At 69.2% G+C, this 41,130-nt stretch carries 39 protein-coding genes; 15 read left to right on the forward strand and 24 right to left on the reverse strand.

The annotated features are described in order from the left end of the window. Together FL344_RS27440 and FL344_RS27445 are read right to left on the reverse strand one after the other, a co-directional pair. Positions 1-655, reverse strand: a 655-nt coding sequence (locus tag FL344_RS27440; RefSeq protein WP_228565425.1) for a YgcG family protein, incomplete at its 3' end; no start/stop codon positions are given. A gap of 39 nt (positions 656-694) precedes the next feature. Then, on the reverse strand, positions 695-1,432 hold the full coding sequence (locus FL344_RS27445) for a DUF1428 domain-containing protein (RefSeq protein WP_141620618.1): 738 nt from the start codon (positions 1,430-1,432) through the stop codon (positions 695-697). Between the two features lie 69 nt (positions 1,433-1,501). Between FL344_RS27445 and FL344_RS27450 the strand changes: the two genes are divergently transcribed. Next, positions 1,502-1,942, forward strand: coding sequence for a MarR family winged helix-turn-helix transcriptional regulator (locus tag FL344_RS27450; RefSeq protein WP_141620619.1), 441 nt, complete (start codon positions 1,502-1,504; stop codon positions 1,940-1,942). A 120-nt stretch (positions 1,943-2,062) separates the two neighbouring features. Further along, complete coding sequence (locus FL344_RS27455) at positions 2,063-2,821, forward strand: 2OG-Fe(II) oxygenase (RefSeq protein ID WP_141620620.1); 759 nt, start codon at positions 2,063-2,065, stop codon at positions 2,819-2,821. A 49-nt stretch (positions 2,822-2,870) separates the two neighbouring features. On the opposite strand, the gene FL344_RS27460 is transcribed toward FL344_RS27455, so the two are convergent. After that, complete coding sequence (locus FL344_RS27460) at positions 2,871-4,067, reverse strand: acyltransferase (protein WP_228565423.1); 1,197 nt, start codon at positions 4,065-4,067, stop codon at positions 2,871-2,873. A 140-nt stretch (positions 4,068-4,207) separates the two neighbouring features. Between FL344_RS27460 and FL344_RS27465 the strand changes: the two genes are divergently transcribed. The 4 genes from FL344_RS27465 (at position 4,208) to FL344_RS27480 (ending at position 7,641) form a co-directional block, all read left to right on the forward strand. Then, positions 4,208-4,969 carry a hypothetical protein gene (locus FL344_RS27465; RefSeq protein WP_141620622.1) on the forward strand — a complete coding sequence of 254 codons (762 nt, stop codon included), beginning with the start codon at positions 4,208-4,210 and terminating at the stop codon, positions 4,967-4,969. Between the two features lie 155 nt (positions 4,970-5,124). Then, positions 5,125-6,036: a macrolide 2'-phosphotransferase gene (locus tag FL344_RS27470; RefSeq protein WP_141620623.1), complete on the forward strand. Its 912-nt coding sequence runs from the start codon at positions 5,125-5,127 to the stop codon at positions 6,034-6,036. A 99-nt stretch (positions 6,037-6,135) separates the two neighbouring features. Continuing rightward, the gene (locus FL344_RS27475) at positions 6,136-6,660 is read left to right on the forward strand and encodes a cytochrome c-type biogenesis protein (protein ID WP_141620624.1); all 525 of its coding nucleotides are present in this window, start codon (positions 6,136-6,138) and stop codon (positions 6,658-6,660) included. A 12-nt stretch (positions 6,661-6,672) separates the two neighbouring features. After that, positions 6,673-7,641 carry a tetratricopeptide repeat protein gene (locus FL344_RS27480; RefSeq protein ID WP_141594462.1) on the forward strand — a complete coding sequence of 323 codons (969 nt, stop codon included), beginning with the start codon at positions 6,673-6,675 and terminating at the stop codon, positions 7,639-7,641. 93 nt (positions 7,642-7,734) lie between these two features. Here the strand turns inward: FL344_RS27480 and FL344_RS27485 are convergent, their stop codons facing one another. The 9 genes from FL344_RS27485 to FL344_RS27525 all read right to left on the reverse strand — a co-directional run bounded on the left by FL344_RS27485 (position 7,735) and on the right by FL344_RS27525 (position 17,940). Next, positions 7,735-8,937, reverse strand: coding sequence for a GNAT family N-acetyltransferase (locus FL344_RS27485; protein WP_141594461.1), 1,203 nt, complete (start codon positions 8,935-8,937; stop codon positions 7,735-7,737). Positions 8,938-8,989: 52 nt separating this feature from the next. Then, positions 8,990-10,159, reverse strand: coding sequence for a DegT/DnrJ/EryC1/StrS family aminotransferase (locus FL344_RS27490; RefSeq protein ID WP_141594460.1), 1,170 nt, complete (start codon positions 10,157-10,159; stop codon positions 8,990-8,992). Next, positions 10,156-11,274 carry a GNAT family N-acetyltransferase gene (locus FL344_RS27495; protein WP_194858710.1) on the reverse strand — a complete coding sequence of 373 codons (1,119 nt, stop codon included), beginning with the start codon at positions 11,272-11,274 and terminating at the stop codon, positions 10,156-10,158. Before FL344_RS27495 ends, FL344_RS27490 begins: the two co-directional genes overlap by 4 nt. 39 nt (positions 11,275-11,313) lie before the next feature. Further along, positions 11,314-12,393: a gluconeogenesis factor YvcK family protein gene (gene yvcK / locus FL344_RS27500; protein WP_141620625.1), complete on the reverse strand. Its 1,080-nt coding sequence runs from the start codon at positions 12,391-12,393 to the stop codon at positions 11,314-11,316. Between the two features lie 93 nt (positions 12,394-12,486). Continuing rightward, positions 12,487-13,854, reverse strand: a complete 1,368-nt coding sequence (gene exoE / locus FL344_RS27505; protein ID WP_141593787.1) for a polyisoprenyl-phosphate hexose-1-phosphate transferase ExoE — start codon at positions 13,852-13,854, stop codon at positions 12,487-12,489. A gap of 93 nt (positions 13,855-13,947) precedes the next feature. After that, positions 13,948-14,685 (reverse strand): CpsD/CapB family tyrosine-protein kinase, encoded by a 738-nt coding sequence (locus FL344_RS27510; RefSeq protein WP_090495130.1) that lies wholly within the window; start codon positions 14,683-14,685, stop codon positions 13,948-13,950. A gap of 29 nt (positions 14,686-14,714) precedes the next feature. After that, positions 14,715-16,142, reverse strand: a complete 1,428-nt coding sequence (locus tag FL344_RS27515; protein WP_141593789.1) for a Wzz/FepE/Etk N-terminal domain-containing protein — start codon at positions 16,140-16,142, stop codon at positions 14,715-14,717. Between the two features lie 14 nt (positions 16,143-16,156). Next, positions 16,157-17,371: a hypothetical protein gene (locus tag FL344_RS27520; protein ID WP_141620626.1), complete on the reverse strand. Its 1,215-nt coding sequence runs from the start codon at positions 17,369-17,371 to the stop codon at positions 16,157-16,159. After that, the gene (locus FL344_RS27525; protein ID WP_090495137.1) at positions 17,368-17,940 is read right to left on the reverse strand and encodes a polysaccharide biosynthesis/export family protein; all 573 of its coding nucleotides are present in this window, start codon (positions 17,938-17,940) and stop codon (positions 17,368-17,370) included. The genes FL344_RS27520 and FL344_RS27525 overlap by 4 nt, the downstream gene beginning before the upstream one ends. Before the next feature lie 373 nt (positions 17,941-18,313). Between FL344_RS27525 and FL344_RS27530 the strand changes: the two genes are divergently transcribed. The 5 genes from FL344_RS27530 (at position 18,314) to pheA (ending at position 21,488) form a co-directional block, all read left to right on the forward strand. Beyond that, positions 18,314-18,511, forward strand: coding sequence for a hypothetical protein (locus tag FL344_RS27530; protein ID WP_225888882.1), 198 nt, complete (start codon positions 18,314-18,316; stop codon positions 18,509-18,511). A 91-nt stretch (positions 18,512-18,602) separates the two neighbouring features. Continuing rightward, on the forward strand, positions 18,603-19,031 hold the full coding sequence (locus tag FL344_RS27535; protein ID WP_011553268.1) for an EVE domain-containing protein: 429 nt from the start codon (positions 18,603-18,605) through the stop codon (positions 19,029-19,031). 48 nt (positions 19,032-19,079) lie between these two features. Beyond that, a complete protein-coding gene (locus FL344_RS27540) occupies positions 19,080-19,535 on the forward strand; it encodes a GNAT family N-acetyltransferase (protein ID WP_141593792.1) in 456 nt (151 codons plus the stop codon). After that, the gene (locus FL344_RS27545; RefSeq protein ID WP_141593793.1) at positions 19,535-20,674 is read left to right on the forward strand and encodes a bifunctional chorismate mutase/prephenate dehydratase; all 1,140 of its coding nucleotides are present in this window, start codon (positions 19,535-19,537) and stop codon (positions 20,672-20,674) included. The genes FL344_RS27540 and FL344_RS27545 overlap by 1 nt, the downstream gene beginning before the upstream one ends. Further along, complete coding sequence (pheA, locus tag FL344_RS27550) at positions 20,667-21,488, forward strand: prephenate dehydratase (protein WP_141593794.1); 822 nt, start codon at positions 20,667-20,669, stop codon at positions 21,486-21,488. Before FL344_RS27545 ends, pheA begins: the two co-directional genes overlap by 8 nt. Before the next feature lie 7 nt (positions 21,489-21,495). Here pheA and FL344_RS27555 read toward each other — a convergent pair whose 3' ends face one another. The 8 genes from FL344_RS27555 to FL344_RS27590 form a co-directional block, all read right to left on the reverse strand. Beyond that, the gene (locus FL344_RS27555; RefSeq protein WP_141620627.1) at positions 21,496-22,614 is read right to left on the reverse strand and encodes a 3-deoxy-7-phosphoheptulonate synthase; all 1,119 of its coding nucleotides are present in this window, start codon (positions 22,612-22,614) and stop codon (positions 21,496-21,498) included. A gap of 159 nt (positions 22,615-22,773) precedes the next feature. Next, positions 22,774-23,340 (reverse strand): tetratricopeptide repeat protein, encoded by a 567-nt coding sequence (locus FL344_RS27560; RefSeq protein WP_141593796.1) that lies wholly within the window; start codon positions 23,338-23,340, stop codon positions 22,774-22,776. 136 nt (positions 23,341-23,476) lie between these two features. Beyond that, entirely contained in the window at positions 23,477-25,732 is a 2,256-nt protein-coding gene (locus tag FL344_RS27565; RefSeq protein ID WP_141620628.1) for a caspase family protein, read from the reverse strand. Further along, complete coding sequence (locus FL344_RS27570; protein ID WP_141620629.1) at positions 25,732-26,541, reverse strand: ActD protein; 810 nt, start codon at positions 26,539-26,541, stop codon at positions 25,732-25,734. The genes FL344_RS27565 and FL344_RS27570 overlap by 1 nt, the downstream gene beginning before the upstream one ends. 113 nt (positions 26,542-26,654) lie before the next feature. After that, the gene (locus FL344_RS27575; RefSeq protein WP_141620630.1) at positions 26,655-27,968 is read right to left on the reverse strand and encodes a GNAT family N-acetyltransferase; all 1,314 of its coding nucleotides are present in this window, start codon (positions 27,966-27,968) and stop codon (positions 26,655-26,657) included. A gap of 53 nt (positions 27,969-28,021) precedes the next feature. Beyond that, positions 28,022-29,683: a sigma-54 dependent transcriptional regulator gene (locus FL344_RS27580; RefSeq protein ID WP_141620631.1), complete on the reverse strand. Its 1,662-nt coding sequence runs from the start codon at positions 29,681-29,683 to the stop codon at positions 28,022-28,024. 44 nt (positions 29,684-29,727) lie between these two features. Beyond that, on the reverse strand, positions 29,728-30,660 hold the full coding sequence (locus FL344_RS27585) for a GGDEF domain-containing protein (RefSeq protein ID WP_141620634.1): 933 nt from the start codon (positions 30,658-30,660) through the stop codon (positions 29,728-29,730). Between the two features lie 141 nt (positions 30,661-30,801). Next, the gene (locus FL344_RS27590; protein WP_090495165.1) at positions 30,802-31,080 is read right to left on the reverse strand and encodes a glutaredoxin family protein; all 279 of its coding nucleotides are present in this window, start codon (positions 31,078-31,080) and stop codon (positions 30,802-30,804) included. A gap of 21 nt (positions 31,081-31,101) precedes the next feature. Here FL344_RS27590 and FL344_RS27595 point away from each other — a divergent pair, with 21 nt between their 5' ends. After that, positions 31,102-32,256, forward strand: coding sequence for a DUF4388 domain-containing protein (locus tag FL344_RS27595; RefSeq protein WP_141593801.1), 1,155 nt, complete (start codon positions 31,102-31,104; stop codon positions 32,254-32,256). An 8-nt stretch (positions 32,257-32,264) separates the two neighbouring features. Here FL344_RS27595 and FL344_RS27600 read toward each other — a convergent pair whose 3' ends face one another. Next, positions 32,265-33,716 (reverse strand): penicillin-binding transpeptidase domain-containing protein, encoded by a 1,452-nt coding sequence (locus FL344_RS27600; protein ID WP_141620632.1) that lies wholly within the window; start codon positions 33,714-33,716, stop codon positions 32,265-32,267. 120 nt (positions 33,717-33,836) lie between these two features. Here FL344_RS27600 and FL344_RS27605 point away from each other — a divergent pair, with 120 nt between their 5' ends. Next, positions 33,837-34,754, forward strand: coding sequence for an ABC transporter permease (locus tag FL344_RS27605; RefSeq protein WP_141593803.1), 918 nt, complete (start codon positions 33,837-33,839; stop codon positions 34,752-34,754). Beyond that, positions 34,751-35,659, forward strand: a complete 909-nt coding sequence (locus FL344_RS27610; protein WP_140862422.1) for an ABC transporter ATP-binding protein — start codon at positions 34,751-34,753, stop codon at positions 35,657-35,659. Before FL344_RS27605 ends, FL344_RS27610 begins: the two co-directional genes overlap by 4 nt. 28 nt (positions 35,660-35,687) lie before the next feature. Here the strand turns inward: FL344_RS27610 and FL344_RS27615 are convergent, their stop codons facing one another. Then, positions 35,688-35,918, reverse strand: coding sequence for a sulfurtransferase TusA family protein (locus tag FL344_RS27615; RefSeq protein ID WP_090495178.1), 231 nt, complete (start codon positions 35,916-35,918; stop codon positions 35,688-35,690). A gap of 196 nt (positions 35,919-36,114) precedes the next feature. Here FL344_RS27615 and FL344_RS27620 point away from each other — a divergent pair, with 196 nt between their 5' ends. Further along, positions 36,115-38,085 (forward strand): thioredoxin domain-containing protein, encoded by a 1,971-nt coding sequence (locus tag FL344_RS27620; protein WP_141593804.1) that lies wholly within the window; start codon positions 36,115-36,117, stop codon positions 38,083-38,085. An 86-nt stretch (positions 38,086-38,171) separates the two neighbouring features. Here FL344_RS27620 and FL344_RS27625 read toward each other — a convergent pair whose 3' ends face one another. Together FL344_RS27625 and FL344_RS27630 are read right to left on the reverse strand one after the other, a co-directional pair. Next, entirely contained in the window at positions 38,172-38,558 is a 387-nt protein-coding gene (locus FL344_RS27625) for a RidA family protein (RefSeq protein ID WP_141593805.1), read from the reverse strand. A gap of 79 nt (positions 38,559-38,637) precedes the next feature. Then, a complete protein-coding gene (locus FL344_RS27630) occupies positions 38,638-40,857 on the reverse strand; it encodes a bifunctional (p)ppGpp synthetase/guanosine-3',5'-bis(diphosphate) 3'-pyrophosphohydrolase (protein ID WP_141620633.1) in 2,220 nt (739 codons plus the stop codon). Between the last annotated feature and the right edge of the window lie 273 nt (positions 40,858-41,130).

The following is a 41,130-nucleotide window of genomic DNA, read 5'->3' on the forward strand; positions in this document are numbered from 1 at the left end:
CGGCCCCCACGAACCCCGCCCCTCCCGCCAGGGCGGGAACGTTCAGGTCACCTTCCGGCTCACTCGGTCCTTCAGACACGATGGTGACGGCGGAGTCCTCCGACCATGCGGACTCCTCGAGCCTGGGATCCCATGCCAATGCGGCCTCCTGGGCGTTGCGAGGCTGATTGAGCTCCGAGGTCACGATGAGCTGATGCAGCCCGCGTGCGCCTTCCAGCACCGCGTCGTCCGGACTGCCCCGTTTGAAGGCGGGAACCACGTCGTTCGCCATGATGGCGTCACTGCGCGCCTGCTCATTCGCGCCATCCACGCCATCACCCAGGATGATCTCCGCCGCGCGGTCCTCGAGCGCGATGAAGAGCAGCGCGCCGTCGTCACGACCGGCCGTGCCCAGCCCCCACCGATTGAAGAGCTCCAGCGCGAAGGCGCGTGGCGGCTGGCGTCCCGTCGTGTCGACCACCACCACCGCGAGCTGGCCTTGGCCATCACGGACCAAGGCATTGCCAAGCTGGTCCACCTCCGCCAGCGTCTGCGGCGTGAGTGTCCTGGTCGTGTCCACGGACCATGCGTTGGCCGCGAGCCGCGGCACTTCCTTCACCGTGACACCCAGGGCTGGAACGCCAAGGGCCCAACAAGTCAGGAACACCCAGCACATCCAAGTGCGCATGGGTGTCGACGCTAGCCCATTCAGGGTCTATGCGCCCGTGCCCATCGCCGCCGTCTCAACCAGCATCGGCACGAAACCGCCGTGGGACCTGCGGCCCTCGTCATAGGGCATGCTGCCCAGGTGCATGCGCGGATCAGCCATGGCCTTCCCCCACCCGGCGTCGCGCGCATCCTTCGACGGCCACTCAATCCAAGCGAAGACGACCTGCTCATCCGCGGTGGCCTTCACCGCGCCCTTGAAGTCAGTGACCTTCCCGGCGGGGACATCGTCTCCCCACGCGTCGACGACGCGCATGGCGCCATGCTCCAGCAGCACCGCCGCGAGACGGGACGCGATGGCATGGTAGGCCTCCTTGTTTCCAACCGGCACCGGCACGAGGGAGCCATCGACATAGCCGGGCCTGCCCGCTCCGGCCTCATGGAAGCTGGGAACGAAACCGCCGAAGATCATCCGCTTCCCATCGAAGGGCATGTTCGCGCCCATCGCCTCCATCCTTGGGTCACGCATTGCCTTCGCGTTCGCTTCGTCGCGCACCGCCTTGCTGGGGTACTCAATCCAGGAGAAGACGATGACCTCATCCGGCTCGGCCTTCACCGCGCGCCGCAGGTCGGTGACCTTGCCTTCAGGGACGTCGTCCCCCCAGCTCTCAACGAAGCGTGTCGCACCAAACTCCTTGTACAGCGGCGCGGCGGCACTAGCGATCTGCCGGTACGCCTCCTTGTTCGCCGAGGGGACTGCGATCACGAATCCGTCGATGTAGGCCATGGCAACTCTCCAGCGGGGGTACTCTTGCTTTGACAAGAAAGGTTGATACCAACATAATCACCCTTGTCAATGCCCAGAGCCGTCCCATTCGCCACGACGCTTCACGTCCGTGACCACTGCCTGTGCCTGGTGGTCCAGCAGGCCGCGCGCGCCCTGGCGCGGCGCTTCGATGAAGCCCTGCGCCCCGTGGGCCTCACGCATGGCCAGTTCTCACTGTTGATGTCGCTCAATCGCCCCCAGCCGCCGTCCATCGGCCCCGTCGCTGAGCTCCTGGCGATGGACCGGACCACGCTGACAGCCAACCTGAAGCCGCTCGAAAGGCGCGGGCTGGTAAAGACCACCGTCGACCCGGCCGACCGCCGCGGGCGATTGCTGACGCTGACAGACGCAGGGCTCCAGCTCCTTCATTCCGCGCTGCCCCACTGGGAGAGGATGAACGAGGAGACGGAGCGATTGCTGGCGCAAACCGATGTCGACGCCCTTCGGGCTGGGCTGCGGGCGCTCTCCTGAGTCCTCGCCCAGCCGCCGGAGCGATGATGCGCCCGGAGGCAGCGGCTCCAGACTCGGTCGCCTTCGCCAGGGTGCCCTGGCGCCGGCAGCGTGCGCCGCACGTTCTGCTATAGGGGGCCCGTGAGCATCGCGACCCACGAAGAAGGCCCGCTGCGAGGACCGAGCTTCTTTTTCAGCCGCACGGCGCTCCGCTCGCTCGCGCTGGCCCATCGCGCCAGCTACGGCGCGGCGCGGCCTCATCCCCACGCCGTCATCGATGGCTTCCTGGGGGGACCGCTGGCGTCCGAACTGGCTGCGGTCTTCCCGGGCGCGACCGAGGCAAGTTGGAAGCGACGCGACCACCCTGAACAGGCGGCGCGACTGGGACAGCTTCAGCGCAAGGCATTCGAAGACGTCCCCGGAGCGCTCCGGCACCTGCTTTCGGAGTTCTCCGGCATGGCGTTCATCGACTTCCTGGAGTCACTCACCGGGATACAAGGGCTCATCCCGGATCCGCACTTCCGAGGCGCCGGGCTGCACCTCACGTTGCGTGGGGGGCATCTGGCGCTGCACGCCGACTTCAACCGCGATCGCTTCCGCGCGCTCTCCCGCCGGCTCACCGTCCTCTACTACCTGAACCCCGGCTGGGAACCCGCCTGGGGAGGGGACCTCGAGCTGTGGAGCGCGGACCTCTCCCGGTGCGAGACGCGAATCGCCCCCCTCCTGGATCGCCTGGTCGTGATGGCCCACGGCGACGACCACTGGCACGGACACCCCACCGCGCTGGCGTGCCCCGAGGGACGAGGGCGCGCCGCGGTCGCGGCCTACTTCTACACCGCGGAGGAAGCCCCCAACGCGCCAGAGCCCCACAGCGCCATCTGGGCACCACCGCGCTCGTAGCGGGCACGCCGATACGCGGTACGGCGCTCGCCCGCGCTGGAGCCAATCCTCAAGCCGCGGGAGCCACGGCCTTCCCCGCGGCTTCCGGATGCGTGAAGCGGTCCTTGAGGCGCAGCAAGGGCTTCTCGAAGAAGCGCCACGAAACGAGCGCCAGCGCCAGCAGCACCGCGTACTCGAACAGGATGCCCACCGCGGTAGCGACGAAGGTCGAGGGAATGAAGCGGTAGAACAGCGGTCGAGTGTAAATGCCGCCAGCGGGGATGACGAGCGCATGGAACAGGTAGAGCCCGTAGCTCACCTGCCCCACGAAGCGCAGTGGCCGCCATTGCAACACGACCTGAAGCACCCTCGTGCGCCCGGAGAGCACCCATCCCAGCAGGCTGGCGAAGCCCACCGCCCAAAGCGTGTACAGGCCCGACACCAGCAGCACGCGGACCTGCGGGCCCCCCGGCCCCGTGAGCGCCGTTGCCATGTGAATGGCGGCGCCCTGGCCGAAGAAGACAAGGGACAACCCGCAGGCCACGAGCAACGCGGGCACCGCGAGCCGCGCGCCCCATCGTGACAGGCCGTCCGCCGTGGCGCGGCCATCCACCACGCCCAGCGCCAACAGTCCACCGAGCGCCAGTCCGTCCAGACGGAACAGCGTGAAGGTGTAGACCTGGATGGGCGCCGCGCCCTCCCACAGGGCCGCGAGGCGCGCCACGGGGGACAGCAGCACACACGCCCACAGGAGCGCGCGGAGCTGCCCGTTCCGGAGGAAGAACACTAGCAGCGGCCACACCAGGTAGAACTGCTCCTCGATGGCCAGGGACCACGTCACGTTGATGGGCGCGGGACCGAAGTCCGTCATCCAAAGGTTCTGGAGGTACAGCACGTAGGTCACCCAGGAGTAGCGCTGGGTATCGAAGGCCAGGGCCGGCAGCAGCCGCCCCAGGATGCCAAAGGAGAAGGCCAGCACCAGGAAGTACAGGGGCCAGATGCGCAGCGCCCGCCGCGCGTAGAAGGTACGGAAGTAGCCTCCACGCTCACGCGTCTGCACGAGGATGCGCGTAATCAGGAAGCCAGAGAGGACGAAGAAGAGGTCCACGCCCGCCCAACCCACCTGGAAGAGTGAGCCCAGCGACGCGCTGCGCAGCCCTGTCAGTGAGTGATAGGCAATTACCATCAGCACCGCCACGCCGCGCAGCCCGTCCAACGCGGGAAGGTACTCCGGCAGGTGCAGCGGCTCCGAGGGTTCGGTCTTCATCTCGGGGCGGACCATAGCTGGAAACGGTGGAGGCATCCCACCCGAGCCCTTCAGGACCTGTTCACCGAGGCAAATCCTCGCACGTCGCGGCAGGCAAGCACGTCAGGCCATGGCCTTGCAGTCGTCGTGGCACTTCCCATATGAAGCGCGCGCTCATGCTCCGATTCGTGGCAATCATTGCCCTCCTGACCACCACTCCTACGCTCGCGAACGAAGAGGCGGAAAGCCCCGCCCCCATCGCCGAGAGCGGCCCGACCCTCAGCCGAGAAGAGGCGCTGGAGCAATATGAGCTCCGGCACATCGGGTTCGATGAATACATCGCCGTGACGCTTTCGTATTCGCCACTGGCCGTCAGGAGCCCGCCGAGCCGCTGGACCGTCCCGTATGAGGGGAAATACAAGAAGCCACTGGAGGGCGAGGCGTTCTATCAGAAGCTCGGCCGAGACGACCTCGTTGCGGAGTATCAGTCGAGAAGCGCCACCAAGCTCACCCTGAAGATCGTCGGGGGCGTCGTGATGGTTGGCGGGCTCGTCTACGGCATCGCCACACCAGGCGTTCAGTCCGAAGACTGCGAGCTCGGCCCCGACTTCTCGGCCTGCATCGACCGCAACTTCGCGGCTGGCGACCGGAAGCGGAACATGTTCCTCGTGGGAATGGGCGTGAGCCTGGTGGGAGTAGGGCTGCTGGGGTGGGGCATCTTCTACAACCCCCATCCCATCGCCTCCAGCGAGGCCCGCGAACTGGCGGATGGCCACAACAAACGCCTTCGCCAGGAGTTGGGCCTGTCGGATGTCCCCGCGCCAGCCCCAGGCCCACGAAAGCGGCCATACGTCATCCAGGCCCGCCTGACGCCTGTCTTCGGCCCGAACTCCGGGGGACTGCTGGTGGACGGGCGCTTCTGATTCCCGGCCGCGATGTCAGGAAGCGTGCCCAGGCCGGGTCGGGGCGCCTCACGCCTGGCTCGCCGGAGCCCGTCTCCCCGGCGACCATGGTCCCCCCGAAGCCGTGGCCCGCGCGGCCAGCGTGATGACCGTGCAGGCCTGAAAGGACGCCCTGGATGCCCTCCGCCCCGAACGATGCCCCCCATCTTGTCGAGCTCGCCGGCCACCACGGACTGAAGCTCAAACCCGACACCCTGTCGGTCAACGAGGCCGGACTGGACTATCGCGTCGTGATGGCGCGCGACCTCGAAGACACCCAGTGGGTCCTCCGCATCCCCCGGCGTGAAGACGTCTCCGCGAAGCTCCCGGACGAGAAGAAGATTCTCGACTTCATCGGTCCCCGGCTCGGCGTGGCGGTGCCCAGGTGGCATGTCGCCCACCGGGACCTCATCGCCTATCCGGCGCTGCCGGGAAGGCCCGGGCTGACGCTGGACCCCGCCTCGGGCGAGCCCGTGTGGCACTTCGACCGCGAGTCCCCCGTCTATGCCCGCCAGTTCGGCCAGCTCCTGGCCCGGATGCATGCCATCGACGTCGAGGATGCCCGGCGAGCGGGCCTCATCGTCGAGACGCCCGATCAGGTCCGCGCCAACTGGGCCTCCGACATCGCTCGCATCAAGCAGGCCTTCGACGTGGCGCCCGCCCTCCTCCAGCGTTGGGAGCGCTGGCTGGGCGACGACTCCTACTGGCCCCGCTTCGTCACGCTGACGCACGGGGAGATGTACCCCGCCCATGTCCTGCTGGCGCCGGACGACACCATCACCGGCGTCCTCGATTGGACGACCGCGAAGGTAGGAGACCCGGCGCGCGACTTCATCTTCCAGAAGATGCTTGGTGTGGACGCCGCGTTCGAGGCCACCGTGGACGCCTATGTGAAGGCGGGCGGGCAGGTCCCAGACCGCCTGGGCGACCACTGTGTGGAACTGCTCGCGGCTTCACCCGCCGGCTATGCCCTCTTCGCGCTAACCACCGGCCTGCCAGAGCACCGGGCGGCCGCCCAGGCGCAGTTGAACCCCGAAGCGGCCATGTAGGCACAGCGGGCCGAGCGGCGGGCCAGCCCCCCGCCGCTCAGGTTTCACTGTCCAATCACGGCCTGGGGCGCTAGGTAGGGACGGCTCGATGGAGCTTCGATGACCGCTGCCCTCCTGTCCCTGTCCCTCGCCTTCACGCTCGTCACCGGCCAGTTCGCGCCCCAGCAGGCGGGAAGTGACCCGCTCGCGCCGGAGCTGGAGGCGCGTGCCCAGACGCTGGGCAAGCAGCTCCGGTGCGCCGTGTGCCAGGGACTGTCCGTGGCGGACAGCCCGTCCTCCATGGCGCGCGCCCAGCTCGACATGATTCGCGAGCTCGTCTCCGAGGGGAAGAGCGACGCCGAAATCGTCGAGTACTTCGTCGCCCGCTACGGTGAGTGGGTGCTGCTGTCCCCCCGCGCGGAAGGCTTCAACTGGTTCGTGTGGCTGGGCCCGGTGGGGCTCATCGCCGTGGGCGCCTTCGTCATCTGGCGGCAGCTCCAGCGCGGCGCAGGTACCCCGGAGCAGGCCCCGCCCGCGGCCACGACTTCGGAAGAAACGGCGGCCCCGGCCGCGCCCGCTGGAACGCCTCCAGCGGATGAAGAAGACCCGTACCTCCAGGCCGTGCGCCGGGAGCTCGAGCGCTAGGAGCGCCAGGCCATGCAGCCGCAGACGACGAATTGGTTGCCCGGAATCATCGTGCTCGCCGTCACCTTCGTGTTGGCGGCGGGCTGGATCCTCTTTCAGCGCCGCAAGGGCTCCCTTGCGTCAGCCGAGCCCCGCGACGGCGTGCTCGATGACCTGACCCAGCGCGCGCAGTCCCTCATCGACCAGCTCCGCGCGCTGGAAGCGGAGAAGCACAACCAGAGCGCCGAGCAGTATGCCGCCGAGAAGTCCCGCCTGGAGCGCGAAGCCGCCGGGGCGCTGCGCGCGAAGGACGAGCACCTCAAGCGCAAGGCCTCCAGCGAGGGCGCCCGCCCCCGTCCCCAGGCTCCGGCCCCCACCGGCTGGGCGTCTCGCAATCCGCAGCTGGTGGGCGCGCTGTGGGGCGCGGGCATCGTGGTGTTCTTTGGTGGGCTGGGCTACCTGCTCGTCTCCGAGCAGCAGACGCGCACCGACGGCATGGAGGCCACCGGCCGTATGCCCCCGGGCGGCGCCGCCGCGCAGCAGCAGGGCGCGGGCATGGACGACCCGATGCAGGAAGGCCCGGAGATGCAAGAGGCTCGCGCGCGGCTGAACGCCAACGCCGGAGATGTGGACGCGGCGGCGCTGCTGAGCCACGAGCTCATCCGCCGTCAGCAGTTCGACGAGGCCGTGAAGGTCACCGCGAAGGGCCTGGCTGCGGACCCCTTCAACGTCGAGCTGAAGGTCCACCGCGGCGTGCTTCGCGCCACCCAGGGCGACATGGCCGGCGCCGAGGCGGAGCTGACGGAGCTGGTGGACACCTGGCCGGACGCGCAGGAGGCGCTCATCTTCCTGGGCAGCCTTGCCCTGCGCCGCGGCGACAAGGCCGCCGCGCTGGCCCACTTCGAGCGGTTCTCCGTGGAAGTGCCGCGCAACATGCAGCCGCCGCAGCTCGGCCCTGCGATTGCCCAGCTTCGCGCGGAGGTCGCTGGCGACATGCCCTGACGCCCAGCCCCCCTGCCCTCATCGGCAAGCACCCGCGGCGCCGCCCCAACCACCCGGAGTGGTCGAGGCAGGCGCCGCTGGCGTTTTCGACGCTCAGTGCACCGCGGCCCGCCGACGGCGGAAGCGCCGCACCTTCTCCACCAGCGTGTCCGGCATCGCCGCCTTGGCGCCGTTGCGCAGCAGGCGCGCCAGGGATTCGGACTGGGAGAACCAGCGCCCCTCCCACGTCCCGGCATGGACCCGCACGGACAGCGTGCGCCGCTGCTTGGACACCCAGTCGGACTTGTACGTCTCAGTGCCCCGGAGGAAGTCGTACTCCGTCAGGCCGGCCTCCATCGCATCGCGGAACGTCTCGCCCACCAGCACCAGGCCCACACTGCGATTGCGCCACGCCGGGTCATAACCGGACTGGAAGTACACGAAGGTGTCGCGATGAAGGATGCCGTACACCGACGCCACGGCCTGGCCGCCCACCTTCATCGTGTAGAGGCGCAGCCGGCCCCGCTCCGCCAGGAACTGCGTGGCATCGCGGTGGAACGCCTCCACGCCCGAGCCCTTGATGCCCTGCGAGCCCCCATCCGCGGCCCATCGCGCCGAGTGCAGGCGGAAGAAGTCCGTCAGCGGCGCCGCCAGCTCGCCCGGGGCGTCCGTGCGCTCGATGCGGTAGCCCTCCTGCTTCGCCAGCCACTTGCGCCGCCGCAGGAAGTTGTCGCGGCGCCCCGTGCGCTTGAGGAACGCGTCGAAGGGCTCGCCCGGCGTCAGCGTGTCATACGGACACACATAGCGCGGCGCCACGCGGACGTCCTGCCTGGCGAAGGTCTCCCGGAGCACGTCCACGGTGGGCGAGTCCTCGCGCAGGTCCGACAAATCCAACACGTCCCATTCGTCGCGCAGCGCGTGCAGCATCCGCGCGAAGGCGCCGGCTACCTCGCGCTCACGGCCCCGCCGCGCCACGACGTCCAGGTAGTCGCTGCCGACGTGTGTCTCCCCCAGGAAGCTCAGCCGCCGCACCGGGATGCCCGTGACACCCAGGTACTCGACGCCCAGCGGCATCAGGCCCACCAGCGTGCCCGCCGCGTCGCGCGCGGTCAGCACCAGCGGGCGCCGGCCCGTGGCGATGCGCCGGCACCACGGGTATACCCACTCCCAGGCGTTGAAGGGCCCCGCGTCGCTCGCATCCATCAGCGCGGCCCATTCCTCCCGCATCCCCGCCAGCGTGGAGAGGCTGCCCACGGCGCCTACCTCCAACGGGTGCGCGGCCCACGCGCCCTGCGACAGCTCATCCTCCCGAATCAACGCCCGTCCTCCCGGAGAGGCAGCCGCCCCTCCCCTGTTCCCCGAATGAACTTCACCCCGCGCGCTTCTTCGACCGCTGGTCCGACTTCACGGCCTCGCGCACCGCCTGCGCCACGTCCGCCATGACCTCCGGCGTCAGGTCCTGGTGACACGGAATCTCCACGATGGAGCGACGCAGCTGCGCCACCTCCGGGAAGGCCGATGCGTCACAGGCCGGGTGGAAGCGCTTCCAGAAGTCGATGGCGTCGATTCCCTGCACGCGCAGCCGCGCCAGCACCTCCGCCTTGTCCTGCACCACCAGCGGGTAGAACAGCGGGCACGCGCCCGGCGGCAGCTGGTTGAACAGCGGCGCGGAGATGTCGCGCAGCCGGCCCAGCAGGAAGAAGTAGTTGCGGCGCCGCTGCTCGACGATGGATTCCAGGTCCTGGGCCAGGGCAATCCGCTTCGTCAGCGGGCTCATGCCCAGGTCCACGTGCTTGCGGTCGAAGTGCTGCGTCCCCGTGGCCACGCGCTCGATGCTGGCCGCCTTCACGGTGCCATGCCCCAGCGTGCGCACGGCGCTGCGCAGGGCCCGGCCGGCCAGGCCGCCGCGCAGCTCCAGGTTCTGCAGCAGCGCGGACACCGTGTGGCTGAAGGTGGACACGGACGGCGGCGCGGGCGGCTCCGGAAGGCTGTACTGGCGTGGGCCGTTGACGACCAGCGCGCCCCCATTGGGAACCGGAAGCGTCTTGTAGAGGCAGAAAATGCCCACATCTCCCGTCGTCCCCAGGGGCACCGCGCCGTCGGAGGACAGCAGCGACAGCGCGCAGTCCTCGATGAGGATGAGGCCGTGCTGGTCCGCCAGCTTGCGCATCTCCGCGACGGGGCCCGGGAAGCCCGCGTAGTGCGTCAGGTACAGGGCTCGCGTCTTCGGGCCGATGCGCCGGGCCACGTCGTCCAGGTCCACGTCCCAGCGGCTGCCCACGCGGTAGAAACGCGGTGTGGCGCCGGCGTCCACCAGTGCCTCCACCTCCACGCCGTGGTGGTAGGCGGGCATCAACACCTCGCCCGAATCCAGCCCCAGCATCTTCACCGTCAACCAGATGGCGTTGCGGGCGAAGTAGAAGTAGCGGACGTTGGGCGAGGAGAACGGCGGCAGCGCGCCGGGCTTCGGCCGAGACAGCAGCATGTGCGGCCACAGCGTGGGCAGTGACGGAACGAACAGCCGGCCAGAGTGCTTCATCGTCTCCATCGCGACACCACCTCTTTCACCGCGGGCCCCCACCGGAACTTGGCCGCACACAGCGCCTGGCCGAAGGGGGAGTCATTGAACACGTAGAGCCAGGTGTGGCGCCGGACCTCGTTCGTCCAGTCGCGCTTCCACACCATGTCGGGCCCCAGGAAGTCGAACTCGTGCAGGCCCCGGTCGATGCAGTTCCCGATGACCTCATCCACCAGGAGCTGGCCCGGGCTGCACTCACGCAGGCTTTCGTCGTAGCCGGGCTTCAGCAGGAAGTAGCGCCCGCCGTATTCCAGGCCGTACTGGAACGCCACCGGCCGTCCGTCCAGCCGCAGGAAGTACAGCGCCAGCCGCTGACGGTAGGCGGAGTCCCGCGCCAGCTCCGTGTAGAAGCCGCGCGTGCGAGCATCCTGCGCCATGGCCGTGCCGCGCGCGCCCTTCCAGCCGCTCTGCTCCAGCAAGAAGCCTTCCTCCAGCGCGCCCTCCAGGCCGAGCCCGCTGTCCACCCGCTCGAAGGTGAGCTGGCCCTTCTCCTCCAGCTTGCGGCGGCGGCGACGGCAGTTGGCCTTGAACTTCGACTGCAATGTCTTCTGCAAGGCATCGCGGGTCGCCGGCAGCGGCACATACGGGGAGCGCAGGGACTCCCACTCGCCCACGGGCAGGCCGGACTCGCGCGCCACCGCGTGCAGCCGCCAGGCGGCCCCACCGTCGGGGACATCCGTGAGCCGCAGCACATCCCAGCCACCGGCCGAGCGCAGGTGGGACACGAAGGCCGCCGCGGCGACCTCCGGTTCCTTCGCCACCAGGTCGAACCGGCAGGAGTGGGCGTTGGCCGCCGCGGACAGCTGCCGCGCCGGTACACCCAGCAGCGTCGTGCGCTCCTCCCACAGTGGGAGCACCGCGCCAAGGCTCCCGTCCGCGTCCCGCAGCGTCAGCACGCGCGGATTCACACCGGGTACGAAGTTGTCCATCCAGATGCGGATGAACTCATGCCGGTAGAACAGCTCGTTGGAGGTGGCCTCCACGAGCGCGTTCCACTCGGACTCCAGGGACATGAAGGCCGCGCGTCCCGTCACTTCCGTGACGCGCGGCGAGGCAGAAAGGTCTCTTGCTTCCATGAGGTGTCGGGTGCCCAAGGTGGTGATGAAGGTTCGCGGCTACAACCCGCTGCGGGCCATCTTCAGCAGGCAGGCGGCGACCTTGCGGCTGTCATGTCGAATCCTGGACCCTGCCTTGAGCAGGTCCGCCTGCACCGGCACCACGCCCGCGCCAATCAAGTCCCGCGGGTTGGCCGCCACCACGAACGAGCCGCGACGGGCATAGCGCCGGTTCGCCTCTTCCGTGGGAAGCGTGCCGTTGACGAGCACCGCGTCCAGCACCGGCCCCACGTGGTCCGTGACGGCCTGCACGTGGTCCAGGCAGGACATGCCGTCCGTCTCCCCCGGCTGCGTCATCAAGTTGGCCACCATGATTTTCAGCGCGCGCGTCTCCTTGAGCGCCTGGGCCACGCCGTCCACCAGCAGGTTGGGCAGCACGCTCGAGTACAGCGAGCCCGGGCCGATGGCGATGAGGTCCGCCGTGTAGATGGCCTCCAGCAGGCCCTCGGTGGGCGGCGGCGAGCGAGGACTCAGCGTGACGCGGCGCACCCGGCCGTGCGCGCGGCAGATGTTGCGCTCCCCCACCACCTCCGTGTCGTCATGCATCTGCGCCACCAGTTGCACGGACGCCAGCGTGGACGGAAGCACGTGGCCCCGGGCGCCCAGCAGCTCCCCGGACATGCGCACCGCCTCCATGAAGTCCCCCTTCAGCTCCGCGAGCGCGGCGATGAGCAGGTTGCCCACCGCGTGGCCCGCCAGGCCACGCGCCCCGCCGAAGCGGAACTGGAAGACGTCCTTGAGCGCGTTCTTGCCACCCGCTAGCGCCACCAGGCAGTTGCGGATGTCGCCCGGAGGCAGCGCGCCGTGTTGGCGCCGCAGACGGCCCGAGCTGCCGCCGTCGTCGCTCATGGCCACCACCGCGGTGATGTCGATGCCCGGCTCCCGGGCCTTCGGTGTCGCGCGCCGGGCCAGGCCGCGCAGCACCATGGGCAACCCCGTGCCTCCGCCGATGGCGACGATGCGCGTCGGCCGGTCCACCTGCCCGTGCAGCACCTCGTTGCCCTGGCGCTCCAGCTCCAGCCTGCGACGGGCCTCCGCCCACTCCGCGGGCAGCGGCGCTTCCATGTCCATTCCCACCATGACGCTTACCCCCATCCACGACGCCCCAGCCCGCCTCCCCAGGCGGACCCACCTCCCGGCCTCCCACAGCGGAGGCCGGAAAAGCGAAATGCCCTACCGCGCCCCACGACCGAGAAGCACATGCCTCACGGTGTGGAAGATGATTCCCACGTCCAGGAACAGCGAACCGTTCTTCACGTAGTACAGGTCGAACTCCAGCTTGTTCCGCGCATCCTCCACCGACGCGCCGTAGGGGTAGCGAATCTGAGCCCACCCCGTCAGGCCTGGCTTGACGGCCTCCCGCAGGCCGTAGAACGGAATCTGCTGCTTCAACTGCTCGACGAACACTGGCCTCTCGGGGCGGGGCCCCACGAAACTCATGTCTCCCGTCAGGATGTTGAAGACCTGGGGAATCTCGTCGATGCGCGTGCGGCGGATGAAGCGGCCCACCCGCGTGACACGGTCATCGTTCGCCTTCGCCCACACCGCGCCATCCTTCTCCGCGTCCGTGCGCATGCTGCGGAACTTCCACAGGTGATACGTGCTCCCGAACAGCCCGGTCCTTTCCTGCCGGTAGAAGATGGGTCCCTTCGAATCCAGCTTGATGGCCACCGCGACCAGCAACAGGAAGGGCGCGGACAGGAGTAGCAGGAGGGATGCCACCGCGATGTCGAAGCCCCGCTTCAGCGTGCGGCGCAGCGGGGACACGGTGAGCTCGTCCGCGAAGGCGAAGTCGCTCGCCCTCAGGAACTGCACCGGAATCCGGCGCAGCACCCGCTCGCAGAAGCCCGTGGCCTCATACACCCGCCGGCCCTGGAGCCGGCAGCGCAGCAGGCCGTCCACCCAGTTGGCCCCGCGCATGTCATCCGCGGCTTGCACGACATAGGCCGCGTTCAGCCGGGCCGCCGTCTGCTCCAGCGCCTCGCCCGAGGTGCGGGGGTCCGTCAGGCCCACGATGCGGTAGGTGCCCTCTCCGCCCGCTTCAATCGCGCTGGCCACCGCGCGCGCCTTGGGCCCTTCTCCGACGATGAGCACCGAGTGCGGCGCTCCCACCAGGGCGCGGATGGACACCCGCACCATCAACGTCCCGGCCAGGGCGCCCATGGCTCCGCCCAGCAGCGTGCCGGGCGGAAGCTGCATGGGCACCACCAGCGGGGTGACGAGCATGACGCCGCCCGCCACCATCGCCGTGACACCCGCGGCCTTGAGGAACCGGTATCCCCGCACCCGGTCCTCCGCGGCCACACGGAGGTCATACAAATCCAACAGATACAGCGTGAACTGGAAGGTGACGACGAACGCCGCGCCCATCCACAGCAGCGTGGGCCACAGCTGCGACAGCGGCGTGTGTGTCCCTTCAGGCGCGAAGAGTGCCGCGCAGGCCGCCGCGCCCATCACGCAGGCCAACGCGATTGCCGAACTCTCGGCGAGGAAGAACGTCAGTTTCTTTGCAGAAAAATAATGGTGAAAAACGCGGAGCACGTGCCCCTCCAACCTACCCGCCCGACCCTCTTCCACCACCGGCCCCGCCCCCTGTCACCAGGAGGCGGGAACCGGAACCAAAGCCCCCCTCCGCTACCTCTTCTCGTAGTTCTTCAGATACGGCGCCGAGTGGACCTCCGCGCCATTCAGCACGCACCCGACGATGGGCGCGCCGCCCAGGCTCTCCACCGCCTGGTGCACCGCCTTGCCCGACGTCACGTTGGCGCGGATGACCATCAGCACGCCGTCCGCCTGATGGCCCAGGATGGCCGCGTCCGCGAAGGGCAGCGTGGGCGGCATGTCGACGTAGACTTCGTCGAAGCCCTCACGCACCGCCTTGAGGAACTGCTTCATCCGGCCGCTCGCCAGCACCTGCGCGGTGTCCTCGGGCGTGACGCCCGCGGGGATGAGGGCCAGGCGCGTGGAGTTGAACCGCCGCACCACGTCCCGCACCTCACAGTCCCCCGCCAGCAGCTCCGCCAGGCCCGTCTTGTTGCGCATGCCCAGCGTGGCCGCCACGCCGCCCCGGCGCAGGTCCGCATCCACCAGCAGGATGCGGCGCTCCGGGTTCGCCCGGGCCGCGGCGAGCGCCAGGTTGACGCTCGTCACCGTCTTGCCTTCCCCAGGCATCGCCGAGGTGAGCGCGACGACCTTCATCGGCCGCAGGTCCCGCATCCGCTCGAGCCTGTAATAAAGACTCCGGTATTGCTCCGCCGCGGCCGATGCCGGCGCCGTCAGCGTCACCACCCGGCGGTCCACCGCGTTGCCGCCCGTCGGGTTGTCATCCACTCGGGGGAGGAAGTTGCCCGCCCGCTCCATCGTCTGATCCATGTCCGTCCTCCGTCCTTTTCCGGCGCGACTCAGTTCAACGACGTGGGGTTAGACACGCTGTTTCGAGCCCCCGAAGCCGGCATCAGAATCCGCCGCTCCGTCTTGCCCTGCATTTCCGGGACCACGGCGAGCACCGGCAGCGTCAGGCGCTGGCGAACCTCGGTGCCATCGCGCAGGCTGTCGTCACGCATCTCCAGCACCGCCCCCGTCAGCACGCCCAGGCCCAGGGCCAGGAGGAAGACGATGAGCATGCCCGCCATGCGGTCCGGCCGGGCCGGGGTCGCCGGCACGCCCGCCGGGGAGATGACGTTGAACAGGCTCTTGGCGCTCTTGGCCTCCAGCTCCTGCGCGATCTCCGCCTCCACCTTGCGGCTCACCACGCTCTGGTACTTGGTGCGCGCGATTTCGTAGTCGCGGTTCATCACCGCCAGCTCGTGCGCCCAGCGCGGGGTGTTGTTCAGCCGGCCCTGGTACGCCTCGGCCTGCTTCTGGAGGTCCTGAATCTCCTGCTGGATGTTGCCAATCAGCGTGGCCACGCGGGTGCGCTCGGCGCGCTCGGCCCACAGCCGCCCTTCAGCCTCCTTGCGACGAGCCGTCATGCCGTCCAGCTCCGTCTGGAGGCGCTTCACCTCCGGGTGGTCCTCCGTCCAGGTGGTGCGAGCGTTGACCAGGGAACGGGTGAGCCCGTTCTCCGCGGCCTCGAGCCGGCCCGCCTCGCTGTCCACCGCGTTGCGCGCGCGGGCCAGGTCGGAGCGGCGGCCCTCGGCGACACGCAGCTCCTCCGACTTCGTCTGGAGCTGGTGCGACACGCGCTCCAGGCCGCGCATGTTCATCTCCATCTGCTCGGGCAGCTCGCCCAGGTGGTCCACCTTGAACTGGGAGATCTTCGCCTCCCAGTTGCTGACCGCCTTGCCCAGCTGAACCATCTCCTCGTTGAAGAGGTCGGTGGCGCGCGCCGCCTGCGCCTGACGAATCTTCAGCGTCTCATCGGAGAAGATGGTCGGCAGGCGGTTGGCCACCTGCGCCGCCACCTGCGGGTCGCGGTTGGCGTAGGTGAGCTCGAAGGCCGTCTCACCCTCCACGCGCACCGTGAGGTCCTTGCGCATCTGTGCGACGGCGGCCTCCATGCCCTTCTCCGAAACGATGTCCGGATAGAGGTTCATCTCCTCGATGGCCTTCTGAAGCACCGGACGCGCCAGCAGCTCCTGGCGAACGGTGAGCAGCCGCTGCTCGATGATTTCGCTCACCGTGCGCTGCACCATCTCCTCACCCGGCCGCTGCGGCTCCACGCGGACCACCACTGAAGCCTCGTACATGCTCGGCCGGGTCATCACGATGGCTGCGCCCACCACGAAGACCACTGCTGCGATGGCACCGACCAGGGCCTTGCGCCGCCACAGGGCTCCCAGAAGCTGGTCTGCCGTCATCCCTCGCTCCATGTTCCGCTCCTCCTCCATCCCACGCGCTGTAGCTACCAAGGCGTCACCACCAGACGGACGGCGAACACATTGCGCGTCAGGTCCACCGCGCTCGCCGAATCCGCCAGCCCAACCTGAGCGATTCGATCCACCGCACCCTGCGCCGACAGGCGCCGGTCAATGCGGTACTCCACACCACCACTCACCGCGTAGCCCTGCGACACCCGCGGCGCTCCTCTGAACACGGCCCAGTCCAGCGACGGGGCCTGCCCGTTGCGGAAGAAGCTGGCCGCGCCAAATAGCGAGAACTTCTGGGTGAACCGGCGCGCCAACATCACCGACGCGTAGTCCGCCCACAACGCGTTGGTGAAGCCGTTCGCGCCCACCAGGTCGTGTCCCGTCGACACGCCCACGTCGAACATCTCCCCTTCGCGCTGCAGCTCCACATTCACGCGCGGAACCCAGCCACCCTGCTGGCCCACCGGCGCCAGGTACCGCACGGGGCCCGCCCGCACGGTGAAGGTGGTAGGCCGCGTCAGCCGATACCGCAACCCCAGCGCCGCGCCGTGCGACTGGCTCAGCGCCCCCTCATAGAGGAAGCCCTGGTACCGGTACTCCAAGCCCAGGCTGAGCCGGCGCGTGGCGCGGTACCAGCCTTCGATGGAGGGCGTGTGCGCGTACCCCGCGCGCTGCCCCACGTCGATGATGCGCACCGCCTCGAAGCGGTAGCCCGCGCGCACGTCCAGCCGCTCCGCCATGCGGTTCGTCACGCCCAGCGTCGCCTGCGTGAAGAACGTGGGCAGCGTGGAGCGCGCCAGGCCGTCACGCGGCAGCGAGCTGGGGTCCGTGACACGGAACACCCGGATCGCCGTGTCCAGCCGCAGGCGACGCGTCATCTGGTGCCGGGCCTCCAGACCGCCCCGGTGGTCCAGCGTCGTCCTGCCCGACCCATGCCGCATCAGCAGGTCGGCCGCGTAGAAGCTGTCCAGCGTGAGCCGCGCGTCCTTCGCCTCCAGTCCCAGCCGCGGCGTCACCTTCGTCATCAACTGGCCGGCGCCGCCACCGCCCAGTCGCAGGTCGTCGTCGAACCGCTCCTCGGCCGTCAGCCGAAGCCGGGGTTCCCATATCGTCGCGGCCTGCGCGGCAGGCGCACCGAACATGAGGCCCGCGAGTAGCCACTTCTTCCAGTTGCCCTTCACCGTCGCCCTCCGTCCCGCACGCCCACCACCGCCCACGTCCACGACGCCCACTGCGTCACCACCCCTCACGGAACGACGACGGTGTCACCCGGCCGGAGCATGACCTCGTGTCCGCCATCCGGAGAGATGAGGTCGCTGTAGCGCACCGGAATCTGTCCGCCCTTGCTGTCGGTGCGGATAACCACGATGCCGTCCGAGTTGGCGAAGTCCGTGAAGCCGCCCGCCAGCGCGATGGCCTGCAGCAGCGACACGCGGCCGCGCAGCGGATAGGCGCCCGGGTGGGCCACTTCGCCGGTGACGAACACGCGGCTGCTGTTCACCTCGCGGACAATCACCGTCACGCGCGGCTCCTGCACGTACGGCTGGAAGGCCTCCTTCAGGGATTCGGCCAGCTCCGTGGGCGTCTTGCCCGCGGCGTGGACCTCGCCCACCATGGGCATGGAGATGTAGCCATCCGGACGGACCGGCAGCGTCCGGGACAGCTCCGCGTCACGCCACACCGCGATGTCCAGCACGTCCTCGCGGCCAATCCGGTAGGGCTGCTCCGTGTTGTCCACCGTCACCTTCGGCTGGTGCGCGCAGCCCCCCAGGAGCATCACGCCCAACACCGTCCAGAACCCCGCGCTCGTCTTGCCCATCGTCAGCTCTCCCTCAAAAGCGTGTGTCGCGCTCCCGGCCCTACCGCAGCCGGACGTTGCTTCCGGCGGCGTTGCCTTAGCAGCGCGTGTGCCACGTACTGGAGGGAGGGAAAGCCCTTGGATCGCAGTGGGTTACGAAGTGCCCTCCTGGGAGACCCCATGGGGTTCGGGAAATTTTTCCGGCATCGTACCCGCGTCGCACCCGGTGCTTTCTTCAGACATTGCGCTGATCAGGGAACGACTTTGCCCTCCGCGGCCCCTCCCGCTTCCCACTTCCCGGGGCTGGAGGCTGGCACGCGTCTTGGATTGAAGTTCGCGCGAGGCAATGAATTCCACAACGCGTGATGAGTTCGCGAGAACGGGGGATGGTCGGATGAGGAAGGCGGCTGGGGCGGTGGCGGCGTCGTTCGCGATGGGCACCGGAGCCATGACCCTGATGGGTGTGGCCTTCGCAACGCAGATGGAGGCCGCGGTGGTCGCGGTGGTGGGCCTTGCGTTGTACGCGAGCAGCGCGCTGCTCACGAACAAGGCGCCGGCGACGGCGGCCACCAGCGTCGCGAAGCAGGCGTAGTCCGGATGTACCGAAAGAGGCCGGGCGCCCGCGCGTGGCGCCGGCCTCTTTCGTTTGGCGCGCGTGGTTTCGGACAATAAGGTGCGCCGCCATGGCCAAGCCACAGTACTGGCTCATCAAGAGCGAGCCCTCCGTCTACGCCTACGCCCAGTTGGAGAAGGACGGGAAGACGGAGTGGACCGGCGTGCGCAACTTCGAGGCGCGCAACAACATCCGGGCGATGAAGCCCGGGGACCTCTGCCTCTACTACCACTCCAACGAGGACAAGGCCGTGGTGGGCGTGGCCCAGGTGCTCACGCCGCCGGGACCGGACTCCACCGTGCCCGATGAGGACTGGGCCGCCACCTTCATGGGGCCTGTCGTCCCCTTCACGCAGCCGGTGGACCTGGCCACCATCAAGGCCACCGCCGCACTGAAGGACTTTCCGCTCGTCACCCGCGGCCGGCTGAGCGTGGCCCCCGTCACCGCCACCCACTTCAAGCAGGTGTTGAAGATGGGGAAGACAGTGCTACCGAAGTAGTACGGTGACGCTGGTGGGGCGCCACCCCCGAAGGCATACTCCGGCGCCGTGAGTGCCACTGACATCCGCAAGATTCCGGCTCAGGAGACGCGCGGTCTCCGCCGCGCCATCCTCCGTCCCAACCAGCCTCCGGAGATGGCCGTCTATCCCGGAGATGACGACGCGGACACGCTCCACCTGGGCGTCTATACGGAGGGCCGCCTGGTGGGCGTGGCCTCCCTGTATCGGGAGCCGCCGCCGGACGCGCTGCGCGCCACCACGGCCTGGCGCCTGCGAGGCATGGCGGTGGACGCCACCCTGCGTGGGCACGGCCATGGCGCCGCCCTCCTGAAGGCCTGCATGGAGCACGCGACGCGGCAGGGCGGTTCCCAGGTGTGGTGCAACGCGCGGATGACGGCCTCCGGGTTCTACCGCGCGCAGGGCTTCGCGCAGCGAGGCGAGCCCTTCGACCTGCCCGGCATCGGCCCGCACCACCTCATGTGGCGCAACCTCGGAAATTCCTGATGACCACCCTCCCCGACCTCGACCTCATCCGGACCTCCATCGAGCGCATCGACGAGGAGATCCTCGATGCCCTCCGCCGCCGGATGGCACTGGCGGACGACGTCGCCCGGGCGAAGCTGGCCGCCGCAGCGCCCTTCCGGGACCAGCGCCGCGAGGACCTGCTCCTGCGCCGCATCCGCACCCGCGCCGCGGAGCACGGCCTGGACCCGCACGAGGTGGAGCGCATCTGGCGGCTCTTCATCGACATGTCCGTGGCCCGGCAGCACGAGCTCGTCACCCGCCTGGACACCACGCCCCTGCGCGTGGCCTACCCTGGCGTGGAGGGCTCCTACAGCCACCTGGCCGCGCGCCGCCGCTACGGGCACCGCACGGGCGGCGTGCTGCTGTCCGGCTTCGACCATGCGCGCGAGGCCGTGGAGGCGCTCCGCCGCGGCGAGCAGGACCTGGTGCTGCTGCCCATCGAGAACACCACCGCGGGCAGCATGAACGAGACGTATGACCTGCTCGCCGAGGGCGGCGTGGTCATCACCGCGGAGCTGGTCAGCCAGGTGGACCACCGCCTGCTGGGCCTGCCGGGCGCGAAGCTGGAGGGCCTGCGGGAGGTGCTGTCCCATCCGCAGGCGCTGGCGCAGTGTGAGACGTTCCTCCGGGAGAAGGTGCCCTGGGCCCGCGCGGTGCCGGACGTGGACACCGGCGGCGCGGCGCAGAAGGTCCGCGAGCGCAACGACGCGTCGGTGGCGGCCATCGCCAGCGAGACGGCGGCGCAGCGCTTCGGCCTGGAGGTGCTCGCGGGCGATTTGCAGCCGGCCTTCGACTACACGCGCTTCGTGGAGGTGGGCCGCGAGGCCACGCCCCTGGCGCCCGGCGTGCCGTGCAAGACGTCCCTGCTGGTGGTGCTGGAGCACAAGCCCGGCACGCTGGGAGAGATGCTCCAGCGGCTCACCCTGCGCGGCGTGAACCTGAGCAAGCTGGAGTCGCGCCCCATCCCGGGCCAGCCGTGGCAGTACCGCTTCTACCTGGACGTGGAGGGCCACGCCGCCTCCGCGGCGGTGACGGCGGCGCTGGACGACATCCGTCCGCTCACCTCGTCGCTGCGCGTGCTGGGGACGTATGCGCGCGCGGAGTCGCCTCATGCCTGAGTCGCCGCGTCGCATCGCCTTCCAGGGCGAGCCTGGCGCCTACGGAGAAGAGGCCCTGCGCGCGCTGCATGGCGCCGACGTGGAGGCCGTCCCCTGCCTCACCTTCCGCGCCGTCTTCGAAGCCGTGGCCGAAGGCCGCGTGCACGGCGGCGTCGTGCCGGTGGAGAGCTCGCTGGGCGGGCCCGTGGCGGAGACGGTGGACCTGCTGCTGGAGCATGACGTGCCGGCGTCGGGCGAACTGTCCCTGCGCATCCGCCACTGCCTGCTGGCCCCACCGGGCCTGGCACTGGACGACATCCAGCAGGCCCTCTCCCACCCGCAGGCCCTGGCGCAGTGCGCGGGCTACCTGCGCCGGCGGGGCATCACTCCGCTGCCGGAGGCGAACACCGCCATCGCCGCGCGAAAGGTGGCGGAGGAGAGGCCTCCGCACACGGCCGCCATCGCCAGCCGCATGTCCGCGGACCTGTACGGACTGGCCGTGCTGGAGGAAGGCGTGGAGGACTCGCCGGACAACTTCACGCGCTTCATCGCCCTGGGGCCCGCGCCCGAACGGACGTGGACGCGGCGGAAGACGGCGCTGGCCTTCACCGTGGAGAACGGGCCGGGCGCGCTGTTCCGCGTGATGAGTGCCTTCTCCTCGCGCGGCCTCAACGTGGCGCGGCTGGAGTCCCGGCCGCAGCGCCGCGCCTGGGAGTACGTGTGGTGCCTGGACGTGGACGGCGCGCTGGAGGACCCGCGGGTGCGCGAGGCGGTGGCCGCGGCCCAGGCCGCCTGCGTCACCCTGCGGGTGCTCGGAAGCTACGGCGTGGTGTGAGGCGCGCTCAGACGCTGGTGGCCTTCAGCCCGTCGCCGCCCTGCACGGCCGTCTCGTACGCGGAGCGCACCAGCTGGACGTAGCGCTGCAACGCGGGGAGCTGCTCCATGCGCAGGGCCTGGGGGCCGTCACACAGGGCGGCCTCCGGGTGCGGGTGGAAGTCCACCAGCACCATGGACGCGCCCGCGATGAGCCCCTGGCCAATGGCGTGGAAGATGTCCGGCAGTCCGTCCGGCGGCGGCGCGGCCTGGCCAATGGCGTGCGACGGGTCCACGCACACCGGCAGGCGCGTCAGCCGGCGCACCACGGGCACATGGGCGAAGTCCACCATGTTGCGGTGCGGGTCCCCCAGGTGCGTCTTCACGCCGCGGAGGCAGAAGATGATTTTCGGGTTGCCCTCGCTCGCCACGTACTCACACGCGTTGAGCGACTCCTCCAGGGTGATGCCCATGCCGCGCTTGAAGAGCACGGGGAAGACACGCTGCTGACCAATGCTCTTGAGTAGCTCGAAGTTCTGCGCGTTGCGCGTGCCCACCTGGAGCATGACGCCCGTCGCGTTGCCGGAGCGCTCCAGCGCGTCGCGAATCTCGTCGATGTGACGCGGGTGCGTCACCTCCATCGCGATGACCTTGATGCCGTGCTTGCCCGCTGACTCGAACACCCAGGGCAGGCAGGCGGCACCCAGGCCCTGGAACTCGTAGGGGTTGGTGCGGGGCTTGTAGGCGCCCATGCGCGTGGTGCGGATGCCCAGGCGAGCAAGCGCCGCCATCATCGTGTCCACGTTCTCCGGGTTGTCCACGGCACACAGGCCGGCGAACACATTCACGGAGCGCTCGTCGAAGGTGACGCCGTTGTACTCGAAGCCGGCGGACGTCCGCTGGCCCTTGTGCCGACCGATGACGCGGTACTTCTGCGACACGCGCACCACCTGCCGCACGCCCGGAATCTGCTCGAAGGGCTCCACGGGCACCTGCGCGGTGGAACCCAGCAGGTAGACCTCCGTAATCGTGTACTCGGAGCCACCGATGACGTGCGTCCGCGGCGTCACTCCCTTGTACTGCGATGCAACCTGGAGGACGGCGGACACCACGGACTCAGGCGAGTCCGGCTCGAGCATGACGATCATCTTCAGTTCTCCCGGGCGGCGTTGTCGTACTTCACGCGAATTGCGTGAAGCGTTGCGGAAAAAGGCCGCGGCAGATGTAACACTTCGAACCGCTTTGCCGCGTCCGGACTTGAAACCGGAAGGGGGCTGCGCCCCGTCCAGGCCCCGGCGGGCCGCCTGCTAGGCCGGCACGGGGCGGAGCCGGGTGGCGAGCTGGGCGTAGTGGTCTCTCTGAGCGGGGTCGCCCAGGTGCTCCCACACGTCTGCCAGGGCCCGGGCGCACTCGGCGGAGCCAGGAGACAGCGTCAGCGCCAGCTCGAAGACGTGGCGGGCCTGGCGGTAGCGGGCCTTGTCCGGGCGACGGGAGCCCCGCGTCAGCAGCGCGTTGCCCAGGGTGTAGATTTGAACGGCGGCGGACTCGCGGTAACCCGGCGTGGGGTTGAGCTGCGTGGCGCGCTGGAGCAGCTGCGCGGCGGCCTCCGGCTCCCCCAGCTCCAGCTGGCAGAGGGCCGCGTCGCGGTGGGCCTCGGCCTCGGTGGGGTCCACCTCGATGGCGCGCTCGAAGCAGCGCAGCGCTTCCTCGAAGCGCTCCAGCGTGGCCAGTGACGCGCCCTTCGCGGTGAGGGCCGGGACGTGCTTGGGGTCTACGGCGAGCACCTTGTCGAAGGCGAGGATGGCCGCCTCGTGGTTGCCCGCCATGGACAGGCTCACGCCGTCATTGAAGGCCGCGAACAGCAACTTGGACATCTCTCCCCCAGCTCAAGGGTGACACCGGCCGCGCTCATGGGCCGGAGGGTCAGCCTCTCACCGGAGAAGTCCCCATGGAAAGACGTCATTCCTGGGCGCGCTTTCGTCCCGCTGATGGGAGCCATTGGTCCCTACTTCAGATGCGCAGGCCCACCTGTACACCGGGCCACAGGAGCACGCCCCCCGCGTCCAGGTTCGACAGACGGCTCAGGTTCGATACGGGCTCGCCGTTGGAGTCATGCAACACGTTGAGCGTGGGCCCGCCGATGATGGCCAGGTTCCGCGCCACCTGGACCCCCGCCACCAGCCGGAGCTGGTGCAGGAGGCGGTCGCCTTCGAAGGACAGGTTCCATCCGTAGAGGGTGTTCGTCACCGCGTCCACGTCCAGGAAGAAGCGCTCGGAGATGGGGATGTGCGCGCCGAGCCCCAGGCCCAGCGACCAGTGGCTGGGGCCACGCGCGCCCTCCATGGTGCCCATGCCCAACACGAGCGTCGTGTAGAGGTAGCGGCTGCCCACCTTGATGGCGGTGTTGGCGTAGTTGAAGTCATTACCGAAGGCCTCGACGTGGAACTGGCCGTTGCGCGCGATGCTCACCAGGCCCACCGGAACACCGGACTCCAGCTCCCGCGACACGTTCACGAGCCCGAGCTGGAGGCCGCTCATCCGCCCCGCCACGTTGACGATGCCCACCTGCGCGCCCTTCACGTCACCGCCCACATTGACGAGGGACAACTGCGCGCCCCGGGCCTCCGCCGCCCAGTTCAGGCCCACGGCCACCTGGAGGCCCGTCATCCGGTCCCGCGTATGGTTGAACGCCACCGCGCCCTGCACACCGTCCACGTCCCCTGCCGTCCAGTTGCCGCCCACGGCCAACTGCGCCCCCGCCAGCGACGTGCCGGACACGTTGGCGCCCACCGCGAGCTGCCCGAGCGAGCCGCTGGACCGCGCCACATTGAGCCCGATTGCGGCCTGGATGCCCTCCGCCTTTCCGTGCGCCCAGTTGCCGCCCACGGCCAGCTGCGTGCCCGACATGTCGCCCCGCACCACGTTGGTGCCCAGGGCCAACTGCAACCCGTCCACCTTGTCCGTGGCCACGTTCGCGCCCAGGGCCATCGCCACGCCGTCCAGCCGCGCCATGCGGGACACGCCCATGGACACGGAGAGATGGTTGTCCACGGGCTCGCCGGAGTTCATCAGGTCATTCGTCTGGAGCCCGGGGAACAGGCCCACGTTGAAGAAGCGCGTCCGGCGCCCGCTGCCCGCCGCTGCGACTTCCGCCACGCCGGCACCGGCGCTCGACGAGAGACTCGCCGGCAGGGGTCCACCGCCGCGCATGGCCGTCAGCTCCCCCTGCACCGCGCGGAAGGCGGAGGCCGCCAGCACGGTCCGGCCGCCCTCCCCCAGCTCGAACTCCGCCTGCGAGGTCTGGTCCAGCACCTTGCGCATCACCGAGTAACGGCCCTTCTGCAGCCCCAGCTCGGTGGTGCGGCCCGCGTACTTCTTCAGCTCCACCACCAGGCGTCCCTGGGAATCACGGACGTAGAGCCGCCCATCCACCATGTCCCCCAGGACGAGCACCGCGGCGGTGGAGCGCAGGTCCGTCATCACCAGGTCGCCCGTGCCCGCCAGCTCGATGTCATACGCGGGGTGCTGCGCCCCGGCCCGCGTCTCTTCCGTACGGGCTAGCGTCTCGTGGAAGGCGAACTGGTAGGCCTCGTGCAGCGTCACCCGGCCGTCCCCTGAGACGTCCGCCGCGCCGCGCAGGCCGGACACCAGGTTGTGGGTGAAGAACGAGCCGCCGATGCGGTCGGACTCCTGGGACACCTCATCCTCGGAAGACGACGTGAGGATGGCATGGCCTCGCACCGCGGAGGACGCATCCACCATGAAGGCCGGGCGCCGCACGCCGCCCTTCTGGCGGGCCAGCGTGCCGGACGCGCACGAGTCCAGGATGGCGATGCGCACGTCGGCGGGAAGCGACTCCAGGGCCTTGCGCAGCTCGCGATAGCCGAAGCGGTCCTTCTGGAGGAGCAGCCCCTGCTCGTCGGAGTGGCCCGAATAGTAGATGAGCGCCTCGATGCGCGTGCCCGGCGTGGTCGCCGCCGCCAGCATCGCCTTGAAGCGGACCAGGGCGGACTCCAGCGCCGCGCGGTCTCCCTCCATCAGCAGCAGCTTGTCCTTCGGCTGCACCCCTCCGAGTTCCTCCAGCACGTCGCCGAACGAGCGCGCATCCGAGACGGCGTACCGGAGCCGGGCACGGCCCTCGCCCCCGTCGTTGACGCCCACCAGCAGCGCGAAGCGGCGCACCGACGCCTGCGGCGCCGAGGCCGAGGGAGCCGCGGCGGCCAGGGCGGGCACGAGCAGGAGCGAAAACAGGAGGGACCGCGTCATCACCGCACCTTTTCCAACGTGAAGGACGTCTGGTCCAGGGTATCCGGAAGTGGCAGCGGCAGGGTGCGCGCGTCGGTGGGCCGCCGGGCAAGCGCGCGCGCCGCCTCCAGGACCGACGCCACCTCCAGGGGTGCATCGGACGTCACGAAGAGGAAACGCTCGAAGTCCGGCGCGTCATCGAGCTCGTAGGCATGGGCCAGCGGCACCGCCTCGCCGGGGCCCAGCTCCGTGCTTCCCGACAGCGTCGAGGGATGGTGCAGCGTCACGGCGCCGCGCCCATCCACCGACACCACGACACCATGGCGGCTTCCACCCGACACGTAGCTGAGTTGCAGGACGTCACCGCGGCGCGCCCGGGCCTGTTCACCGAGCAACTCCGGCTCGCCCGCGCCCTGCCGGTGGACCCGCAGGCGCGGCCCCCCCTTGATGCGCACGGTGTCCAGCATCACGATGAGCGGCACCGGTGACTCGGACGGCCCCGGCTGCTCCTCCGGCGCGGACATGAAAAGCAGCGCCAGCGAGGCGGCCACGGGGACGCTGAGTGACAGCCCATGCCACCCTTGCGAGTTGCCGCGCCGCGCCGGCTCCGTGCGGCCCTGGGACTCGCGCTCGCGCCGGGCCACCTCGGCGGCGACTTCGGCGGGCGGATGACGCGCCAGCGTCTGGCGGGAGTCCGCTTCCAGCCGGGCCAGCCTCGCGGCGCCACCGGGCTCACGCTCCAGCCGGGCTCGCGCGGCGGACAGCGCCTCTGGCGGCAGTTCACGCAGGATGATTCGCTCCAGAAGCCAGTCAGGGGTGCCAGGGGCCATGCGCAGTGCGTCTCCAGCGCGGCGAAAAGCCCTCGGTTCCCGTGTCCTGCCGCCTCCGGCCTCGCGCGTCTCCTGGAACACCGGCCCCTCAAGAATCTGTCACCCGCCTCGGCTCACAGGGTGAGGACCATCAACTCCTCGTCGAGGAACGTCTCCCCCACCTTCAGCGCGTTGGGCTCCACGCCATAGGTCCGGAACCCCAGCGAGCGGTACAGCGCGTGCGCGGGCGCGTTCCCCACCGAGACCGCGAGCAGCAGGCACTTGAGGCCACCCATCTTCCGCGCCTCGTCGATGAGCGCGGTCAGCAGCCTCCGGCCCACGCCCCGCGAGCGGACCTCCGGCGCCACGTACATGCCCCACACCACCGCCTTGTGCGCCAGCCGGGCCCGGGACTCGCGCTTCAGCCCCAGCGCGCCCACGAGCTGCCCACCGTCAAAGGCGCCCAGGACACACTGAGACGCCCCCACCAACCAGCCGCGCACGGCCTCCAGGGACAGCGCCGCCTCCTCCTCCACCGAGGCCGCGAAGGACTCCGGGTTGTCCCGCAGCCCCCGCAGTCGCAGCGCCTTGAACGCCTCCGCGTCCTCCGCCACCAGCCTGCGGATGACAAGCTGCGTCGGTCCGGCGCCGTGGCCCTCCGCCTTCAGGAGCGCCGTGTACCCCGAGACGAAGTCCGGGTAGCGCGGCGCCCAGCCCAGCGACTTCAGGCGCGCGTTGGAGATGTCGCGGTCACCTCTCACCGTCTCGTTGAGCTGCTCCAGGGGGATGCGGGGCGGCATCGGCACGCCCAGGCGCTGGCTGAGCCAGGCCACTGGCTCCTCGGTGGGCGCGGAGCGGTCATCCGCGACGCAGTACAGGGCGCCGGGCTCCCCGCGCGTCAGCACCACGCGAATGGACTCCACCAGGTCATCGACGTAGATGCGGGAGATGCGTCCGCCGCCGCCTTCGGGCAGCCGGAGCGACCCCGACAGCAGGCGCGTGTGAATGCCGCGCCCGGGCCCGTAGATGCCGGCGATGCGCATCACCATGGCGCCCAGCGGCAGGTAACGCGACTCCGCCTCGATGCGCTCGCGCGACGACGGCGTGGACAGCTCCACCGGGGTGTCCTCGTCCACGTGGCCCCGCGCGCGGCCATAGACGCCAGTTGAGGACAAGTAGACGAGTCGCGCAGGAGCCTGGCCGGCCAGCGCCGAGGCGATGCGCGTGTCCAACCCCGCATCGGGCGGCACCGAGACGACGACGTGAGCCCCCGCCGTGCGCGTCAGCGCGTCTTCCAGGTCGGTGACGCGGGCCCCGGCGCGCTCCAGCTCGGCGCGGCGGGCGGCATCGCGTGTGGCCGCCAGCACGTCGCGCCCTGCGCGGGCCTCCGCCACGGCGAGCCGCGTGAGCGTGTACCCAGACCCCAGGAGGACGAGAGGAGGCATCATGTCCCCGCGATAGCGAGACCGCGGGGACAGTGCAAGCGACGGTTACGGCTCGCCTACAGCTCCGCGCTCGCGCGCGGGTCGATGATGCCGCACTCCTTGATTTTGTAGAGGAGCGCCTTGTAGCTGATGCGCAGCTTGGTGGCCGCGCGCCGCTTGTTCCACGCCGTGCGTTGGAGCATGGCGAGAATCGCCTCGCGCTCGGCCAGCATCGCCGCCCGCTTGCCGATGTCCTTCAGCGACAGCTCCCCGGTGGGCGCGGGCGGCGGCGGAGGCTGCGGCACGTCGAAGGGATTGACGTAGCGCGGCGCGGGCACCACCGCGTTCGCGGACTCCATCACCATGGGCGCGTGCGCGGGGGGCGCCAGCGGCGCGACGGACGCCAGCCCGAAGGCGGCGCCGCGCGACGGCATCTCCAGCACCTGCACGGCGGGCGGCGGCGTGCGGAAGCCCTCGTCGTGCGCGCGGCCGAAGGGGCCACCGTCGTCACCCGCGTAGGACGTGGGCAGGGACGGCGCGCTCGCGGGAGCGCGGACCGCGGCCCGCAGCTCGTCGAGCACCAGCGTCGGGTCCTTCAGCACGCACAACCGGCGGACCATGTTCTCCAGCTCGCGCACGTTGCCCGGCCAGTCGTAGTCCGCGAAGGCGTGCAGCACCTCCGTGGGCAGCTCGGACACGCCGCTGAGGTAGCCGCGGCCGTACTTCTTGAGGAAGTGGTCCGTCAGCGGAACCACGTCCTCGCGGCGCTCGCGCAGCGCCGGCAGGCGGATGGCCACCACGTTGAGGCGATAGAAGAGGTCCTCGCGGAAGTTGCCCAGCGCGATTTCCTTCTCCAGGTCGCGGTTGGTGGCCACGACGACGCGGCTGTCCACGCGCACGCTCTTCTTGCCACCGACGCGGAAGAACTCCTCGTCCTGGAGCACCTGGAGCAGCTTGGCCTGGAGCCGGATGGCCATTTCGCCAATCTCGTCCAGGAAGATGGTGCCCTGGTCGGCCAGCTCGAACTTGCCGGGCTTCTCGGCGGTGGCGCCGGTGAAGGCACCGCGCTCATGGCCGAACAGCTCGCTCTCCAGCAGCTCGCCGGGCAGCGCCGCGCAGTTCACCTTGATGAACGGACGGTTGCGCCGCTGGCTGCGCGCGTGAATCTCCCGCGCGATGACCTCCTTGCCCGTGCCGGACTCCCCCAGCAGCAGCACGGGGACGTCCGTGTCGGCGATGCGCTCCACCAGCGCACGCGCGCGGCGCATGGCCGGCGAGGTGGAGATGAGGACGCGCTGCTCCTGCGCCGAATCCACCACCGGAATCACCGTGCGCGAGGCCAGGACGGGCGCCACGGCCTGACGCTCCGGCGCCCGCGTCCCCAGGGCCCGGGCCAGCGCGTCCTGGAGCTCGTCGTTGCCGAATGGCTTGGCCAGGTAGTCGCTGGCGCCCATCTTCATCGCCCGAACGGCGTCGTCCGCTCCCGCCAGCGCGCTGAGCACGATGACGGGCGCGCCGCCACCCATGGACTGGTAACGGCGCAGCACTTCCAGGCCGCTCATCTCCGGCATCACCACGTCCAGCAACACCGCGTCGAAGGAGCCCCCTGAGAGCATCTCCAGCGCCTGGGTGCCACTCGCGGCACAGCGCACCTGGTACCCCGCACTTCCGAGCAGCTCGGACAGAAACGTGCGCACCGCCTCTTCGTCATCCACCACCAGCACCGCGATCCGGTCCATCCCCTCGCCTCCACTCGCCCGCTGCATCGAAGTCCTACCCACCCTCAAACCGACAGCCGGGACGTGCTCCCAACCATCCGGCGATACTCACGCGCGCGTCGCATGTCCTGCTGCGCCGCGCTCAACAGCTGCGTGGGCGTGCCCACCGAATCCGGGAAGCTCACCGTTCCCAGCTCCAGTGACGTGCGCACCACCTTCCCCTCCACCTGGAAGCGGGCCGTGTCGAAGCGCGCCGCCACGCGGGATACCACCTCCTGAACCGACTCCGCGGGCGTTCCCGGGAGCATCAGCGCGAATTGACAGTCACCCACCCGTGCCACCGCGTCCGCGTCGCGCACCGTCTGCCCCAACACCACCGCGCTGTACACCAGCAGACGCTCCGCCATGCCGCGTCCAAACTCCTTGCGAAAGGCCGACCAGCCCCCCACTTCCGCCGCCACCACGGAGAATCCGCCGCCGTAGCGCTCCGCCCGCCGCGCCTCCAGGCTGATGAGCTCCAGCAGGAAGGGCCGGTTGTAGAGCCCCGTCACCGGGTCATGAAGCGCCTGGGCCGTGCCGGCCTCCTCCCCCGCCGCGGCCCGCAGCACCGCGTCCTTCAACTTCAGTTGCGCGTGAAGCTTCGTCGCCAGCTCCGAGCCACTGCCCGAACGAGGCACCAGGTCCACGCACTGCCCCCGCTCCAGGCAGTACCGCCGGGCCTCGGCGTCCCGCTCATCCACCAGGTAGAGCAGCGGCACCGCGCCATGGCTGAGCTGCCGCAACCGGCGGGCGACCTGGACAGCCGCGAAGTCAGGCGCCTGCGCGGCCAGCAACACCGCGGCCGGACGGATGACCTCGAAGAGCGGCACCGCCGCGTCGAAGCGCGTCACGGGCACCACCCGGAAACCGGCCTCCGCCAGGAGCAGCCGGGTCTGTTCCAGGTCTGCTGCTCGTGGCTCGACGACGAGCACGGTGGGCGGCTGTCCGGCCTTGCCCACTCGCTTCCTTCGCACACCCACCGTTCCACCTTCCCGCGTGAACTTTTCTCCGCCGCTTTTCGAGGCCCACCCCGGATTTACAGCCTCGAACCCCGTCCTGACTTCGTCATCCCCTCGAATTTACTAGAGAAGGGAAGCTGGCTACCCATTCTGGGCAGCGGATTTAGCAATGGTTGTGCCACCTTTGACCTCATGCAGCCGCGCCTCGAACTCCGCGGCGTCCACGCGGTGCTTGAAGGCAGGCACCCCTTCGATGACGACCACGGGGATGTCGTAACGCCAGGCGGTGAAGGCCTCCGCATCCTCCAGGATGGAGATGATCCGCAGCTCGAAGGGGATGCGAGCGCGCACGGACTCCACGACGGCGGCCGCCTTGTCACAGAGAGAGCAATTGGGTTTCGAGTAGATATCGACGCGCATGCGGGGCAGGATGAACGGTTAATGCGTGGCTTGTCTGGCGACTTCTCGACGATGCCTCTCAAGGACCTCGTCGTCTATCTTGGGAACCGGCGAGCGACGGGGTCCCTGAAGGTGGAGCGTGGGGACGTGCGCAAGCAACTCGAACTGCGCGAAGGCCATGTGGTCAGCGCCAGTTCCAACCAGCCGCGCGAGTTCTTCGGTCAGTTCCTCATCAATATGGGGCACCTGACCGAGGACCAGCTGGAGAAGGCGTTTTCGACCCAGGCGCAGACGCGCATCTTCCTGGGGAAGATTTTGGTGATGACGGGGCTGGTGCCGGAAGCCACCGTGCGCGGCACGCTCAGCCACAAGTTCCGGGAGATGATTCTCGACGCCTTCCATTGGGAGGACGGCGACTTCCTCTTCGAGGCGGCGGACACGGCGCCAGAGGTCGCGGGACTGGAAGTCAGCGTGGACCTGCTGGACGTCCACCGCGAGGGCGAGTTCCGGGAGACGGCCTGGCAGGCCATCCACGCCGTCTTCCCCTCCGGTGCGGTCCGGCTCTCGGTGGACGAGCGCAAGCTGCCCGAGCGAAAGCCCGGGAGCATGGACGAGCGCATCGTCCAGCTCATCAAGGAAGGCCTCTCCATCGACGGCATCGCGCTGGCGCTGCACGCCACGGACTTCTTCCTCTACCAGCGGCTGTATGCGCTCTACCGCCTGGACGCGGTGAAGGTGTCCGACGAGCCGCCCGAGTCCGAGATGTCCGTGGTGGAGGAGGAGAACGGAGAGCGGGGCATCATCGGCTCGGAGACGTCGGCGGACGAGGTGCTCCAGGCCGCGCAGCTCTTCCTCGACGCGGGCAACACGCGGGACGGCGAGGCGCTGGCCCGGCGGGCGCACGAGATGTCGCCCTCCCCTCGCACGGCGGAGTTCGTCAAGGCGGCCCAGGAGAAGCTCCTGGTGCACCTGCGACGGGAGCTGGCCGACCCGCCCAGGGTCCCCGCGCTTCAGGTCGCGCCCGGGCACCTGAAGACGCTCCAGCTCTCCGCGCCGGAGCGCTACCTGCTGTCACGCATCGATGGACGGCGCGACGTGGCCGCCATCGTCCACGTGTCGCCGCTGCAGGAGCTGGATGCGCTGAAGTTCTTCGCCGGCTTCGTGGACGCGGCGCTGGTGAAGCTGACGCCGCGCTGACGGAAGCGTCAGTGCTTGCCAGCGGCGGAGGCCGGGGCCGTCATCTTCACCGGCGCGGGCACCCGCTCCAAGCCCAGGCGGAGCGCCTCGCGGCCCAGCCAGGTGCCCCGGATGCGCCACTTCGGGTCATTGACGATGATGGCGGCCACGGCGACACGCGGGTTGTCCTTGGGCGCGAAGCCCACGAACCACGAGTAGTCGCGGAAGGGCTCGCGGTCCGCCAGTGAGCCCGTCTTGCCCACGGCGTCATCCACGCGAAAGCCACGCTCGCGGAACACGGCGCGCGCAGTGCCGCTGGTGACAGTCTCTTCCAGCATCGCCGTGAGGTCCTTCGCAACCTCCGGCGTGAGGACGGGCTCGCCTTCCACCGGGAGCAGCGGCGCCGGGCCCTCGGGCTCGAAGAGGATGGGGTCCACCCAGCGGCCCTCGTTGGCGGCCACCGCGGCGACGAGCGCGCCGTGCAGCGGGGACAGGTACACGTCCCCGAAACCCGCGCCCGTGTTGGCCAGGCTGAACGTCTCCTCGGGGATCGCGGCGAGCGACACATCCGTCGGCACGGGGAACTCAATCTCACGGTTGAAACGGAAGCGGGCCGCCATGCGGCGCAGCGAGTCCACCGTGAGGTGCTTGTTCGTCAACTTGGCGAAGATGACGTTGGCGCTCTTGCCCATGGCCAGCGCCAGCGAATAGCAGGAGCTGTCCCGCTCGCTGTCCTGCAGGTGCTTCTCGGAGATGCGCCGCTTGCCGCCGTGGAAGCACTCTTCGGTATCCGGTGTGACGCCGGCCTCCAGCAGCGCGCCGCCGGTGATGACCTTGAAGATGCTGGCCGCGGGGAACACCGCGCGAACCGGCAGCCCTCGCAGCTCCGGCCTCGCCGCCGAGTGCTCCGCCAACGCCAGCACCCGTCCGGTGGACGGCTCCAGCACCACGGCCGCGCCGTAGGGCGTCTCGTAGTTGCGGAGGATCTGCGTCAGCGACGCTTGCAGCACCGGGTCGATGGTGAGCTGCTTCTTCTTGCCGCCCTTCTCCTTCACCACCAGCTTCCCGCCCTCCAGCGTCGCGCGGCCCATGAGGTCCGCGGACTTGGGAAGCGGCTTCACCGTGGCGATGGGCGGCGCCTTCTCGCGCGAGGGCACGGGCACGGGGGGAACCATCCCCGGCTCCGCGGCGAGCGCCGCCAGTCCGCCGTCCGGCGACTCGCCCCCGAGCACCGCGGCGGCGGAGACGGCGGCGGATCCTGAAGTCCCCGCATCGGACTGTGCACCCTGGGACGCCGTGGCGGCCCCGGACGTCCCCGCGTCCGCCTGGGCGGCCCGCGAGTCCGTGCCAGGGGCGGCGACCACCACCCCACCGTCTTCGGAGACACCGGCGGACGCGGGCTGCTCCGGCTCGGTCGCTCCAATGACGAGGACCAGGGGGAGCAGCGCGGCGGCGGACAGGAGACGGCGGTGGAAGCGCATTGCTACGAGGGGCTCCGAGGGGTGAGCGACGGCTGGATCCTACCGGCTGGGGGCGCGCTGTCCACGGATGCCTCCCTGGTCGCTTCCGTCCCTCGGTGAAATCAGAAACTTGGCGGAGGGGTGTGCAACTCCGCTAGGTTCGCCCACACTTTGGACGGATTGAAAGAAACGGTGGTCATCTGGAGCGCCGAGCTCCGCCGGGCCGTGCGCAGTGGCCGGACGGTGGTGCTGCTCGGCCTCTACAGCATGTTCTCCGCGTTGGTGCTGCTGGTGGTCGGCTGGCTCGCGGGCGAAGTCCGCAGCGCCGTCGCCAAGCAGTTGGAAGGCGCGGGCGCGGATGCGAGCGCCTCCGTGCAGCTCAACGAGGAGATGCGCAAGGGCGTGCTGGGATTCCTCACCAGCAACGACTCCGCGATGATCGAGGCCCTGGCGCAGGTGCCGCTGGAGGTGTTGATCGTCTTCAAGATCACCCTCTTCTTCCTGCCCGCGTACATCGCGCTGATGGGCTTCGATCAGATCAGCGGTGAAGTGGGCCCACGCTCCATGCGCTACCTCACGGTGCGCGCGCGGCGCTCGTCGGTGCTGCTGGGCAAGTTCCTGACGCAGGCGACGCTGCTGCTCGGCCTGGTGCTCATCATCGACCTGGCCATCTTCATCTACGCCCGCGTGGCCAACCCGGACTTCAGCTTCCCCGCCGTGGCGCTCAACCTGCTGAAGTTCTGGCTGGCGGCCATCGTCTTCTCGCTGGCCTACGTGGCCCTCACGACGCTGTGCTCCAGCCTGTTCCGCTCGCCAGCGGTGAGCCTGGTCTTCAACTTCATCCTGCTGTTCGTCTTCTGGCTGATGGACACCATCGGCCGGGCCTCGGGTGACACGGGCAACCTGCGCTTCCTGCGCTACCTGTCGCCGTCGTACTACGCCAGCGACCTGCTGCATCCGGGCCTGGCGCAGTTCGGCGCGAGCGGAGCCGCCTACGCGGTCTTCGCCTTCGTCTTCCTGATGGCGGCCTACGGCATCCTGCGCGCGAGGGACCTGTGAGCGACGTGGCCATTGAACTGTTCGGCGTCTCCAAGCGCTTCGGCCCCAAGGTCGCCGTCAACGGCGTCAGCTTCTCCGTGCCCAAGGGCGCGGTGTACGGGCTCATCGGCCCCAACGGCGCCGGCAAGACGACCACCTTCTCCATGATGTGCGGCTACCTCTACCCGTCCGAGGGCTCGCTCAAGGTCATGGATGTGGACCCCACCACCCCGGGCGCCCTCAAGGGCCGCCTGGGCGCGCTGCCGCAGGACGCGGTGCTGCCGCCCGGCTGGGAAGTGGGCGCGCTGCTGACGTACTGGGCGCGGCTGTCCGCCCTGGCCGAACCGGAGCGTGAGGCGCGCGAGGCCCTGGACAAGGTGGGCCTCATGGAGGCCTGGAACGTCCAGACGCAGGCGCTCAGCCACGGCATGGCCAAGCGCGCCGCCATGGCCCAGGCCCTCATGGGCAGCCCGCCGTTGGTGCTGCTGGACGAGCCCACCGCCGGGTTGGATCCGCGCATCGCCGCCCAGGTGCGCCAGGTCATCCGCGACATGAAGGGCCGGCAGACGGTGGTGGTCTCCAGCCACAACCTCCAGGAGCTGGAGGAGCTGTGTGACGCGGCCGCCATCCTCGACAAGGGCACGCTCGCCCAGGCGGGGAGCATGAATGAGCTCACCGGCCAGGGCGCCGAGTTCCGCGTCCAGATTGCGCGCGGCAGCGTCATCATCCCGGAGCTCACGGTGATGCCCCACATCACGGACGCGCGCATGGAGAGCGACACCGTGCTGCGCGTGCGCTTCAGCGGCGGCGTGGCGCCCGAAGAGGTCATCAGCCAGGTGGTGCGTCACCTGCTGCAGCACGACGTGCTCATCCTGGGCGTCAGCCGCGGCCAGCGCCTGGAAGATCGCGTCCTGCAGATGCTCTGAAGCAAGGCGTGGGCTGGCGGCAGGCGGCTCAACCCGCCTTGCGCACCCAGCCCACGTAGAGGCGCTCCCGGCGCTCCATGCGGACCAGTGGATTCCCCGTAGCCTCGCACCATGCGGGAAGGTCCGCCTCCAAACCGCGATCCGTGGAGACGAGCTCCACGAGCGTCCCTGGCGCCAGGGCTCTCATGGCCTTGGCGAGCTCCAGGATGGGCATGGGGCACAAGGCCCCCCGAGTGTCGATGCGCACGGCGGCGTCCATGATCGAGACTCTGACGGAATTTTTCCGAAGTCTCCCGAGTTTTGGGGCCCCTGAGGGGGCGCGGCTCCCTGGAAGGCCAGAGCGGCTTGCTTGCGCGTCTGGAATTCCCTCTGTTAAGACCGCCGCCCTCTGCCCTCGTTGAAAACCCGCTCGGGCCCACAATGCCGGCCCCATGGCGAAGGAGCAAGACCCACTCATGAAGCCCAATGTCATCGTGGCCCTGCTGGTCGGCCTGGTGCTCGGGTTCGTTGGCGGCCGCGTCACCACTGGCCCGTCCACGAAGTCCGAAGTTGCCAAGGCTGCACCGAACTCTCCTGCCGCCCCGGCGGCGGGTGGACGCCGTCCGGTGGATCCCACCGTGTTCAAGGTGCCCATCGAGAACTCGCCGACCCACGGTAGCGCCGACGCGCTCGTCACCGTGGTCGAGTTCTCCGACTACGAGTGCCCCTTCTGCAGCCGGGCGAACGTCACCATCGAGAAGCTCCAGGAGCAGTACGGCAAGAAGCTCCGCGTGGTGATGAAGCAGAACCCCCTCTCCTTCCACCCGCGCGCCAAGCCCGCGGCCATCGCCGCGATGGCGGCTGGCGAGCAGGGCAAGTACTGGGAGTACCACGCCAAGCTCTTCGCCAATCAGAAGAAGCTGGATGACGCGTCCCTGGAGCAGTACGCCAAGGAGCTGGGCCTGAACCTGGACAAGTGGAAGGCCGAGCTGAACAACCCCAAGTTCCAGGACATCATCACCCGCGACCAGGCCCTGGCCGGCCAGCTGGGCGCCAGCGGCACCCCGGCCTTCTTCATCAACGGCCGCTTCCTGTCGGGCGCGCAGCCCATCGCCAACTTCCAGGCCCTCATCGACGAGGAGCTGGTCAAGGCGGAGAACCTGGTGAAGAGCGGCGTGCCCGCCTCGCAGGTGTACGCGAAGATCATCGAGAAGGGCGCCGAGCGCGCCGCGCCCAAGGCGCAGCCGCAGCAGCCCGCCGCCAAGGTCCAGAAGGTGGAGATCCCCTCGGACTCGCCTTCCTTCGGCCCGGCCAACGCCAAGGTGACCATCGTCGAGTGGTCTGACTTCGAGTGCCCCTTCTGCAGCCGCGTGGGCCCCACCCTGTCGAAGATCAAGGAGAGCTACGCCAAGGACGTGCGCGTGGTGTTCCGTCACCAGCCGCTGCCCTTCCACCCGAACGCGAAGCTGGCCGCCGAGGCCTCGCACGCCGCGCACGAGCAGGGCAAGTTTTGGGAGTACCACGACAAGCTCTTCGCCAATCAGAAGGCCATGGATCGCGCCTCGCTGGAGAAGTACGCGCAGGAGCTGGGCCTGAACGTCGCCAAGTTCAAGGCCGCCCTGGATTCGGGCAAGTTCAAGGCGAAGGTCGAGGCCGACATGGCCGCCGGCAACGCCCTGGGCGCCAACGGCACCCCGACCTTCTTCATCAACGGCCGTGAGTTCGTCGGCGCGCAGCCCTTCGAGGCCTTCAAGCGCGTCATCGACGAGGAGATTGGCAAGGCGGACAAGCTGCTCGCCGCCGGCACCAAGCCCGAGGAACTCTACGCCAAGCTGAACGCGGAGAACGTCGCCAACGCCCCGACGGCGCCCGCCGCGGCCCCTGGCGCTCCGGCCGAGCCCCCGGTCCAGAAGGTGGACGTGGGCAACGCCCCGGTGAAGGGCGACAAGAACGCGCCCGTCACCATCGTCGCCTTCTCCGACTTCGAGTGCCCCTTCTGCAGCCGCGTGGTGCCCACGCTGAAGCAGCTGGAGGACCAGTACGGCGGGAAGATCAAGGTCGCCTTCAAGAACCAGCCGCTGCCCTTCCACGCCAACGCCAAGTTGGCCGCCGCCGCCGCGCTGGCCGCGAACGAGCAGGGCAAGTTCTGGGAGTACCACGACAAGCTCTTCGCCAATCAGCGCGCGCTGGACCGCGCCTCGCTGGAGAAGTACGCGCAGGAGCTGGGCCTGAACGTGGACAAGTTCAAGGCCGCGCTGGACCAGGGCAAGTTCAACGCGCAGATCGAGGCCGACATGGCGCAGGCGTCCAGCGTGGGCGCCTCCGGCACCCCGACGTTCTTCATCAACGGCCGCACGCTCGTGGGCGCCCAGCCCGTGGACGCGTTCAAGCGCGTCATCGACGAGGAGCTGAAGAAGCTCGGCGGCGCGGTGGCCGACTCGAAGTAGTTCCCACCGGGGCCCTGGGGCCCTGACGCGACAAAGGCCGTCGGACTCCTCTGAGTCCGGCGGCCTTCATCTTTTCAGCCCTTGCTTCAGGAGACGGCGATGGCGTCAATCTCCACCTTGGAGCCACGCGGCAGCGCGGACACCTGCACGGTGGCGCGGGCCGGCGGCGCGCCAGTGAAGTAGCGGCCATAGACTTCGTTCACCCGGGCGAAGTCGCCCAAGTCGGTGAGGAAGATGGTGCAGCGCACGACGTGGGAGAAGTCCAGCCCGCTGGCGGAGAGCACGGCCTTCAGATTCTCCATCACCCGCTCCGCCTGCGCGACGACGTCGCCCTGCACCATCTCCATGGTGGCGGGGTCGAGCGGAATCTGGCCGGAGAGGAAGGTCATCTTCCCGGCGTCCACCTGCACCGCCTGGGAATACGGGCCAATGGCCTTGGGGGCCTGGTCGGAGTGGATTGCCTTGCGAGCCATGCGGCGCACCTCGGGGTGAGAGCGGCCCGAATCGGGCCGCCGGGGTTTCCGGGCGCTCTACCACGAAAGGCGAAGGCGGTTAGATGCGCTCGACCGAGTAGACGCCCTGGAGCCGCTCGATGGTTCGCATCAGGTCGGTGAGCTGCTTGAGGTCGGAGATGATGACCTCGAAAGTGTTCACCGCCCGGTCATCTCCGGTGGCCCGGCAGTTGGCCTGGGAGATGTTGACGCCCTTCTTGGAGAAGGTGTTGGTGATGTCCGCCAGCAGGCCCGGCCGGTCCGCCGTGAGGACGCGCAGGGTGACGGGGCGCTTGAAGTCGCCCCGGACGTCCCACGACACGTCCACGCGCCGCTCGGGGTCCGTGGCCAGTGCCTTTTCACAGCCGACCGTGTGAACCGTGACGCCCCGCCCCCGGGTGATGAAGCCGGCGATGGGGTCTCCGGGGACGGGGTTGCAACACCGCCCGAAGCGCACGAGGACATCGTCCACGCCGCCAATCTGCACGCCGCTGCGGTTGCTGCGGCCCACCAGCCGCTTCGCCAGGTCGGTGACCCGGGACAGGCCCGGCAGCACCGAGTTGCCGGTTCCACCAGAGGTTGTCGCGGCGGGGTTGGCGTCCGCGCGTCCCCCGGCCTCCGCGGCGTTGAGCTTCTCCTGGGGGACGAGCCGGTGCGACAACTGCTGCGGCGTCACCTTGCCGTAGCCAATGGCCACCAGCATGTCGTCTTCCACGCGGAAGCCCAGGTCCACGGCGGCCTTCTTCATCTCGCCGGACTTGACCAACCGGTTGAAGTTGAGCTGGAAGCGCTTGAGCTCGCGGTCCGCCAGCTCACGGCCCAATTGGAGGCTCTTCTCGCGCTGCTGCTGCTTGATGAAGCCGCGGATGCGCTGCTGCGCCCGGCTCGTCTTGACGAAGGTGAGCCAGTCCTTGGACGGGTGCTGCTGGGGGCTGGTGAGCACCTCCACCGTGTCCCCGTTCTTCATCTTGTAGCGGAGCGGGACGATCTTCCCGTTCACCTTGGCGCCCACGCACCGGTTGCCCACGTCCGAATGGATGGCGTAGGCGAAGTCCACCGGGGTGGCGCCGCGAGGCAGCGAGCGCACGTCGCCCTTGGGCGTGAAGACGAAGACCTCGTCGGTGAAGAGGTCCACCTTCACCGTCTCCAGGAACTCCTTCGGGTCCTTCAGGTCCTGCTGCCACTCCATCAGCTGCCGCAGCCAGGCGAACTTCTCGTCATCCTTGGAGATGACGGCCTTGCCCTCCTTGTACTTCCAGTGCGCGGCGATGCCTTCCTCGGCGATCTTGTGCATCTCCGAGGTGCGGATCTGCACCTCCACGCGCTCGCTGAGCGGACCGATAATGGTCGTGTGCAGCGACTGGTACATGTTGGGCTTCGGAATCGCGATGAAGTCCTTGAAGCGCCCCGGCACCGGCTTCCACATCTCGTGCACGAGCCCCAGCGCCTCGTAACAGGAGGGCGCGGTGGGCGCGATGATGCGAAAGGCGATGATGTCGTGGATCTGATCGAAGTCGATGCCCTGTGACTTGATCTTCTTGTAGATGCTGTAGACGTGCTTGAAGCGGCCGCTCACCTCGCCCTTCAGCCCGCGCTCGGCCAGCTTGGAACGGATGAGGTCGCACGTGTCCTCGATGTACTTCTCCCGCTCCTTCTTGCGCTTGTTCAGCTTCGCCTGGAGCGCGAAGAACTCCTGCGGTTTGACGTAGCGGAAGCTCAGGTCCTCCAGCTCCGTCTTGATCCACGAGATGCCCAGCCGGTTGGCCAGCGGCGCGTAGATGTCCAGCGTCTCCTGCGCGATGCGGGCCTGCTTCTCCTCCGACATGTGATCCAACGTCCGCATGTTGTGCGTGCGGTCCGCCAGCTTCACCAGGATGACGCGGATGTCCTGCGCCATCGCGATGATCATCTTCCGGAAGTTCTCCGCCTGCTTCTCCTCCTGCGACAAGCTGGCGGATGCGGAGAACTTGGACAGCTTGGTGACGCCGTCTACCAGGTGGGCCACTTCCGAACCGAAGAGCTCCGTCAGCTCCTCCTCGGTGGCCAGCGTGTCCTCAATGGTGTCGTGAAGGAGTCCGGTGACGATGGACGCCTCGTCCAGCTTGAGCTCGCCCAGGATGCCGGCGACCTCGAGCGGATGGACGAGGTAGGGCTCGCCTGACTTCCGGAGTTGACCCTGGTGGACCTTGGCCGAATAGACGTAGGCCTTCTTGATGATGTCCAGGTCGGGGTCGGGGTGGTACTGGGAAACCCGTTGGAGGATGTCGTTCAGGCGAATCATCGAATGAGGAGCAATCGTAACTTTGCACCAACGGAGGGGCAACGTTGCCCCACACCTGGACGTCACCTCCCTCTGGGACACCCCAGTTGGTGCGTTCGCTTTCGTTGACCCGGTGTTTTACGGCCCCGTAGATTCGCCTCCGCACATGTCACAGCTCCTGCTGTCCTCCCTCGCCGTGGTCTGCCCGAACTGTGACGGGTACAACTCGCCTCGCTCGGCTGCATGTGTGCTCTGCGGCCAGGCGCTGGGCGAGCCCGCTGCCGCGCCCCGCCC

It is taken from the genome of Myxococcus sp. AB036A (assembly GCF_006547355.1).
Lineage (GTDB): Bacteria > Myxococcota > Myxococcia > Myxococcales > Myxococcaceae > Myxococcus > Myxococcus virescens.

Excerpts from the sequence above, each read along its gene's own strand:
- FL344_RS27445 (WP_141620618.1), bottom strand. The coding sequence starts at position 1,432 with ATGGCCTACATCGACGGATTCGTGATCGCAGTCCCCTCGGCGAACAAG.
- FL344_RS27450 (WP_141620619.1), top strand. The coding sequence starts at position 1,502 with ATGCCCAGAGCCGTCCCATTCGCCACGACGCTTCACGTCCGTGACCAC.
- FL344_RS27460 (WP_228565423.1), bottom strand. The coding sequence starts at position 4,067 with ATGAAGACCGAACCCTCGGAGCCGCTGCACCTGCCGGAGTACCTTCCC.
- FL344_RS27465 (WP_141620622.1), top strand. The coding sequence starts at position 4,208 with ATGAAGCGCGCGCTCATGCTCCGATTCGTGGCAATCATTGCCCTCCTG.
- FL344_RS27470 (WP_141620623.1), top strand. The coding sequence starts at position 5,125 with ATGCCCTCCGCCCCGAACGATGCCCCCCATCTTGTCGAGCTCGCCGGC.
- FL344_RS27475 (WP_141620624.1), top strand. The coding sequence starts at position 6,136 with ATGACCGCTGCCCTCCTGTCCCTGTCCCTCGCCTTCACGCTCGTCACC.
- FL344_RS27480 (WP_141594462.1), top strand. The coding sequence starts at position 6,673 with ATGCAGCCGCAGACGACGAATTGGTTGCCCGGAATCATCGTGCTCGCC.
- FL344_RS27490 (WP_141594460.1), bottom strand. The coding sequence starts at position 10,159 with ATGAAGCACTCTGGCCGGCTGTTCGTTCCGTCACTGCCCACGCTGTGG.
- FL344_RS27495 (WP_194858710.1), bottom strand. The coding sequence starts at position 11,274 with ATGGAAGCAAGAGACCTTTCTGCCTCGCCGCGCGTCACGGAAGTGACG.
- yvcK (WP_141620625.1), bottom strand. The coding sequence starts at position 12,393 with ATGGTGGGAATGGACATGGAAGCGCCGCTGCCCGCGGAGTGGGCGGAG.
- FL344_RS27510 (WP_090495130.1), bottom strand. The coding sequence starts at position 14,685 with ATGGATCAGACGATGGAGCGGGCGGGCAACTTCCTCCCCCGAGTGGAT.
- FL344_RS27515 (WP_141593789.1), bottom strand. The coding sequence starts at position 16,142 with ATGGAGGAGGAGCGGAACATGGAGCGAGGGATGACGGCAGACCAGCTT.
- FL344_RS27525 (WP_090495137.1), bottom strand. The coding sequence starts at position 17,940 with ATGGGCAAGACGAGCGCGGGGTTCTGGACGGTGTTGGGCGTGATGCTC.
- FL344_RS27530 (WP_225888882.1), top strand. The coding sequence starts at position 18,314 with ATGAGGAAGGCGGCTGGGGCGGTGGCGGCGTCGTTCGCGATGGGCACC.
- FL344_RS27535 (WP_011553268.1), top strand. The coding sequence starts at position 18,603 with ATGGCCAAGCCACAGTACTGGCTCATCAAGAGCGAGCCCTCCGTCTAC.
- FL344_RS27545 (WP_141593793.1), top strand. The coding sequence starts at position 19,535 with ATGACCACCCTCCCCGACCTCGACCTCATCCGGACCTCCATCGAGCGC.
- pheA (WP_141593794.1), top strand. The coding sequence starts at position 20,667 with ATGCCTGAGTCGCCGCGTCGCATCGCCTTCCAGGGCGAGCCTGGCGCC.
- FL344_RS27555 (WP_141620627.1), bottom strand. The coding sequence starts at position 22,614 with ATGATCGTCATGCTCGAGCCGGACTCGCCTGAGTCCGTGGTGTCCGCC.
- FL344_RS27560 (WP_141593796.1), bottom strand. The coding sequence starts at position 23,340 with ATGTCCAAGTTGCTGTTCGCGGCCTTCAATGACGGCGTGAGCCTGTCC.
- FL344_RS27565 (WP_141620628.1), bottom strand. The coding sequence starts at position 25,732 with ATGACGCGGTCCCTCCTGTTTTCGCTCCTGCTCGTGCCCGCCCTGGCC.
- FL344_RS27570 (WP_141620629.1), bottom strand. The coding sequence starts at position 26,541 with ATGGCCCCTGGCACCCCTGACTGGCTTCTGGAGCGAATCATCCTGCGT.
- FL344_RS27575 (WP_141620630.1), bottom strand. The coding sequence starts at position 27,968 with ATGATGCCTCCTCTCGTCCTCCTGGGGTCTGGGTACACGCTCACGCGG.
- FL344_RS27580 (WP_141620631.1), bottom strand. The coding sequence starts at position 29,683 with ATGGACCGGATCGCGGTGCTGGTGGTGGATGACGAAGAGGCGGTGCGC.
- FL344_RS27590 (WP_090495165.1), bottom strand. The coding sequence starts at position 31,080 with ATGCGCGTCGATATCTACTCGAAACCCAATTGCTCTCTCTGTGACAAG.
- FL344_RS27595 (WP_141593801.1), top strand. The coding sequence starts at position 31,102 with ATGCGTGGCTTGTCTGGCGACTTCTCGACGATGCCTCTCAAGGACCTC.
- FL344_RS27600 (WP_141620632.1), bottom strand. The coding sequence starts at position 33,716 with ATGCGCTTCCACCGCCGTCTCCTGTCCGCCGCCGCGCTGCTCCCCCTG.
- FL344_RS27615 (WP_090495178.1), bottom strand. The coding sequence starts at position 35,918 with ATGGACGCCGCCGTGCGCATCGACACTCGGGGGGCCTTGTGCCCCATG.
- FL344_RS27620 (WP_141593804.1), top strand. The coding sequence starts at position 36,115 with ATGAAGCCCAATGTCATCGTGGCCCTGCTGGTCGGCCTGGTGCTCGGG.
- FL344_RS27625 (WP_141593805.1), bottom strand. The coding sequence starts at position 38,558 with ATGGCTCGCAAGGCAATCCACTCCGACCAGGCCCCCAAGGCCATTGGC.
- FL344_RS27630 (WP_141620633.1), bottom strand. The coding sequence starts at position 40,857 with ATGATTCGCCTGAACGACATCCTCCAACGGGTTTCCCAGTACCACCCC.